This window comes from Caenispirillum bisanense, assembly GCF_900230255.1.
In the GTDB taxonomy this organism is placed as follows: domain Bacteria; phylum Pseudomonadota; class Alphaproteobacteria; order Rhodospirillales; family Rhodospirillaceae; genus Caenispirillum; species Caenispirillum bisanense_A.
Window position 1 is genome coordinate 290,256 of the sequence record NZ_OCNJ01000003.1, and the last position, 55,705, is coordinate 345,960.

The following is a 55,705-nucleotide window of genomic DNA, read 5'->3' on the forward strand; positions in this document are numbered from 1 at the left end:
CCACCCCAAGCTGGGCGCGCCGCTGCGCCAGGCGGTGGAGAAGGGGGCGGCGCTGGTGCCGTCGTCGAAGAAGCGCGGCGGGCCGGGGCAGGTGCTCGACATCCCGCTCGGGCACAAGGACGCGGCCTACGTGCGCAGCCACTTCGACGGCATGGAAGTGCAGATCAACGACGCGCCGCGCGCCGACGAAATCCTGGTGGCCGTCGCCGTCACCGACAGCGGTCGACCGCTGCCGCGGGTCGGCGGACTGACCACCGCCGAGGTCAAGGGAGAAGACGGCTTGCGTTGATTTTCAGAGGCTTTTCGGGTCAGGCTCCAATCCAACCATAAATCACCGGCCCGACCCCCACAGGGAGAACAGGAGGCTCACATGGTTCGAGTGTCAGGGTACGTGAGGAGCACATTGGCCGCGGTCACGGCGGCGGTCGCCGTCGCGGCCGGTCCGGCCCAGGCGGCCGACACCATCAAGGTCGGCGAAATCAACAGCTACACGGCGCTGCCCGCCTTCACCGAGCCCTACAAGAAGGGCTGGGAGCTGGCGCTGGAGCAGATCAACGCCGCCGGCGGCGTCAACGGCGCCAAGATCGAGGTCATCTCCAAGGACGACGCCGGCAAGCCCGGCGACGCCGTCACCGCCGCCAACGAGCTGGTGTCGCGCGAAGGCGTCGACCTGCTCATGGGCACGTTCTTCTCCCACATCGGCCTCGCCGTGGCGGACTACGCCAAGCAGCGGCAGGTCTTCTTCGTCGCCGCCGAGCCGCTGACCGACGCCATCGTCTGGCAGAAGGGCAACGACTACACCTTCCGCCTGCGCCCGTCCGTCTACATGCAGGCCAACATGCTGGCCGACGAGGCCGCCAAGCTGCCGGCCAAGCGCTGGGCGACGGTGGCGCCCAACTACGAATACGGCACCTCGGCCGTCGCCGCCTTCAAGGAGGCGCTGACCGCCCGCCGTCCGGACATCCAGTGGGTGGAAGAACAGTGGCCGCCGCAGGGCAAGATCGACGCCGGCTCGGTGGTCCAGGCGCTGGCGCGCTCGGAGCCGGAGGCCATCTTCAACGTCACCTTCGGCCCCGATCTCATCAAGCTGGTGCGTGAGGGCACCACCCGTGGCCTGTTCGAAGGGCGCGAAGTGGTGAGCCTGCTGACCGGCGAGCCGGAATACATCGACCCGCTGGGCGCCGAAACGCCCGAAGGCTGGATCGTCACCGGCTACCCGTGGGACAAGATCGACACCCCCGAACACAAGGCCTTCCTCGACGCCTACCAGGCCAAGTTCAACGACTATCCGCGCCTCGGCTCCATCGTCGGCTATGCGACCATGATGTCCGTCGGCGAGATTCTCAAGAAGGCCGGGTCCACCGAAACCCCGGCGCTGATCGAGGCGGCCAAGGGCATCGCCGTCGCGACGCCGCTCGGCCCGATCACCTACCGCGCGGTCGATCACCAGTCGACCCTGGGCGCCTTCGTCGGCCGCACCGCCGTCGTCGACGGCAAGGGCACGATGGTCGACTTCGAGTATCGCGACGGTGCCGACTACCTGCCGCCGCCCGACGAAGTGCGGCTGCTGCGGGCGACCAACTGACGGCGTTTCCCGTTCCGCCGGTTGATCCGGCGGCCGGAGTGCGGCGCGCCCCCTCGGGCCCGCCTCCGGCCGCCGCGACGGCCCTCGTTCCTCCCAGACCGCCCCCCTCGGCGACGGAGTGCAGGACGTGGACTTTCTCTTCGTGCAGTTTCTCAACGGACTGGCCAGTGCCTCGTCGCTGTTCCTGGTGGCGAGCGGCCTGTCCATCATCTTCGGCGTGACGCGCATCGTGAACTTCGCCCACGGGGCGTTCTACATGCTCGGCGCCTACATCGCCTACACGCTGACGCAGCACCTGACGGGCGTCGTCGGGTTCTGGACGGCGCTGCTGCTGGCGGCGCTCATCGTCGCCGCGCTGGGCGCGCTGATCGAAATGACGCTGCTGCGCCGCATCTACGACGCGCCGGAACTGTTCCAGTTGCTCGCCACCTTCGGCCTGACCCTGATGGTCGAGGATCTGGTGGTGATGATCTGGGGCCCCATGGAACTGCTCGGCCCGCGCGCACCGGGGCTGGAGGGGGCGGTGCCGGTGTTCGGGCAATTGTTCCCGGCCTACGATTTCGTGCTCATCGCCCTCGGCCCCGTCGTGCTCGGCGGCCTGTGGCTGCTGTTCAAGAAGACCCGCTGGGGCGTGCTGGTGCGTGCCGCGACGCAGGACCGCACCATGGTTTCGGCGCTCGGCGTCAACCAGTCGTGGCTGTTCACCTCGGTCTTCGCCCTCGGCATCTTCCTCGCCGCCCTCGGCGGTGCGGTGCAGATCCCGCGTGAGGCGGTCCACCACATGATGGACCTGCAGATCATCGTCGAGGTCTTCGTGGTCGTCGTCATCGGTGGGCTCGGCAACGTCTTCGGCGCCTTCCTCGCCGCCGTCATCATTTCCGAGCTGAACGCCTTCGGCATCCTGCTCTTCCCGAAGATCAGCCTGGTGCTGGTGTTCCTGGTGATGGCGGTGGTGCTGGTGGTGCGCCCGCACGGCCTGCTCGGCAAGGCGGAAAGCGACTCCCGCCCGGCCATCGGAACCGCCATCGAACCGTTCCGCCGGTTCGGCACCCGCGGCCGCAACGCCATGGTGGCGGTGCTGCTCGGCCTCGCCCTGGTGCCGCTGTTCGCCGGCAACTACCTGATGTCGGTCGGCACCGAACTGCTGATCTTCGCCCTGTTCGCCGCCAGCCTGCACCTGATGATGGGCGTCGGCGGCATGGTGTCCTTCGGCCACGCCGCCTACTTCGGGCTCGGCGCCTACGGGGCGGGGCTGCTGGTGAAGTACCTGGGCGCGCCCATGGAGGCGGCGCTGGTCGCCGGGCCGGTGCTGGCCGTCGCCGGAGCGATCCTGTTCGGCTGGTTCTGCGTGCGGCTGTCGGGGGTTTACCTCGCCATGCTGACGCTCGCCTTCGCGCAGATCGTCTGGTCGATCATGTTCCAGTGGTACGACGTGACGGGCGGCGACAACGGCATCCTCGGCATCTGGCCGAGCCGCTGGGCGTCCGACCCCATGGTGTTCTACTACGTCACCCTGGCGCTGTGCGCGGCCTGCATCTACGCCATCCGCCGCATCGTCTTCTCGCCCTTCGGCTACGCCGTGCGCGGCTGCCGCGACAGCGTGATGCGGGCCGAGAGCATCGGCATCGACCGCCAGCGCATCCAGTGGCTCGCCTTCACCCTGGCCGGCACCTTCGCCGGCATCGCGGGCACGCTCTATGCCTACCTGAAGGGCAGCGTGTTCCCCGACGTCGTGGGCATCCCGACATCGGTCGACGGCCTCGTCATGGTGCTGCTCGGCGGCCTGCAGACGGTGGGCGGACCCATCGTCGGTGCGGCGGCCTACAAGGCGCTGTCCATCTGGATGACCAGCCAGATCGACTTCTGGAAGCTGGTGCTCGGCGCCCTCATCGTCGTGCTGGTGATCGCCTTCCCCGAGGGCATCGCCGGGTTCTGGCAGCGCCGCGTATCGCCGCTGTTCCGTCGTTCCGAGACCGAGGAGGAGGCGATCCCATGACCGCCCTGGTCGTGCAAGACCTGCGCAAGTCCTTCGGCGGCGTCGAGGCCGCCAAGGGCATCACCTTCACCGTCGCGGAAAGCGAGCTGCTGGCGCTGATCGGCCCCAACGGGGCGGGCAAGAGCACCTGCTTCAACATGCTGAACGGCCAGCTGAAGCCCGACAGCGGCTCCATCAAGCTGTTCGGGCAGGAAATCGTCGGCAAGCGCCCGCGCGAGGTGTGGCGCATGGGCGTCGGGCGCACCTTCCAGATCACCGCCACCTTCGGCTCCATGACGGTGATCGAGAACGTGCAGATGGCGCTCCTCTCCCACCACCGCCGGCTGCGGGCCATGATCCCCTTTGCCGGCGACCTCTACCGCGACGAGGCGTGGGAGCTGCTGGAACTGGTGGGCATGGCGGACCAGGCCGGCCGCGCCTGCGGCACGCTGGCCTATGGCGACCTCAAACGCCTGGAACTCGCCATCGCCCTCGCCAACCAGCCGCGCGTGCTGCTGATGGACGAGCCGACGGCGGGCATGGCGCCGCGCGAGCGGGTGCAGCTCATGCAGCTGACCGCCGACATCGTGCGCGCCCGCGGCGTCAGCGTGCTGTTCACGGAACACGACATGGACGTGGTCTTCACCCACGCCGACCGCGTCATGGTGCTGAACCGCGGCGAGCTGATCGCCCAGGGCAGCCCGCAGGAGGTCCGCAACAACAGCGACGTCCAGTCCATCTATCTGGGCTCGGGCGCTCTCTACGGCGCCGAACCGGCCATGGAGGCGAGTGCATGAAGCTGGAAGTCCACGGCCTGAACGCCTGGTACGGCCGCGCCCACATCCTGTTCGACGTCCACATGCGGGTGGCGCGCGGCGAGGTGGTGGCCCTGCTCGGCCGCAACGGCGCCGGCAAGTCGACCACCTTCGCGAGCCTGGTCGGCCTGGTGCCGGCGCGGCGCGGCGACATCGTGTTCGACGGCCACGCGGTCGGCGCCATGAAGACCCACGATGTGGTCCGCCTCGGCCTCGGATACGTGCCCGAGGACCGGCGCATCTTCACCGACCTGACCGTCGAGGAAAACCTGGAGGTCGGCCGCCAGCCGCCGCGCGAGGGCGCCCCCACCTGGACGCCCGAGATGATCTACGAGCTGTTCCCGAACCTCGCCAGCATGCGCCGGCGCGCGGGCGGGCACATGTCGGGCGGCGAGCAGCAGATGTTGACCATCGCCCGCACGCTCATGGGCAACCCGTCGCTGGTGCTGCTGGACGAACCGTCGGAAGGCCTCGCGCCCAAGATCGTCGAGCAGATGGCGCACGCCCTCATCGAGATGAAGCGCCAGGGCCTGACCATCATCATCTCCGAGCAGAACCTGCACTTCGCCCGGCTCATCTCCGACCGCGCCTACATCATCGAGCGCGGCCGGGTGCAGTTCGAGGGGACGTTGAAGGAGCTCGACGCGAACCCGGAGGTGCGTGACGCCTATCTGGCGGTATGACACGCTTTCAGGTAGGTATCACGGCGAGCCTGGAGCGGGGGAGACGACCATGAACCACGAGCGGCCACGCGGCTACGTGCTGGACGGACAGATCGGCTTCCTGCTGCGCAAGGCGCAGCAGCGCCACCTGAACATCTTCGCCACCCACATCGGCGAAGACCTGACGGCCCAGCAGTTCGCCGCCCTCGCCAAGCTGCACGAGGGCGGACCCAGCTCGCAGAACTCCCTCGGCCGGCAGACGGCCATGGACGTGGCGACCATCAAGGGCGTGGTGTCGCGCCTGAAGGACCGCGGCCTCGTCGACAAGAGCCCCGATCCGCAGGACAAGCGCCTGCACCTCATCGACCTGACCGCCGAGGGCCGCCGCACCATCGAGCGGGTGCTGCCGCTGGCGCGGGAAATCTCGCGCATGACGCTGGCCCCGCTCGACCGCGCCGAGCAGCAGACGCTGCTGCGCCTTCTGAAGAAGATCACGTAACCGGTCGAACCGATTCAGCCGCCGCCGAGCAGCACCGCGACCGCCACCTTGCGGCCGGTGCCGTCGGCGGCGAGCGCGAAGGCGAGGCGGTCGAAGCGCGGCGACGTCAGCATCTCCGCGTAGGCGGCGTTGCCCATCCACTGGTCGACGAAGCGCTCCACGTCCTCCGCCGTCACCTCCACCCCGGCAGCCGCCGCACTGGCCGGCCAGGATGGACAGCCGCGTGGCGCGGCCGGCGTCGCCCGTCGGCAGCAGGGCGCGCGGGTCGTTCAGGGCGGACTGCAGGTCGAAGGCGGCGAGGTCGGTGTCGGGGAGGGCGTCGCGCAGCCGCTCGCTCACGGCCGGGGCGGCGGCGAGGGGCGTCACGTCGCGTTTCCGGCGCAGCGCGTTGACGGCGGCGACGGCGGCGTCCAGGCGCTCCTCCGCGGCGATGGCGGCGCCGCCGCTGGTGCCCGGGCCGGCGAAGTTCTGCACCGCGTAGAGCCCGCCCTCCGCGCTGGCGGCGAGGCCGAAGCCGAAGTGGGTGAGGCCCGGATCGAGGATGTTCTTGCGGTGCCCCTCGCTGCCCATCCAGCCCTCCTGCAGGCCCTCGACCCGCGAGGGTTCGATGGGTGGCGCGCAGCCGGTGCAGCGGGCGATGTTCTCGGCAACCCGCTTCGCCCGGCTGCCGCCGGCGGCGAGGTAGCGGTCGAGCACCGTCTTGCCGCCCGGTGTGACGTGGCTGTAGTAGGTGCGCGCCAGCATGTCCTCGGCATGGGCCTGGGCGGCGGCGGCCAGAGTCGGGTCCGTCTCCAGCGGCGGCAGGTCATGGGCCTGGCGGGAGGCGGTGACGGCGGACAATGCCGTCTCGCGCAGGGTCTGCAGATCGGCTGCCCAGGCGGGCAGGGCGGCGACCAGCAGCACCAGCAGAAGCGGCAGAAGAAGGTGGGAACGCACGAGGTGTCTCCGGCGGCGGGGGCTCGGTTCCACAACTCCCCACCCGGCGGCGCGGTTGCCGGTCAGCTGGCCGTCACGACGCGCTGGCTGGAGCGCCCGGGCTGGCCGGTCAGGGTGAAGCGGGAGACGTCCGCTGCCGGCTTGCCGAAGAACCAGCCCTGGCCGTAGCCGATGCCCAGCTCGCGCAGCAGCCACATGGTGTCCGAGTCCTCGACCATTTCGCCGATGCACTGCATGCCGAGGTCGCGGGCGAGGCCGGCGATGGCCCGCAGGAACGGGCGGCCGTGGCGGGTGTGGAAGGCATCGCGGATGTAGCTGCCGTCGATCTTCACGTAGTCCACTTCCAGCGCCTTCAGGTAAGGGAAGGCGGCGGCGCCGGCGCCGAAGTCGTCGATGCAGACGGCGCAGCCCATGTGGCGCAGCCGGCGCAGGATCTGGTTGGCGCGGGCGAGGTCGGTCATCTCGTGGCTTTCCGTCACCTCGAACAGCATGCGCGGCAACAGGTGCTCCGACTTCTGCAGCAGGAGGAGAAGCTCGGCGCAGAAGCGATCGTTGACGACGGAGCGACCGGACAGGTTGATGGCGATCTTGGCGCCCGAGCGGATGCCGCGGTTGTCGGTGAGAATGCCGAGCGCCTTCTTCATCACCGCCATGTCCATTTCCTCGACCACGCCGAATTCCTCGGCGAAACCGATCAGGCGGGCCGGCGCGATCAGGCGGTCGCCGCTGTCCAGGCGGGCGAGGGCCTCGTAGTGGTGCACCTGCCACGTCGACAGGTCGACGATGGGCTGGAACACCAGTGTCAGGTTCTGGCCGACGGCGCGGCGGAAGGTGGCGACCTTGCCCAGCGTCTCCTCCATGGCCGCCTTGTAGCCGGCGGTGATGGAGCCGAAGTCGGTGCCGATGGCCTCGCCGCGCACGAAGTTGTTCATGGTGTAGACAAGGGCCTTGGACAGGTCCTCGTCGGACAGATCGCGACCGTCCACCTCCACCGTCGCCGCCTTGATGTCGATGGGCTTGGCGCCGGGGTCGAAGACGGTCAGCATGTCGTTGACCTTCTTCGAGATGTCGTCCTGGTTCAGCGACCCGTCGTGCAGCACGCCGAGGGACCCGTTGTCCAGCCGCCCGACGCCGTCGCCGCCCACCGACCACGCCCGCAGGTAGTCCATGACCGAATCCATGAACTGCTCCGCCCGCTCGGCCGGCAGGGCCTCGGCCAGCTTGTCGGGCGTGAGGTCGAGCAGGGTGAGCTGGGGGTCGTCGACCTCGCCGCTGCGAATCTTGTCCTTCACCTTGGCCGCGAAGCTGTCGACCGCCACCGGGGTCTTCACCAGCGGCGCGGGGGCCAGGGCCGCCGGGCCGCGCAGGTGGGTGAGGGTGAGGTAGGTCACGTCCGGCGTTTCCGGCAGCAGGATGGCCGACAGGCTCAGCCGCTGGTCGCCCTCCGGCCCCTGGAAGTGCAGCGGAATGCGATCGAGACGGGCGGTGCGGCGCAGGCGCACCATCAGCTCGTCGAGCATCAGCATGTCGCGGTCGGACACCAGGTCGTGCACCGGTGTGCCCTTCAGGTCCTTTGGGGCGCGGCCGAACATGGCCTCCACCGTGCCGGCGCAGTACGACACGCAACCGTCGGAGTCGAGTTCGAGCAGGACGTCGTTGCCGGCGAAGGCGAAGGCGATGAACCGCGATCTCTGGGCGCGCAGGCGCTCGATCTCCGCGTCTTGGCTCATGACCTCTCCTTCCCCCGTCGTCCCGCCCTGCATCGCCCCCGGCCGTTCGCCCGATGCGGGTATGATGGTGCGCGGGATATGCCGATAAGGCAAGGCATAGACATCCGAGGAGGTAGGAGATACGCCTTTCGTCTTGGCGGTCGGCAGACGTTCGGGGCGCTGTCTTTCGGCGGTGCAACAGCGATCCTGTATTTCACCGCATGACGACTTCAAGTCCTTCCTCGGTGGTCGGGCTTTCATTTGCGGTTGAAGTCCTGCGGCGCGTTATTCGCCGTAAATACGAAGGGCTTAGGAAATACGCATCAAGTGTCCGGTTGCTGCAATGCACACATCTCCCCTATACTGTCCGAACGGCGGGTCCTGGGCCCTCGCCCGTGTGGAGGGTGGACGGATGAAGCACGACGCCACCGGCGGTGACGCGCTATCCCTGATCAGTATTTATGAAATCAGCAAGATCCTGGGGTCTTCGCTCGACCTCGAGAAGACGCTGCACGACGTGCTGAACCTGCTCAGCTCCTACCTGCAGATGCGCCGCGGAATCATAGCGCTGCGCCAGGAGAAGGGCGGTCCGGCGCGGGTCGTCGCCGCCTCCGGCCTGTCGCGCCAGAGCCTGAAGAACGGGCTGTGCCTGTTTCCGCCGCAGGTGATCGACCGGGTCATCGGGTCGGGCGTGCCCATGGTGGTGGGCAACGCCGTCACCGACTCGGCCTTCGAGGAATACCTCCCCCACGCCGACGCCGAAGCCGGCGACGCGGTCTCGGTGATCGCTGTGCCCATCAAGATCAACGGCGAGTCGCGCGGCATGCTCTCCATCGAGCGGGAGTGGGAGACCGAAGTCCGCTTCAAGTTCGAATCCGACGTCCGCTTCCTCACCATGGTCGCCAACCTGGTCGGCCAGACGATGCGCCTGCACGACACCGTCGCCAGCGACCGCGAGCTGCTGATGGCGGAAAAGGTCAAGCTGGAGAAGCGCTTGCGCGAAGAGGTGGATGCCGCGCAGGAAGAACTGGCGATCGGCAACATCATCGGCGACAGCGCCGCCATGCGCCGCGTCTTCGCCGAGATCCAGCAGGTCGCGCCGACCCGCTCCACCGTCCTTCTGCGCGGCGAGAGCGGCACCGGCAAGGAACTCATCGCCCGCGCCGTCCACTACCTCAGCCCGCGCAGCGACAAGCCGTTCATCAAGGTGAACTGCGCCGCCCTGCCCGAGACGCTGCTGGAATCCGAACTGTTCGGCCACGAGAAGGGCGCCTTCACCGGCGCCACCCAGGAACGCAAGGGGCGCTTCGAACAGGCGAGCGGCGGCACCCTGTTCCTCGACGAGATCGGCGAGATTTCCGCCTCCTTCCAGGCCAAGCTGTTGCGCGTGCTGCAGGAAGGCGAGTTCGAGCGGGTCGGCGGCAACAAGACCATCCGGGTCGACGTGCGGCTCGTGTGCGCCACCAACAAGAACCTGGAAGAGGCTGTGGCAAAAGGCGATTTCCGCGCCGACCTCTATTATCGCATCAACGTGGTGCCGGTCTTCCTGCCGCCCCTGCGCGACCGCAAGGACGACATTCCGAACCTGGTGCGCCACTTCCTGACGCGCTTCAACCAGGAGAACGACCGCTCCATCGACATCGCCGCCGACGCCATGCAGGTCTTCCAGTCCTGCTACTTCCCCGGCAACGTGCGCGAGCTGGAGAACTGCGTGAACCGTGTCGCCACCATGACCCGCGGCGAGGTCATCCACCACATCGACCTGCCGTGCCAGCGCGACCTCTGCCTGTCGTCGGTGCTGTGGCGTCACCGCACGCCGGACGACCGTCCGGTCGGCGGGCTGGGTGCCGCCCCGCCGGAACCGCGGCGTGAGCGCTATGCCGTCGGCGGGGGCGGCGGCGGTGGTGCGGCCATGCCGGCGCCGTCGGTTCCCGTGTCGATGCCGGCCCGCGCCGTGGCGGCCGACCCGGGGCGCCACGAGGACGACGAGGAAGACCTGTCCATCCTCGACGACGACTACGAAGGCAGCGGCGGCCTGACGCCGCGCGAACGCCTGGTGGCGGCCATGGAGAAGGCCGGCTGGGTGCAGGCCAAGGCGGCCCGCCTTCTGGGCCTGACGCCGCGCCAGATCGGCTATGCCCTCAAGAAGCACAACATCGAGGTCAAGCGGCTCTGATACGAAAGGATCATATGGCCGTGCGGCTTTGTGCGGTTGGCAAAGTGGTATAGACTGGCGGGATATTCCGGCCTGCGCCCCTGCCGAAGGGGTGGGCCGCGCGTGAGGTGACTCCCGTTGAACGCCTGCAAGGTCCTGGTCATCGACGACAACCCGGCCGATGCCGCGCTGGTCCAGTTCGAGCTGGAAGACGCGGCGCCCGGGGTCTACGAGGTTTCCGGCGCCGAGACCCTGGCCGAGGGCCTCGCCCTGGTGGCCGAGCGCCCGTTCGACGTGGCGCTGCTCGACATGGGCCTGCCCGACAGCCGCGGCATGGAAACCGTGCGCCGCTTCATGGAGGCGGCGAGCGACCTGCCGGTGGTGGTGCTGACCGGCCTCGACGATCCCCACATCGGCCTGCAGGCGGTGCAGGCGGGGGCGCAGGACTACCTCATCAAGGGGCAGGTGCGCGGCGAATTGCTGGAGCGCGCCATCGCCTATGCCCGCGAGCGCAAGCGCGTCGAGGGCGAACTGCGCGAGAGCGAGAAGCGCCTGCGCACCATCCTCGAGACCAGCCCCGTCGGCGTCGCCATGTCGCGGCTGGACGGCCGGCTGCTGTTCGGCAACTCCCGCATGGCGGAAATGACCGGCCTGCAGCCGGAGCAACTGATCGGCTATCGGGCGCAGGAGCTTTACGCCGACATCACCGACCGCGACGCCCTGGTGCGCGAGGTGACGCGCGGCGTCGACGTACGCGACCGCGAGGTGCAGCTCAAGCACGCCGACGGCAGCGTCTTCTGGTCGCTGCTGTCCATGCAGCCGATCCAGTACGAGAACGATTACGCGCTGCTCATCTGGCTCTACGACATCTCCAGCCGCAAGCAGGCCGAGGAGGCCCTGCGCCTCGCCAAGGAACACGCGGAGGCGGCGGCGCGTGCCAAGTCGGAATTCGTGGCGGTGATGAGCCACGAGATCCGCACTCCCATGAACGGCATCCTCGGCATGGTGCGGCTGCTGCTGGAAAGCCCCCTGTCGGAGGAACAGCGCGACTGGGCGGAAACCATCCGCTATTCCGGTGAAGCGCTGATGACCATCCTCAACGACGTGCTCGACCTCTCCAAGCTGGAGGCGGGGCGCATGCTGCTGGACGAGGGCGGCTTCGACATCGGCCGCCTCAGCCGCAGCGTCGTGCAGTTGCTCGACGGCCGGGCGCGGGAGAGGGGCATCGTCCTCACCCTCGACACGGCGGAGGACGTTCCGGCGATTCTGGTGGGCGACGCCAACCGCCTGCGGCAGGTGCTGCTCAACCTGCTGAGCAACGCCATCAAGTTCACCGAGCGCGGCGAAGTCGCCGTGCGTGTCGGCCGCACCTACGGCCTGCCGGCCCTGGCGGCGGGAACCGTCGGAATCCGGTTCGAGGTGAGCGACACCGGCATCGGCATTCCGCCCGACGCCTGCGAACGCCTGTTCAGCGCCTTCAGCCAGGCCGACAGCTCCATCTCGCGGCGGTACGGCGGCACCGGCCTCGGCCTTGCCATCTGTCAGCGGCTGGTGGACCTCATGGGCGGGCGCATCGGCGTCATCAGCGTGGAGGGGCAGGGCAGCACCTTCTGGTTCGAGCTGCCGCTGAAGCCGGCGGATGCCGTGGCCGCGACCGTGCCCGCCGGCACCGTCGCGCCCGAGCCGCCACGGGTGGGGGCCCTGCACGTGCTGCTGGCCGAGGACAACCCGGTGAACCGCAAGGTCGCCAGCGCCTTCCTGGAGCGCCGCGGCCACCGCGTCACCATCGCCTGCGACGGGTACGAGGCCGTCGCCCAGGCGGGGCGTGGCGGCTTCGATGCGATCCTGATGGACGTCAACATGCCGGGCATGGACGGCTACGAGGCGACGCGGCGCATCCGCGCCCTGGCCGACGCCCGCGGCCGCGTGCCGGTGGTGGCCCTGACCGCCAGCGCCCTCAGCGGCGAGGAGGAGCGGTGCCGCGCCGCCGGCATGACCGCCTATCTGGCCAAGCCCATGGACCCGGACCTGCTGGACCAGACCCTGTGCGACATCGTCGTTGGTGGCGGCCAGGCGCGTTCAGTCGCCCCGGCGGCGGCGACGGGCGCCGTGCCGACGGCGGGCGACTCGCCCCCGGTGCTGGAGCCGCGGGCCCTGGAGTCCCTGCAGAGCCAGCTCGGGTCCGAGTACCTGTCCGAAATCCTGCGGGAATACGTGACCCAGGCGCGCGGACAGGTGGAGTTGCTGACGCAAGGCCACATCGACATCCTGGCGCCCGAGGTCCTGCGGGCTGCCCACGACCTCAAGTCGACGTCCGTCAACTTCGGGTTCCTGTGGCTCGCCCGGCTGGTGGAGCAGGTGGAGGCGGCGGCGCGGGCCGGCGACGTGCAGTCGGCCCAGGCCCTGGCGGCCGAACTCAAGGGCCGGCTGGGCCGCACCCTGCAGGCTCTGGCGGAGGCCTATCCCTCCGTCGCCGTCGCGGCCGAATGATCCCGCAGAGATTTCATTCCGGAACGGTGGTATAATCGCATCGTGGGGCAGCCGGTCGCGCCACTTCCGTTTGCGGAGGGGCGAGACTGCGGATAGTCTGCTGACGGTGCGGGATTTTCGGCGTGGCGGCCGATCGCCCAGGGCAGGGGCCCGGGTGGTTCGGACGGGCGCCGTGAGCGTGGGGAAGGGCCGTGGCGCCTATGGGGATGAACATCCTTCTGGTCGAGGACAACCCGGGTGACGCCCGGTTGATCCAGGTTCTGCTGGCCGAGGAGGCCGGAGCCGAATTCCACCTGACGCACGTGGAACGGCTGGCCGACGCCTGCGAACTGGTGAAGCAGGAAGAGTTCGCCGCGGTGCTGCTCGACCTGTCGCTCCCCGACAGTCACGGTCTGGATACGGTCAACGGCCTGCGCCGCTCGGGCCCCGACATCCCCATCGTCATCTTGTCGGGCCTCGACAACGAGGAAGTGGCCCTCGCCGCCCTGCAGTCCGGCGCCCAGGACTACCTGGTGAAGGGGCGCGCCGACGGCATGCTGCTGAAGCGCTCCATCCTCTACGCCATCGAACGCCACCGCACGCGCAAGCAACTGCTGCTGGCGGAAGCGGCCTTCAACTGCACCGACACCGGGATCATGGTCATGGATGCCGGTTGGCGCGTGATCCGCGTCAACCCGGCCTTCACCCGTGTCACCGGCTACGAGCCGGACGCCGTCATCGGCCAGAAGCCCATGGTGCTGGCTTCCGGCGTGCACGACCCGGAGTTCTACGACGACCTGTGGCAGTCGCTCGACGCGAACGGCGCCTGGGAAGGCGAGATCTGGAATCGCCGCAAGAACGGCGAAGTCTATCCGGAATGGCTGCGCATCAACGCGGTCGCCGACGAACAGGGCGGCATCACCGGCTACGTCGCCATCATGTCGGACATCACCCACCGCAAGAAGGCGGAGACGGAGCTGCTGCGCCAGGCGACGCGCGACCCGCTGACGGGCCTCGCCAACCGCCAGCTGTTCATGCACGTCCTCGACGACAGCATCGAGCGGGCGGGATCGCTGGAGCGCTCCTGCGCCGTGCTGTTCATCGACCTGGACGGCTTCAAGGACGTGAACGACCGCTGGGACCACGCGGTCGGCGACGAGATGCTGAAGGAAGTGGCGCGCCGCCTGCGCGGCTCGGTGCGCGTGTCCGACGAAGTGGCGCGCCTGGGCGGCGACGAGTTCACCGTGGTGCTGACCGAAGTGCGCGAGACGCAGGATGCCGCCCGGGTGGCGGAGAAGATCGTCGCCGCCGTCGCCCAGCCCTATGCCCTCTCCGTCGGGGAGGCGACGGTGTCGGCGTCGGTCGGTATCTCGGTCTACCCGGCCGACGCCACCAGCGCCGAAGACCTGCTGCGTGCCGCCGACCAGGCCATGTATGCGGCGAAGCGGGCCGGCAAGAACCGCTTTCGGTTCTACGAAGGGCAGCGGCCGGAGCCGCGCAAGGCGGTCGCCACATGACCCCTGGTTGCGCGATGAAATCTATGGGACAGTAAGATCACCCGGGCGTGTGCGGCGCCTGCAACAATACAACAAGGACCGTGGATCGGAGCAACGAGGGGCATGGCGTTGAACGGCAACGTGGTCGGGACGATGGAAATTCTGCTGGTCGAGGACAACCCGGGCGATGCCCGCCTCGCCGCGGAAGCCTTCAAGGAGGGCAACATCCCGACTCAGCTTCATGTGGTGCAGGACGGCATCGAGGCCATGTCCTTCCTGCGGCGGGAAACGCCCTATGGCGAGGTGCCGCGCCCGGATCTCGTGCTGCTCGACCTCAACCTGCCGCGCAAGGACGGCCGCGAGGTGCTGGCGGAGATCAAGGAAGATCCCCACCTGCGCCGCATCCCCGTCATCGTGCTGACCACCAGCCAGGCCGAGACCGACATCTCGCGCTCCTACGAGCTGCACGCCAATTGCTACATCGTGAAGCCGGTGGACTTCGACCGCTTCATCGACGTGGTGCGCGGCATCGAGGACTTCTGGTGCTCGCTGGTGAAGCTGCCGCCCACCGGCTGATACACGTTTCCGGTCTTATTGGTTCACGCCGGCGGAGCCTCCGCCGCCGCCGCCGCGCCCCCGGCGGCGCACGAGGTGGTCGCGTCGGCCGCCTCGATCACCGCCAGCATGTCCGCCACCCGGATGAACTTCTCTCGCGGGCGCCCTTGCGCCGCGGCGGCGCGTTCGGCTTCGTCGATGCGCTGCCAGTCGGCGAAGGCGACGGTCCGATAGCCGCGGCTGGCGAGCAGGGCCTCCAGGGCCGGTCCGCCCGGCCGGTTCTCCCCGTGGGCCGCCAGATGCTCCACCGCCATGGCGGCGGCGTCGCGGGCGCTGGCGCGGTTGGCGGTGATGACGCCGCGCGGCCCGTGGCGCGCCCAGCCGGCGACATAGAGGCCCGGCTCCACCACGCCCTCCGCATTGGCGATGACGCCGCGCTCCTCGTCGAGCGGCAGGCCGCGGAAGGGGGTGGCGCGGTAACCGATGCAAGTCACCACCGTGCCGACGGCGAGGCTGGTGGTGGCGCCGGTGGCGCGGACGGTCCCGCCGGCCACCTGGGTGCGCTCCACCAGCAGGGCGGTGACGCCGTCGCGGGCATTGCCGAGGATGGCGCGCGGGGCGTGGCGGAACAGGAAGTGGATGCGCACGCGATCCTCGCCCGGCGGGGGCGGCGGCAGGTCGGCGAAGCCGCGCAGGATCTCGAGGTTGCGCTTCAGCCGGCGCGCGTCGCGCGGGTCGATGTCGTCGGGCACCGCGTCGGGCAGGTCGCCCGGGTGCACGACGGGATGAGCGGCGGCCAGCTCCCCCATCTCCCGCAGTTCGGCGGAGGTGAACTGGGCCTCCAAAGGGCCGCGCCGGCCGAGCAGGTAGATGTCGGTGAGCGGCGTCGCGGCGATGGCCTCGGCGGCCGGGCGGGCGAGGTCCGTCGCCGCCATCTCGCCCGGCGTCAGGGCGAGGATGCGGGCGACGTCCAGCGCCACGTTGCCGTTGCCCACCACGGCCACGCGCGGACCGGGGATGCGCGGCCTCATGTGGGCGTAGTCGGGGTGGCCGTTGTACCAGCCGACGAAGCCCGCCGAGCCGTAGACGCCCGGCAGATCCTCGCCCGGCACCCCCAGCTTGCGGTCGCCGGCGGCGCCCACGGCGATGACGACGGCGTCGTAGAGGCGGCGCAGCTCGGCCAGTTCCACGTCCTCGCCGACGCTGACGTTGCCGATGAAGCGCACGCCGTGGGCGGTGAACAGGGGCTCGAATTGCCGAACGACGCTCTTGGTCTTCTGGTGGTCGGGGGCGACGCCGCCGCGCACCAGGCCGTAGGGCGTCGGCAGACGGTCGACCACGTCCACCGTCACGCCGGGCGCGAGGCGCCGGATCTCGTCGGCGGCATAGAGCCCGGTGGGGCCGCTGCCGATGATGCAGACGCTGCCGGTACCCTCCATGCGACCGCCTCCCTTCGCGTGGAACCCTCGCCAGTGTAGCGGACGCGGGCGGCGATGGGTATGCGCGAAGGGGGCAGGGGACGCCACCCGCGGTCCCCCGCGACGTCAACCGCCGTTCAAATTCGTCATGGGCGGGCGGTGGAACGCCGGCGCGGAGCATTATACCATCAGCCGTTGTGTGGAAATTGCGCCGGTGGGGGCCGGCCGTCGTCCAACCTTCGTGGTCGGGGTTTCTGCCATGAGTGTTCGGGAACTGGAGCGCTTTGCGCGCGACATGCACGGCAACGACGCCATCTACCGCGCTGCGCTGCAGGCCGGCGCCGTCTGCCGCACGGTGACCGAGCTGGTCGCCTTCCTTCAGGGACTCGGCTACGACGTCCGCCCGCACGATCTGCGCGAGGCCCAGGGCGCGCACGCCCTGCCATCGCCGCCGCCGTGCGAGGCGGCGGTGCCGATCGTCGCGTGGTCAACCGCCTGAGCCCTTGCGCAGCCGCCGGCGCCTCCGTAGGCTCTTGTCCCACAACGACAAACAAGAGCAACTGGAGGCGTCTGCCGTGCCGTTCTATGCCATCGACGGGATCGTTCCCGTGGTCCACCCCAGCGCCTACGTCCATCCGACGGCGGTGCTCATCGGCGACGTCATCGTCGGTCCCAACTGCTACGTCGGCCCCGGCGCCTCGCTGCGCGGCGACTTCGGCCGGCTGGTGCTGGAGGAAGGCGCCAACATCCAGGACAACTGCACCATGCACGGCTTCCCCGGCACCGACACGGTGATCGAGGTCGACGGCCATGTCGGCCACGGCGCGGTGCTGCACGGCTGCCGCGTCGGCCGCGGCGCCCTGGTCGGCATGAACAGCGTGGTGATGGACGGCGCCGTGGTCGGCGAGCGCGCCATGGTCGCCGCCTGCGCCTTCGTGAAGGCGGGGCAGGAGGTCCCGGCCCGCAGCCTCGCCGCCGGCATCCCCGCCAAGATCCTGCGCGAGCTGACGGAACAGGAAATCGCCTGGAAGGAAGCCGGCACGCGCGATTACCAGAACCTCACCTTGCGGTCGGCTCGTTCCATGGTGGAGGTCCGCCCGCTGACCGAGATGGAGGACGGCCGCCCCCGCTATTCCGGCGGCGAGGCCAAGCCCAAGAAGGCGGGCGGCTGACGCGACCGGCGCGGCTGCAGCAGGAGCGAGCATACCATGGCCATCGGCGACGACCCGTTCTTCCTGGTCCACAGCGGCCTGCGCCGCGAAGGCCCCGGCACCGACGCCACCACGCGGGAGGCGCTGCGCCCCCTGCCGCCCCTGCCGGAGCGGCCGGTGGTGCTCGACCTCGGGTGCGGGCCGGGCGGACAGACGCTGGTGGTGGCGGAGACGCTGCGCACGCCGATCACCGCCGTCGACCTGCACGGCCCCTATCTGCGGGCCTTGGAGGCGGCGGCGGGGCGGCGCGGTCTCGCCGACCGGATCCGCACACGGCGCGAGGACATGCGGCAGCTGTCCGACCCGCCGGAAAGCGTCGACCTGATCTGGGCGGAGGGCTCGGCCTACGCCATCGGCTTCGGCGATGCGCTGGCGGCGTGGCGGCGGGTGTTGAAGCCGGGCGGCGTGCTGGTGGTGTCGGAACTGGCGTGGCTGACCGACGCGCCGCCCAAGGAGGTGCAGGAGTTCTGGGCCTCCGCCTACCCGGCCATGACGACGCCCGAGGCCAACGAGCAGACGGCGCTGCGGCTCGGCTACCAGGCGGTGGATCGCTGGGTGATGCCGCAGACCGAGTGGTGGCCGGACTACTACACGCCGCTGCGCCAGCGCTGCAAGGAGCTGATGCCGGTCGCCGAGCACGATCCGCAGCTCATGGCCGTCGTCGCCGAGCAGATGCGCGAGATCGACGTCTTCGCCGCCTCAGCCAACAGCTATTCGTACGTTTTTCACATCCTGCGAAAGCGCTGAGGGGCAACGGCTTTTCGCGTCCGGCCGGCGGGAGGCACCGTTCGTTCCGTTCGGGCGCCTTGACGCGGGGCCTGCATGCGCCGACTCTAAGGGACGCGGCAGCCTGCCGCCCCGCCGGTTTCCGGGCTTCGCCGGTGGTTTGTTTCGTCCTGTGCTCCGGGCGCGCGCCGCGCCGGAGCCGGAACAGGGAGACGACGACGATGAAGCATCGCCTGACCAGCCTCTATGTCGGCGCGTTCGCGCTCGCGGTCGCCGTGGCGACCTTCGTGGCCGCCAACCCGGCGCTCGCCGCCTGCACCAAGAGCCACAGCGTCTGACGCCGACCGACCATCCTTCCTGCCGGAGCCCCCGGCGCCCGTGAGGGCGCCGGGGGTTCTGCGTCTCAGCCTTCCAGTTCCTCGCGCAGCATCTCCAGCTCCAGCCAGCGTTCCTCCGCCTGTTCCAGCTCGGCGCGGGCGGCGTCGAGGGCTTCGGCGGTCTTCTGGAAGGCGGCGGGGTCGCGCTGGTAGAGGTCGCCGACGGTGAGCGTCTTGTTCAGCTGCTCCACCTTGACCGTCAACTCCTCGATCTGCCTGGGCAGGATCTCCAGGTCGCGCTGCTGCTTGTACGTCAGCTTGGCGGTGCGCGGCTTGGGCTTGTCGGCCGCCGGCGCCTTGGCCGCCGCGGGCTTGTCGGCCTTGGCCGCGGCCTTGTCCTCGGCCACCGGGGCGGCGCCGCCGCGCTGCGCCATCATGTCGGTGTAGCCGCCGGCGTATTCCACCGCCGTGCCGTCGCCCGGCACCAGGATGGTGGAGGTCACCACGCGGTCGAGGAAGTCGCGGTCGTGGCTGACGATGAGCAGCGTGCCGTCGTAGTCGGACAGCACTTCCTGCAACAGGTCGAGCGTGTCCATGTCGAGGTCGTTGGTCGGCTCGTCGAGCACCAGGAAGTTGCTCGGCCGCGCCAGGGTCTTGGCGAGCAGCAGGCGGTTGCGCTCGCCGCCCGACAGGCTGGAGACGGGGCTGCGGGCCTGCGTGGCGTCGAACAGGAAGTCCTTCATGTAGCCGACCACGTGGCGCGGCGTGCCGCGCACGTTGATGTGGTCGCCGCCGGAATCCGCCAGCGTGTCCCAGATGCTCTTTTCGGTGTCGAGGCTGCTGCGCTGCTGGTCCAGGTAGACCATGCTCAGGTTGGTGCCGAGGCGGATGCGGCCGTCATCGGGCTCGATCTGGCCGGTGAGCAGCTTCAGCAGGGTCGACTTGCCGGCGCCGTTGGGGCCGACGATGCCGATCTTGTCGCCGCGCAGCACCCGGATGCGGAAGTCGCGCAGGATGGTGCGCTCGCCGTAGGCCTTGGCGACGCCCTCCGCCTCGATCACCAGCTTGCCCGAGGCCTGGCCGCTTTCGGCCTCCATGGTGACGGAGCCGGTGCGGGCGAGGCTCTGGGCGCGTTCCTGACGCATGGACTCCAGCCGGTTGAGGCGGCCCATGTTGCGGCGGCGGCGGGCGGGCAGGGTGCGGTGCGCCCACACCGCTTCCTCGGCGATGAGCTTGTCGAGCTTTTCCAGTTCCGCCGCCTCGCGGGCCATGACCTCTTCCGACCAGCGGTCGAAATCGGCGAAGCCGGAGTCGTTGCGCCGCACGACGCCGCGGTCGAGCCAGAAGGTGGTGTTGGTGAGGCGGTTGAGGAAGGCGCGGTCGTGGCTGATGAGCACGAGGCCGCCGCGGAACTTCAGCAGTTCCTCTTCCAGCCACTGGATGGTCGGCAGGTCGAGGTGGTTGGTCGGCTCGTCCAGCAGCATGATGTCGGCGCCGGTGACGAACAGGCGGGCGATGGCGGCCCGACGGGCCTCGCCGCCCGACAGCGTGGTCGGGTCGCGCTCGGGGGCGAGGGCGACGGCGTCGAGCAGGATGTCGACCTTGTGCAGGTCGTCGGCGTGGGCGGCGGTCAGGCCGGCGGCGACGTAGTCGTGCACGGTGGCGAAGCCGGACACGTCCGGGTCCTGCGGCAGGTACGCGACGGTGATGCCGGGCTGCACCCAGACCTCGCCGCCGTCGGCCTGCACCACGCCGGCGGCGATCTTCAACAGCGTCGACTTGCCCGAGCCGTTGCGGCCGACCAGCGAGATCCGCTCGCCGCGCCCGACCGCCACCTCGACGCCCGTGAAGAGCGCCTTGTCGCCGAGCGACAGGCGAATGTCCTTGAGGGTGAGAAGCGGGGGAGCCGGGGGCACGGGCGAACCTCGTCACTGATGGCGGAAGCCGGGCGGACTGTGTAGCACCGCCCGGCCCCGTCCATCAACGTGGGGCACGGCTCAGCGCACCAGATCCTTCTCGATGTTGAAGGCGACGTCGCCGACGCCCAGGCGCTGGCGGTAGACCTGCACGCCCTCCAGCACGCGCTGCACATAGTTGCGCGTCTCGGCGAAGGGGATCTGCTCCACCCAGTCGATGGGGTCGACGCCGGGACTGCGCGGGTCGCCGAAGCGCTCCACCCACTGGCGCGAGCGGCCGGGGCCGGCGTTGTAGGCGGCGATGGCGAGGACGTAGGAGCCCCGGAAGTCGCCGATCAGCGACTGCAGGTAGTTGGACCCGAGCGTCACGTTGAAGGCCGGGTCGCGGGTCAGCCGCGCCTCGGAGAAATCGAGCGCCAGGCGCCGCGCCTCGCTTCTGGCCGTCGCCGGCATGAGCTGCATGAGGCCGCGGGCGCCGACGCGGCTCATGGCGTCGGTGTTGAAGTTGCTCTCCTGCCGGATGATGGCGAGCACCAGCGCCTTCTCGATGCCTTCGGCGGTCTTGAACTGGTCGACCGGATAGCCGCTCTCCACCAGCGTCACGCCGTCGAGCGCGGCGCGGCGGGCCATGGCGACGGCCGTGTGGCGCTGGCCGATGGAATGGGCGAGGCGAGTCGCCAGCAGCTTCTGGCCCGGCGTGCGGCCCTCGGCCTGGAGCTGGTGCAGGAAGCTGGCGGCGTCGTCGGGGCGGCCGATTTCCGACAGGGCCATGGCGGCGCGGACGATTTCCTTCTTTTCGAAGGTCGCGATGTCTTCCGGGGTCGGCAGCGGGTCCTTGGGCAGGCGGCCGTCCCACTTGCCGCCGAGCTTGGAGGCCGCGAGTTGGCCGTAGTAGGTCGTGCCGTGCTCGGCCGCCTTCATGTACCAGCTTTCCGCCTTGTCGGCGTTGCCGGCCGCTTCCTCCGCCCGGCCGGCCCAATAGGCGCCGCGCGACAGGCTGATGGGGGTGGTGACGTTGGCGTAAAGCTTCTCGAAATGGGGCAGGGCCTTCTGCGGCTGCTTGAGGAAGCGCAGGGCGATCCAGCCCGACATCCACTCGCCGTCGGCGAGCGCGGCGCCGGCCTGCGCCTCGTGCCCGTCGATGAGGGCATAGGCGCGGCGAGCATCGCCGAGGTCGAGCGCCTCGCGCGACAGGATGGCGCGCTCGCGCCACCACAGGTCGGCGCGGCCCTTGTCGGCGTTCTTGTGGCGCAGCAGCTCCTCGGCGCTCTCGTACAGGCCCTTGGAGCGGCGCCAGCGCAGGCGCTCGTAGACGAGGCCGGGGTCGTCGACCAGCGACGGCGGCACGCGGTCGACGGCGGTGTCGACGCCGCCGGCGTCCTCGATGAGGGCGATGCGCGCCTGCGCCAGGGCGCGGCGGTCGGCATCCACCACCCGCAGCATGCGGCGGGCGGCGTCGGTGTCGCGGTCCCACAGCAGGCGGTCGAGGCGGGCGAGGTGGTCGGCGTCGGTCAGATGGCCACCGAAGCGGGCGACGAAGGTCTTTTCCTGGGCGCTGCCGAAGGAGACGTCGCGCCAGGCCTTGCGCACGGCCTTCTGCAGCTCGTCCTTGCGGCCGAGCTGGTCGAGGGCCTGGGCGAGCGCCAGCCAGCCGTCGGCGCTGACCGGTTCCTTGTCCTGGAACCAGGCGTAGACCTGGGTCGCGTCCTCGCGCAGGCCGATGGCTTCCTCGGCCCGGCGCAGCAGGGCGGTGCGCTGCGGCCAGTCGGGGTTGTCGGAGGCGAAGCGGGTGATCTCGGCGAACGACAGGCCCGAGCGCGGCTCCAGCATGCGGCGCCACGTCAGCGCCTTGGCGAGCACCGGGTTCTTGGCGGCCTTGGCGGCGGCCAGCGCCTCGTCCCACGCACCGCGATCGGCGGCGGCGTAGGCGCGGGCATAGACGGCCTCGTCCGCGGCCGACAGTTCATCGGCCTGCGCGGACGCGGGCAGGGTGCCCGCGGACAGCACCGAAAGGGCCACGACGGCAGCCCGCAGCACGGCGATGCGTGATGTCACCATATCCTCGACAACGACTGGAGAACCGAACCCTCGCTGGCATCGGCGGCCGGGTTCCGGGGCACCCCCTGCGGTACCGTCCGGCGCCGCCGATCCAATGACCGCGACTCTCGCACAGAACCCGGTTCACCGGCAACAGCGCGGCGCATTCGCGACGGTTACGATGCGGTGACGAACGATGCTTGCGGCGGGCGTTCGGGGCGTCTACCTTCTCCCTCTTTTCACGGCTCATTTCGCGCACGCACGGAGCAAGACATGTTCAAGGGGTGCATCACCGCGCTCATCACCCCCTTCCGCGACGGCAAGGTCGACGAGAAGGCGTTCCAGGATTTCGTCGCGTGGCAGATCGCCGAGGGCATTCACGGCGTGGTTCCCATGGGGACCACGGGCGAGTCCCCGACGGTTCTGCACGAAGACCACGCCCGCGTGGTCGCGCTCTGTGTCGAGGCCGCCGCGAAAAAAGTGCCCGTGATCGCCGGTACCGGCTCCAATTCCACCGATGAAGCCATCTGGCTGACGCAGCGTGCCAAGGACGCCGGCGCCGATGCCGCGCTGGTGGTGACGCCCTACTACAACAAGCCGACCCAGGAAGGCCTCTTCCAGCATTTCAAGGCCATCCAGGACGCGGTGGACATTCCCATCGTCATCTACAACATTCCCGGCCGCAGCGTCGTCGACATGAGCGTCGAGACCATGGCGCGCCTGGCCAAGCTGCCGAACATCGTCGGCGTGAAGGACGCGACCAACGACCTCGCGCGGCCGCTGAAGACCCGCCTCGCCATCGGTGCGGACTTCTGCCAGCTGTCCGGCGAAGACCCGACGGTCATGGGCTTCCTGGCCCAGGGCGGTCACGGCTGCATCTCGGTGACGTCCAACATCGCGCCGCGCCTGTGCGCCCAGATGCACGAGGCGTGGCAGAAGGGCGACCTTGAAACCGCTTTCGCCATCCGCGACCGCCTGATGCCGGTGCACGAGGCGATGTTCGTCGAGACCAGCCCCGGCCCGGTGAAGTACGCCGCCAGCCTGCTCGGCAAGTGCGACGGCTCGGTCAAGCTGCCGCTCGTGCCCGTCACCGACGCCACCAAGGAGCGCGTGCGCAACGCCATGGTGAGCGCCGGCATTATCAACTGACGTCATGGCAAAAAAAGAGAATCCCAAAAGCGAGCTGATCAGCCACGGCAACGTCGCCCAGAACCGCAAGGCCCGCCACAACTACGAGATCGTCGACACGATCGAGGCGGGCCTCGTGCTCATGGGATCGGAGGTCAAGAGCCTCCGCATGGGTCGGGCCAACATCGCCGAGAGCTTCGCCGCCCCCCAGGGCGGCGAGCTCGTGCTGATCAACAGCTATATCGCCTCCTACAACGCCGGAAAGACCTTCGGGCACGAGGAACGGCGCAAGCGCAAGCTGCTGCTTCACAAGAAGGAGCTGGCGCGCCTGCTCATGTCCGTCGCGAAGGACGGCATGACGGTGGTGCCGCTGTCGCTGTACTTCAACCAGCGCGGCCTCGCCAAGGTCCAGCTCGGCCTCGCCAAAGGCAAGAACGTGGTCGACAAGCGGCAGTCCGTGAAAAAGCGCGACTGGGAACGCCAGAAGGCGCGCATCCTGCGGGACAAGGGCTGAGGCGTCACGTCAGCGACGCGAGGAAAGCGCGTGCGCCGGCCAGTACGGAAGCGTCAGGACGACACTCCGCCAGGCGGGCGAGAAGGTCGTCGATGTCGAGCGGACGTTCGGCATGGAACGCCGCGATGAAATCCTTGTCCTTGTCCGTCAGCCGATGGAGCTTGGAGACGATCAGGTCGCGGGCCGACGGGGCGACGGCCGTCAGTTCGCCGGCCTCGTCCAGGATGGTGCGCGTAACGGCTTCCGCGCGCCAATCCGGCGGGAGCTTCGCGGTACGGTCGTCGACGCCGTCGATGTAGAAGCCGAACTGCTCGTGGAAGGTCGAGCCCCAGCCGAAGAGCGCATTGATTTCCTCGCTGGCCGGCTCCCGATTTCGGTCTTCCCACTCCCGGATGTTGCCGGGATAGGCGTCGATCTCACCGGACGTGCGCACGATGATCGGAGCGTCCGGCCACTCGAGTAGAGCGGCTTGGCTTCCGATAAGGATCACGTGGTCGGTCCTGAAATGCCGGCAGAGCGACCGCACGGCGCGTTCGACGTCGGCGAGCGTGCGCACGTCAGTCGCCATGCGCGAGCCCCCGGCGGGCCTTCCTCCAGATGCGACGGCGAAGCTCGGGGTCGCCGAGGCCGGCGACGCGGCCGAAGGGCGAACTGATCCGCAGGCGCGTCATGTCGGCCGAGCGCTCGGTGATCTTCCGGCGAACGGTGGCCGGATCCATGGACAGAAGCGCCCGCCACTCCGCGTCGGCCGCGAGACCGTCAGTGGCCCGGACGAACTCCAGCGCCCTCGCCGCGAGGCCGGGCTCGTCCCGCAAGCGGCGTGCGACGAGGCGATGCATGAGGAGCTTCGCCCGGTCGTTGACCGCTTCGGCGTTCGCCTGACGATAGGGGTGCGTCGTGCCGCTCATTCCGCTTTTCCGCCGCCGGGCGCCGGATAGTTCCGGACGCCTCGCTCTGGAAGACTATAAGCGGAAGCGCCGTGCCCTTCAAATGGCCGGCCGCCGCGGCGGCCGGCGGCGCGTCACCGCGACGCGAAACTCATCGCTTCCTCGGCGGCGCGGACCAGGGCGCGGGCCTTGTTGGCGCATTCCTGGTACTCGCTCTCGGGGTCGCTGTCGGCGACGATGCCGGCGCCGGCCTGGATGACCATGCGGCCGTCCTTCACGACGCAGGTGCGGAGCGCGATGGCGGTGTCCATGCTGCCCGACGCCGCGATGTAGCCGATGGCGCCGGCGTAGAAGCTGCGGCGCAGGCCTTCCAACTCGTCGATGATCTCCATGGCGCGGACCTTGGGCGCGCCCGAGACGGTGCCGGCCGGGAAGCCGGCCATGAGGGCGTCCATGGCGTCGTACTTGGGGTCGATCTCGCCTTCCACGTTGGACACGATGTGCATGACGTGGCTGTAGTTCTCGATGATCATCTTGTCGGTCACCTTCACGGAGCCGACCTTGGCCACCCGGCCGACGTCGTTGCGCCCCAGGTCGAGGAGCATGAGGTGTTCCGACAACTCCTTCGGGTCGGCCAGCAGGTCGGCGGCCAGCGCCTGGTCCTGTTCCGGCGTCGCGCCGCGCGGGCGGGTGCCGGCGATGGGGCGCACGGTGACGGTGCCGTCGCGCAGGCGCACAAGGATCTCCGGGCTCGACCCGACGATGGTGAAGCCGCCCATGTCCAGGTGGAAGAGGAACGGCGACGGGTTGGTGCGCCGCAGGGCGCGGTAGAGCTGGAACGGCGGCAGGCCGAAATCCAGCGTATAGCGCTGCGACAGCACCACCTGGAAAATGTCGCCGGCCAGGATGTACTCCTTGGCCTTGGCGACCATGGCGTGGAACTGCTCGCGCGTCAGGTTGGACTGCGGCACCGGCAGTTCGGGCTGGCGGTGCAGCGGTTCCCGGCGGTAGGGCAGGGAGCGCTCGAAGTCGGCGACGGCGTCGGCGAGCCGTTCCTGCGCCGCCTCGTAGGCGGCTTCCGCCGACACGCCGTCCTGCGGGCGCACCGGCGTGACCAGCGTCACCGTGTCCTTGATGCCGTCGAAGATGGCCATGACCGTCGGGCGCAGGAACACGCCGTCGGGGATGCCGATGGGGTCCGGGTTGGCGTCGGGCAGCTTCTCCACCAGCCGCACCATGTCGTAGCCCATGTAGCCGACGAGGCCCGCCGCCATGGGCGGCAGCGGCGCCGGCAGGTCGATGCGGCTTTCGGCGATGAGGCGGCGCAGGGAGTCGAAGGCGGTGCCGTCGGGCTCGAAGGCCTCGGGGCGGGTGCGGGCGTGGCGGTTGATTTCGGCGGCGTCGCCGCGGCAGCGCCACACCACGTCCGGCTTCATGCCGATGACCGAGTAGCGGCCGCGCACCGCGCCGCCCTCGACGCTCTCCAGCAGGAAGCTCATGGCCTGCCCGTCGGCCAGCTTCAGGTAGGCCGACACCGGCGTCTCCAGGTCCGCCACCAGGGTCCGCCACACGACCTGCGGCGTGCCTTGCGCATAGAGGCCGGCGAAGGTGGTGAAGTCGGGATGGGCGGTCATGGGAGGCGGTCCTGCTCGGCTGGCATGGCGGCGGTGGAAGAAGTTCGGGGCCGCCCGCTGCCGGACGGCCCCGCGACGGGCTCGGCGGTCAGAGGGTCTGGTCGATGACGGCGCGGTTGACCTGCACGCCGAAGCGGTCGGCATAGGCGTTCAGGAACTGCGTCGCGAGGTCGTCGGCGATGGTGGAGCGCATCTGCTGCTGCACCTGACCGAAGCTCGGCAGCTCGGCCGGCTGCTCCACCGGATGCACGGCAGTCAGCTCGGCGGCCGCCCAGCCGGCGGACGTGCGGCCGACGGCGACGGCGCCCGGCTCCGCCGCTTCGAACAGGTCGTCCACCAGGGCGGCGGGCAGGCTGCCGGCTGGCGTCGCGACACCGTTGACGACGCGGGTGAAGCGCGGCGTCTGCGCGACCGTGGCGCCCGGGATACCTTCGGCTGCGGCCTGCGGATCGCGGCCGGCGCGGAGGGCCTCGGCCACCGCGTCGGCCTGCTGGCGGGCGAGATCCTGGCGAGTCTTCTGCTGCCACAGCTCCACCACCCGGTCGCGCACCTCGGCGAAGGGGCGCGGCTGCGGCGCCGTCACCTCGTCGACACGGACGATGAAGTAGCCCTGGCCGATTTCCTGCAGCAGGGAGTCGCGGCCTTCTTCGGTCTGGAAGGCGGTGTCGAGGAAGGCCTCTTCTTCCGGCAGCCCCTCGGCCGGCGCGCCCTTGGGCGTCAGGCCCTGGCGGTCGACGGCCTGGATGGTGGTCAGCGGCAGGCCGGCCTGCTGCGCGGCTTCCTCCAGCGTCGCGCCGCCGCCGAGGGCGTCCTCGATCTGCGCGGTGACGTCGTAGAGGGTGTCGACGGCCTGGTCCTGCGCGAGGCGCTGGCGCACCTGGTCGCGCACGGCGTCGAGCGGCTGCGTCTGCGGCGGGCGCACCTCGCTCACCTGGAAGACGTGCCAGCCGAGCGGCGTCTGCACCGGGGCGCTGACGCTGCCGGCCTCGAGGCCGAAGACGACGTCGGCGGCCTCGCCGGGCAGGGCGTCGCGGCCGACGGCGCCGAGGTCGATGGGGGCGCCGGCGCCGGCCTGTTCGGCGGCGGCGGCGAGCGTCGCGCCGCCCTTGGCGGCGTCGGCGACCGCCTGGGCGGCGGCCTCGTCGTCCACCAGCACCTGCTGCACCACGCGCTGCTCGGGCGTACGGAACTCGTCGATGCGCTGTTCGTAGGCTTCCGCGACGGCCTCGTCGGTGACCTCCACCTGATCGGCGAGGTCGGCCGGGCGGACGATCAGGGCGGTCAGGCCGCGGTACTCGGGCGCCGTGAAGGCGTCGATATTTTCGTCGTAGAGGCTCTGCAGGCCGGCATCGTCGGGCACCGGCGGCAGCGGCTGGGCGCTCGCGTCGATGAAGACGGCGGTCGCCTCGCGTTCCTCGTTCTGGAAGGCCACCAGCGGCGCCACCACGGGCGCCGGCGCCACGGCGCCGCTGACCGGGCCGACCAGCAGCGCGTCGCGCACCATGTCGCGCTCCAGGCTCTGCAGGAAGGCCTCTTCCGACAGGTTGTTCTGCTGCAGCACGCGGGCGAACAGGGTGCGGTCGAACTGGCCCTGCGCGTTGCGGAAGGCCGGAATCTGCTCCAGCTGGCGGCGCAGCTCGGTGGAGCTGACGACGATGCCGAGGTCCTGGGCGGCGGCACGCACCACGGCGTCGCGCGCCACCTGGGCGATGGCGGCGTCGAGCAGGCCGAGCTCGCGGGCGCGTTCGGCGGTCATGTCGGGGCCGAGGGTGCGGCGCAGGCGGTCCAGCTCCTGCTGGAACACGGCTCGCACCTCGCCCGGCGGGACTTCCACGTCGCCGACCGTAATGGCGGCCGTGCTGCCGCCCACCCCGCGCACCACGTCACCGATGCCCCAGATGCCGAAGCTGAGGATCAGCAGGATGAAGAGAACCTTGGCGGGACCTGTGGAGGCACCCTTGCGAAGCGTATCGAGCATGGTGCGGGAACGTGTCCATGTTCTGTGGAAAGTCTTTGGGTCCGGCATCTTATGGGGCGGGAGCCGGCCCGGCAACCGGAGAAACGGCGCAGTCCCGCCGTTCCGCCCCCTGTGGTCAAGCGTTGGCGGCTGTGGTAGAGCTTCCGCCACCCGATTCTAGGAGGGATAGACCACCATGACCGCCCGCCGCCCCCTCATTGCCGGCAACTGGAAAATGAACGGCCTGCGCGCCGACGGCCTGAAGCTCGTAGAGGGCCTGGTGGCCCATCTGCGCTCGGGCGACCAGGCCTTCGACATGCTGGTGTGCCCGCCGACGACGCTGGTGGCCGAGGTGGCCGCCGCCGCCACCGGCTCCACCCTGCTGGTCGGCGGCCAGGACTGCCACGCCAAGGAGAAGGGCGCCCACACCGGCGACACTTCCGCCTGGATGCTGAAGGACGTCGGCGCCTCCTGCGTCATCGTCGGCCATTCCGAGCGCCGCCAGGACCACGCCGAGAGCAACGCGGTGGTCAAGGCCAAGGCCGGCGCGGCCCACGCCGCCGGCCTGATCGCCATCGTCTGCATCGGCGAGACGCTGGACCAGCGCGACCGCGGCGAAGCCCTGTCGGTGGTCACCAGCCAGCTGCTGGAAAGCCTGCCCGAAGGCGCCACCCCGGAGAACACCGTGGTCGCCTACGAGCCCGTGTGGGCCATCGGCACCGGCAAGGTGGCGACCCCCGACGACGTCGCCGAGGTGCACGCCGAGATCCGCAAGCAGGCGCGCGAGAAGATGGGCGACGACGCCGCCCGCCTGCGCATCCTCTACGGCGGGTCCGTGAAGCCGGACAACGCCAAGGAACTGCTCGCCCTGACCGACGTGGACGGCGCGCTGGTCGGCGGCGCCAGCCTGAAGGTCGAGGATTTCTGGGCCATCGCCCAGGGCTGCCCCTGACGCGACGCGATTTGCCCTGGATTTAGAAGACCGGGCGCACTAAAACAGCGCTCGACCATTTCGGATAAGGCGGACGGGGCCGGCCCCCTTGCAGGATCGGCCCTCGTCCGCGTTTGGGTTTTGGAAGACCGATGATCACTGTCGTACTCGTCATCCATCTGCTGATCTGCATCGCGCTGGTCGGACTGATCCTTCTTCAGCGGTCCGAAGGCGGCGGGCTCGGCATGGGCGGCGGCGGCGGGGGCGGCGCCGGCCTGATGAGCGGCCGCGCCGCGGGCAACGCGCTCACCCGTGCCACCGGCATCCTGGCCGCCGGCTTCTTCGTGACCAGCATGACGCTGGCGCTGCTGGCCAACCAGGGCGGTTCGCGCGTCGACGCGATCCTGGAAGAGGCACCGGTCGATGCGCCCGCCACGCCGGGTCTGCCGTCGGGCGGCGAGGCGGCTCCGCCGGTTCCGGGCGCTGCCGCTCCGGCCACCCCGGCCGCTCCGCAGGCGCCGATCTCCGGCAACTGACGATCCGCTTCGGAGGCGGCTTCCGGGCCGCCTCCCGCTGTTTGCAAGTCCATCGAAACGGGACCGCCGCCGCCGGGCGCGGGGCGGCCCCATGCGATTCGAGGCAGGTTAGGCTCCCATGACGCGCTTCATCTTCATCACCGGCGGTGTTGTCTCCTCTCTCGGCAAGGGGCTCGCCTCCGCCGCGCTCGGTGCGCTGCTGCAGTCGCGCGGCTACAAGGTGCGCCTGCGCAAGCTCGACCCGTACCTCAACGTCGACCCGGGCACCATGAGCCCGACCCAGCACGGCGAGGTCTACGTCACCGACGACGGCGCCGAGACCGACCTCGACCTCGGCCACTACGAGCGCTTCACCGGCGTGCCGTCGCGGCGCTCCGACAACGTCACCACCGGCAAGATCTATTCCACCGTGCTCGCCAAGGAACGCCGCGGCGATTACCTGGGCGGGACGGTGCAGGTGATTCCCCACGTCACCGACGCCATCAAGACCTTCGTGCTGTCGGACATCGACGACGAGGACTTCATGCTCGTCGAGATCGGCGGCACCGTCGGTGACATCGAGGGCCTGCCGTTCCTCGAGGCGATCCGCCAGCTCGGCAACGAGCTCGGGTCGCAGCGCACCATGTTCATCCACCTGACGCTGCTGCCCTACATCCCGACCGCCGGCGAGCTGAAGACCAAGCCGACGCAGCACTCCGTGAAGGAACTGCTGTCGGTCGGCATCCAGCCCGACCTGCTGCTGTGCCGCGCCGACCGCCAGATCCCCGACGGCGAGCGCCGCAAGGTCGCGCTGTTCTGCAACGTGCCCTACGAGAACGTCATCCCGGCGCTCGACGTCTCGACCATCTACGAGGTGCCGATCTCCTACCACGAGGAGAAGCTCGACGTTCAGGTGCTGAAGCACTTCGGCATCGAGGCGGCACCCAAGGTGGACCTGTCGCGCTGGGAATTCGTGCGCGGCCGCGTCGCCAAGCCGGAAGGCGAGGTCACCATCGCCGTCGTCGGTAAGTACACCTCGCTGCTCGACAGCTACAAGTCCCTGGCCGAGGCGCTCACCCACGGCGGCATCGCCAACAACGTGAAGGTGAAGCTCGACTGGATCGACGCCCAGGTGTTCGAGAAGGAAGACGCCGCCTATTACCTGGAGAACGTCGGCGGCATCCTGGTGCCCGGCGGCTTCGGCGAGCGCGGCGCGGAAGGCAAGATCAAGGCGGCGCAGTTCGCCCGCGAGCGCAAGGTGCCCTACCTCGGCATCTGCTTCGGCATGCAGATGGCGGTGATCGAGGCGGCCCGCAACATGGCCGGCATCACGGGCGCCAGCTCCACCGAGTTCGGCCCGACCAAGGAGCCGCTGGTCGGCATCATGACCGAATGGCTGCAGGGCAACACCCTGGTCCGCCGCCACGCCAACGACGACCTGGGCGGCACCATGCGCCTCGGTGCTTACGAGTGCCATATCAAGCCGGGCACCCTGGCGCACGAGGTCTACGGCAGCGAGCGCATCATGGAGCGCCACCGCCACCGCTACGAGGTCAACATCAACTACCGCGACCGTCTGGAAGGCGCCGGCCTGCTGTTCTCGGGCATGTCGCCCGACGGCCTGCTGCCGGAGATCGTCGAGAACCCGGACCACCCGTGGTTCATCGGCGTGCAGTTCCACCCGGAGCTGAAGTCCAAGCCCTTCGAGCCGCACCCGCTGTTCACCGCCTTCGTGAAGGCCTCCATCGAGCACTCGCGGCTGGTGTGAGGCGGGCCGTTCTCAGGGCAGCGCCCTCCACGGCCGCCGTCCGGGCATGACACAGACGGCAATGTGCTGAGAGTAGACATATGAGCTTGTCATGGCCGGGCTCGACCCGGCCATCCACGGCGTCACCACCGCCGGCCGCCGGAACACTGCCCTCCACGGCCACCGTCCGGGGAGCCGTGGATGCCCGGATCAGTCCGGGCATGACAGAGTAGGGTTTTAGAGAGGTGTCATGGCCGGGCCCGACCCGGCCATCCACGGCGGCACCACCGCCGGCCGCAGGGCATCGACCTCCACGGCCGCCGTCCGGGGCGCCGTGGATGCCCGGATCAGGTCCGGGCATGACAGTGTAGGGTTTTAGATGAGGTGTCATGGCCGGGCTCGACCCGGCCATCCAGGGCGTCGCCACCGCCGGCCGCGGAGCACCGCCCTCCACGGCCACCGTCCGGGGAGCCATGGATGCCCGGATCAAGTCCGGGCATGACACTGTGAAACAGTAGAAAGACCGGTGCGGCCAGGCCTCCTCCCGGCCGCCCGCGAAGCCCCGTCCGTACCTGAGGAAGAGAGCCCATGACCGCCGCAGCCCCCGTGCGTCACGTCTCCGCCGGTTCCGTCGTGTTCGGTAACGACCTGCCGCTCGCCCTCATCGCCGGTCCGTGCCAGATGGAAAGCCGCGAGCACGCGCTCGAAGTCGCGTCGGCGCTGAAGGAGATGACGGCGGCCCTCGGCATGGGCTTCGTCTACAAGACCAGCTTCGACAAGGCCAACCGCACCAGCCTGAAGGGCAAGCGCGGCCTCGGGCTCGACAAGGCGCTGGCTGTGTTCGCCGAGGTCCGCGAGTCGCTCGGTCTGCCGGTGCTCACCGACATCCACACCGCCGAGCAGTGCAAGCCGGTGGCCGAGGTGGTGGACATCCTGCAGATCCCCGCCTTCCTCTGCCGCCAGACCGACCTGCTGATCGCCGCCGCCGAGACCGGCGCCGTGGTCAACGTCAAGAAGGGCCAGTTCCTGGCGCCGTGGGACATGAAGAACGTGGTGGCCAAGCTGGACGACAGCGGCAACCGCAACGTCATCGTCACCGAGCGCGGCGCGTCCTTCGGCTACAACACGCTCGTCACCGACATGCGCGGCCTGCCGCAGATGGCGCACGACACCGGCTGCCCGGTGGTGCTGGACGCCACCCACAGCGTGCAGCAGCCGGGCGGGCAGGGTCAGAGCAGCGGCGGCGACCGCCGCTTCGCGCCTGTCCTGGCGCGCGCCGCCGTGGCGGTCGGCATCGCCGGCGTCTTCATCGAGACCCACCCGGACCCCGACTGCGCCCCGTCGGACGGCCCCAACATGATCCCGCTGCGCCAGATGCCGGAGCTGCTGGCGCTGCTGCAGAAGTTCGACGCCGTCGCCAAGCAGCATCCGGTGACGCTCGGCTGAGGACCGCTCAGACGGTGGGGATGGTCCCGCCGTCGATGACGTACTCGGTGCCGTGAATGGCCGAGGCGCGGTCCGACGCAAGGAAGGCGATCAACTCCGCCACCTCCTCCGGCTGCGCCGGACGGCCGAGCGGGATACCGCCGAGGGAGTCCAGGATGCTCTGCCGCGCAGCGTCCCCCGAAATTGCCGCGCCTTCGGCGATCCGTCTGACCAAGGCTTCGGCGGCGGAGGTGTAGATCCAGCCAGGCGCGACCGAGACCACCCGCACGCCCTTCGGCCCGACTTCCTTTGACAGGGCCTTGCTGTACGTGCTGAGGGCCGCCTTGGCGGCGGCATAGGCGATGGTCGAGTCGTGCAGAGGAAGGCTGCGTTGAATGGACGAGGTGTGGATCACCACGCCTTTGCCGCCGGCCACCATGGCCGGCACGAGAAAGCGGTCGAGACGGACGGCGCTCAGGAGGTTCAGGGACAACTCCTTCGCCCACATGGCGTCGTCGAGGGCCATGAAGCCGCCCGACGGCGCGGATGACCCGCCGAGGACGTGGACCAGGATGTCGACGCCGCCCAGGACGTCCCGCGCGGCCTCCGCCAGAACGGAACAGCCGGCGTCGGTGCCGAGGTCGGCGCGGATCAGCGTCACTCCCTCCGCTATGTCTCCCGGCCGGTCGCCGCGGGCGGCGGTCACCACGGCGGCGCCTGCGGAAACCAGGCGCCGTACCACTGCAGCGCCGGTGCCTTTGGTGCCGCCGGTGACGACGATGCGCTTGCCCGCGAACTCGCCGGCGGCCTGCGGCACGGAGCCACGCACGCGTGTCATGCCCCGATCTCCAGCTTGGAAATGGCGTCGCCCGCGAGGGTGAACCGAAGGGTGAGGCGGATCGGGCTGCCCGGGAAGTTGCCGGTCACTTCGGCTGCGACGGCGACCAGGCTGCCGTCTCGCCGGACTGCGACGGGGGTCGCGACAGCGGCGTTGGCGATCGTGGCTTCGTCGATCCAGGCGCGGATCGCCGCGGTTCCCCGGTGGCTGCGTCCTTCGTCGTGCACGACGGCATCGGGGGTGAACGGCGCCGCCATTGCGTCGGCGTCTAGGCGGGCATTGGCCTCGACGTAGGCGGCGATACCTGGGGGCAGGGCCAGGGCTTCGGTCACGGGATCCTCCATGGGCTGGTGTTGCCGGACCCCGAGGATGCGAGTAGCCTAACCTTCAGGCAAGTACGCACGAAAAAGTAAGGTGCGCACCAATGAGCGAGCGTCCGACATACGATGCCTTTTCCGCCACCGCAGGCATCCAGCACACGTTGCGCATCCTCGAAGGGCGGTGGAAGCTGGTGATCCTGTTTCACCTGTTCGGCGGCAAGGTGCTGCGGTTCTCCGAGTTGGAACGGGCGATCCCCGGCATCTCGCAGAAGATGCTCAGCCAGCAGCTGCGCCAGTTGGAGCGGGACGGCGTCGTGGCGCGGACCGTCTACCCGGAGGTGCCGCCCCGCGTCGAGTATCGCCTGACCGACTGGGGGCAGGCCCTGTGCCCTGCGCTCGACGCGTTGCTCCTGTGGGCGGAGGCGGCACCGCCCGATATCCGCGCCACACTCCTTTCGGAGGAGGTTTCGGCGGCCGATTGACCGGACGTCCCTGTTGCGCCGCGCGTTTTCGCATCGTCACCCGACGTTGCCTTGCCAACCGCCTGCCGGAGGGCTATGAGGGAACCCGTTCAAAGACCCACCCAATCCAATTCGAGGGCTGGACTCGCCATGACTGCCATTATCGACATCCACGGCCGTGAGATTCTCGACTCCCGCGGCAATCCGACCGTCGAGGTCGACGTGATCCTGGAGAGCGGCGCCTTCGGTCGCGCCGCGGTGCCGTCGGGTGCGTCCACGGGCGCCCACGAGGCGGTCGAGCTGCGCGACGGCGACAAGGGCCGCTACCTCGGCAAGGGCGTGCTGAAGGCCGTCGAGAGCGTCAACGGCGAGATCTTCCAGGCGCTGTCCGGCATGGAAGCCGAGGACCAACTGGTCATCGACCAGACCCTGCTCGACCTGGACGGCACCGACAACAAGGCGCGCCTCGGCGCCAACGCCATCCTCGGCGTGTCGCTGGCGGTCGCCAAGGCTGCGGCGGAAGAGGCCGGCCTGCCGCTCTACCGCTACATCGGCGGCGCCTTCGCGCACACCCTGCCAGTGCCGATGATGAACATCGTCAACGGCGGCCAGCACGCCGACAACCCCATCGACATCCAGGAATTCATGATCATGCCCGTGTCGGCCGACAGCATCGCCGATGCCGTCCGCATGGGTTCCGAGGTGTTCCACAACCTCAAGAAGAAGTTGCACGCCGCCGGCCACAACACCAACGTCGGTGACGAAGGCGGCTTCGCGCCGAACCTGAAGTCGGCCGACGAGGCGCTCGGCTTCATCATGCAGGCCATCGAGGCCGCCGGTTACAAGCCGGGCGACGACATGATGCTGGCGCTCGACTGCGCCTCCACCGAGTACTTCAAGGGCGGCAAGTACGTCATGGAAGGCGAGGGCAAGACCTTCTCGGCGGAAGAGAACGTCCGCTACCTGGAAGACCTGTGCAACCGCTACCCCATCCTCTCCATCGAGGACGGCATGTCGGAAGACGACTGGGACGGCTGGAAGATGCTGACCGAGACCCTCGGCAGCCGCGTGCAGCTGGTGGGCGACGACCTGTTCGTCACCAACCCGGAGCGCCTGGCCGACGGCATCGCCAAGGGCGTGGGCAACTCCATCCTGGTGAAGGTCAACCAGATCGGCACCCTGTCGGAGACCCTGCAGGCCGTCGAGATGGCGCACAAGGCGCGCTACACCGCCGTGCTGTCGCACCGCTCTGGCGAGACGGAAGACTCCACCATCGCCGACATCGCCGTCGCCACCAACTGCGGCCAGATCAAGACCGGCTCGCTGTCGCGCTCCGACCGCCTGGCCAAGTACAACCAGCTCATCCGCATCGAGGAAGAGCTGGGCTCGGCCGCCGTCTACATGGGCAAGGGCATCCTGCGCGGCTGATCGCCGGGCCGGACCTGCGATAGGGAAGGGCGCCTGGACGATGGTCCGGGCGCCCTTTCCCGTTCGTGGATCAGCCCGGCAACCCCTCCCGCGCTGCCGCCTCCGCCAGCGCGTCCACCGGGCCGCCGGAGATCAGCGGCAGGTGGCGGGTGATGGCCTCCACCGGCCAGTCCCACCAGCGCAGGCGGAGGAGCGTCGCCACGTCGTCCTCGGGGAAGCGCAGTCGCACCACGCGGGCGGGGTTGCCGGCGACGATGGCATAGGGCGGCACGTCGGCGGTCACCACCGAGCGGGCGGCGACGATGGCGCCGTCGCCGATGGTGACGCCGGGCATCACCAGGCTGTCGTAGCCGAGCCACACGTCGTTGCCGACGCGGGTGTCGCCCTTGTGGGGGAAGTCCATCTCGCCGTCGAACCGGCCGGCCCAGCCGCCGCCGAAGATGAGGAAGGGGAAGGTGGACGGCCCGGCGGTGCGATGGCTACCGCCGTTCATGATGAACTTGGTCTGCCAGGCGATGGCGCAGAACTTCCCGATCACCAGCCGATCGCCAATGAAATCATAGTGATAGAGCACGTTCTTCTCGAAATGCTCCGGCCCGTCGGGGTCGTCGTAGTAGGTGTACTCCCCGACCTCGATGAGCGGGTTGGTCAGCAGCGGCTTCAGGAACCCGACACGCGGATGGCCCGGCATGGGGTAGGGCGTCATGGGGTCGGGCGGCAGCAGGTCGGCGGATGCGGGCATGGCGGGCTCCGGCGGTCGGGGCGGAGAGGCGAGGGGTGAAGGGCGACCATACCACGGCCGACTGCGGCCGCTGGAGCGGCGCGGCGAGCGCCTCTGTCGAAGGTCATACTCCTCCCAAAGGGTGAGTCTCTTCGGCAACACCGCGCGACTCGTTGAAACTCCTCACAAAGATGAATTGACGCCGCAATCGGGCCGTGATTCTCTCTATGCCATGACCCTGATGAACGAAATACGCCGCCGCCTGCGCTACGCCGTCGCCCCCCTGATCGGGATGGGCGCGGTGGTGTACTTCAGCTATCACATCGTCCAGGGCGACCGCGGCCTCATCGCCTGGGTGCATCTGAAGAACGAGATCACCAAGGCCGAGGACACGCTGTCCGAAGTCCGCGCCGAGAAGACGGAGCTGGAAAAGCGCGTCTCGCTGCTGCGCCCCGACAGCCTCGATCCCGACATGCTGGAAGAGCGGGCGCGCATCATGCTGAACATGGGCTATCCGGACGAGCGCATCCTGCCGGCCGATCGCCTCTAGACGATCCCGCACACCGACGCCATGTGAGACGGCGGGGCCATCCCGGGAGGGACGGCGCCGCTGTTCGAGTCCGTGCGTTCGCTGCACCGCGGCAACCGCCTGTCGGGCCACCCGAACGGGCAGTGCGGGTGTGGAAGTCCTTGTTATTTCGTTACCCTTCGAAGCGCATGGGGCGCATCAAATACCCCGCCCGAGCCCTGTTTCGCGACCGCGAATGTCGTGGACGGGAAATCCGACAATGGCATTCGTGTTGCTCGCCAGCTACTTAACCGTGTTTCGGTTAACGCTGGTTTGTGCATTGCAAAACAACAACTTATAACGAACCCGCGCTTGCAAAACGGGCGGTGATCGATAATTTCAGAGGATCACCCGAGCCGGCGCCCGCCGGCGCGACCGTCATTCCGGGGAGGAACCATGGCAACCCAACGCCGCAAGCCCAAGTCCCCCGCCCCCCAGGGCGACGTCTCCATCACCCCCGACGATCTCCAGTCCTACTACCGCGACATGCTGCTCATCCGCCGCTTCGAGGAGAAGGCGGGGCAGCTGTACGGCATGGGGCTCATCGGCGGCTTCTGTCACCTCTACATCGGCCAGGAAGCGGTCGTCGTCGGCGTGCAGGCCTGCGCCAGCCCGGGCGACACCATCATCACCAGCTACCGCGACCACGGCCATATGCTGGCCACCGGCATGGACCCCAAGGGCGTGATGGCCGAGCTGACCGGGCGCCGCGGGGGCTATTCGAAGGGCAAGGGCGGCTCCATGCACATGTTCAGCCGCGAGAAGGGTTTCTTCGGCGGCCATGGCATCGTCGGCGCGCAGGTGCCGCTCGGCACCGGCCTCGCCTTCGCCCACAAGTACCGCGAGGACGGCGGCGTGTGCTACTGCTACCTGGGTGACGGCGCGGTCAACCAGGGCCAGGTGTACGAAAGCTTCAACATGGCGGCGCTGTGGAAGCTGCCGGTCATCTACATCATCGAGAACAACAAGTACGGCATGGGCACGTCGGTGGAACGCCACTCGGCCCGTGCCGACCTGCACGAGCGCGGTCACGCCTACGGCATCCCTGGCAAGGCGGTCGACGGCATGGACGTCACCACCGTGCGTCAGGAGACGCAGGGCGTGGTCGACATGGTGCGCGACGGCGGCGGCCCGTACATCCTCGAGATGAAGACCTACCGCTACCGCGGCCACTCCATGTCCGACCCGGCCAAGTACCGCACCAAGGAGGAAGTCTCCAAGATGCGGTCGGAGCACGACCCCATCGACAACGTGCGCAAGATGCTGCTCGACGGCGGCATGAGCGAGGACGCGCTGAAGGAGATCGACCGCGAGGTCAAGGCCATCGTCTCCGAAGCGGCCGAGTTCGCCCAGAACAGCCCGGAGCCCGATCCGTCGGAGCTCTTCACCGACATCCTGGTCGACGCCTGAGGCGAATAGGAGCGCACAGAGAACATGGCTACCGAAATCCTGATGCCCGCCCTGTCGCCGACCATGACGGAGGGCAAGCTCGCCAAGTGGCTGAAGAAGGAAGGCGACGCCGTCGCCGCCGGCGACATCATCGCCGAGATCGAGACCGACAAGGCCACCATGGAGTTCGAATCGGCCGACGAGGGCATCCTCGGCAAGATCCTGGTGCCCGAGGGCACCGAGGGCGTCGAGGTCAACCGCCCCATCGCCGTGCTGCTGGAGGAGGGCGAGGACGCCTCCGCCGCCGAGGCGGTCGCCGCCAAGGGGGACGCGCCGGCCTCGACGCCCGCCCCGGCCAAGCCGGAAGAGCAGGCGCCGCCGTCCATGCGCAACACCGCGCCGGCCGAGCAGCCGACAGCCGCCGACCTCGGCGATCTCTACGAGGCGGTGATCGAGACCACCACGGCCTACGCCCCGCCCATGGAGGCGGAGCCGACCTACGAGAAGTTCAAGCGCCAGACCGTGCGTGAAGCCCTGCGCGACGCCATGGCCGAGGAAATGCGCCGCGACGAAGGCGTGTTCCTCATGGGCGAGGAAGTCGCGCAGTACCAGGGCGCCTACAAGGTCAGCCAGGGTCTGCTGGACGAGTTCGGCGACAAGCGCGTCATCGACACGCCGATCACCGAGATGGGCTTCGCCGGCCTCGGCGTCGGCGCCGCCTTCGCGGGGCTGAAGCCGATCGTGGAGTTCATGACCTTCAACTTCTCCATGCAGGCCATCGACCAGATCATCAACTCGGCGGCCAAGACCCTCTACATGGCCGGCGGCCAGATGGGCTGCCCCATCGTGTTCCGCGGCCCCAACGGCGCCGCCGCCCGCGTCGCCGCGCAGCACAGCCAGGACTATGCCTCGTGGTACGCCCACTGCCCGGGCCTGAAGGTCATCGCGCCGTGGTCCGCCGCCGACGCCAAGGGCCTGCTCAAGGCCGCCATCCGTGACCCGAACCCGGTGGTGTTCCTCGAGCACGAGATCATGTACGGCCAGAGCTTCGATGTGCCCGACGTGGACGACTTCGTGCTGCCCATCGGCAAGGCGAAGGTGGAGCGCCAGGGCAAGGACGTCACCATCGTCGCCTACTCGCGCATGGTCGGCGTGGCGCTCGACGCCGCGGCGCTGCTGGCCGAGGAAGGCATCGACGCCGAGGTCATCAACCTGCGCACCATCCGCCCGCTCGACGTCACCACCATCATCGCCAGCGTGCGCAAGACCAACCGCATCGTGACGGTGGAAGAGGGCTGGGCCTTCTCGGGCATCGGCTCGGAAATCAGCGCGGTCATGATGGAGCAGTGCTTCGACTGGCTGGACGCGCCCGTCCGCCGCGTCGCCGGCGCCGACGTCCCCATGCCCTACGCCGCCAACCTCGAGAAGATGAGCCTGCCGCAGCCCGAGAAGGTCCGGGATGCCGCCAAGGCCGTCCTCTACAAGTAAGCCCGGCGAAGGAGACAACGCACCATGGCGACGCAGATCCTGATGCCGGCGCTTTCGCCCACCATGACGGAGGGCAAGCTGGCGAAATGGCTGAAGAAGGAAGGTGACACGGTGGCGGCCGGCGACATCATCGCCGAGATCGAGACCGACAAGGCCACCATGGAGTTCGAGGCCGCCGACGAAGGCGTGCTCGGCAAGATCCTGGTGGCGGAAGGCACCGACGGCGTAGCGGTGAACCAGCCCATCGCCGTGCTGCTGGAAGAGGGCGAGGACGCCAGCGCGATCGACGCGGCCGCCTCGCCGGCCGCGGCCGAACCGGTGCCGACCAAGGGCGACGCCGCCGCTTCGGCCGCCACCCCGGCCGCCGCCGGCGCGCCGGCCACGGAAGCGCCCAAGCCTGCCGCCGCCGCTCCGGCGCCGGCCGCCAAGGGCGACCGCGTCTTCGCGAGCCCGCTCGCCAAGCGCATCGCCAAGGATGCCGGGCTCGACCTCGGCCAGATCGCCGGCACCGGCCCCAAGGGCCGGGTGGTGAAGGCGGACGTGGAGAAGGCCAAGGCCGACGGCACCGGCAAGGCCGCGCCGGCCGCCGCCGCGGCGGGCAAGGCGGAGACGGCGCAGGCCGCGCCGCAGGCTCCCGCCGCCGCCAAGGCGGTCGCCAGCGCGACGCCGGAGCAGGTGGCCATGGGCCGGCCCTACCGCCTGGAGCCCAACTCGGGCATGCGCAAGACCATCGCGCGCCGCCTGAGCGAGTCCAAACAGACGGTGCCGCACTTCTATCTGACCATCGACCTGCGCATCGACGAGCTGCTGAAGCTGCGCAAGCAGCTGAACGACAAGGGCGGCGATGCCTTCAAGCTGTCGGTCAACGACCTGGTCATCAAGGCCGTCGCCGTGGCGCTGCGCCGCGTGCCGGCCGCCAATGCCAGCTGGACCGACGAGGGCATCCTGTATTGGGACGACGTGGACGTCTCCGTCGCCGTGGCGACCGAGGGCGGCCTCATCACGCCCATCCTCAAGAAGGCCGACCAGAAGGGCCTCGCGACGCTGTCCAACGAGATGAAGGACCTCGCCAAGCGCGCCCGCGCCGGCAAGCTGAAGCCCGAGGAATACCAGGGCGGCGGCTTCTCGGTCTCCAACCTCGGCATGTTCGGCATCCGCGAGTTCGCGGCCATCATCAACCCGCCGCAGGGCTGCATCCTGGCCGTCGGTGCCGGCGAGCAGCGCCCGGTGGTGGTGGACGGCGCCCTGACCGTCGCCACCATGATGACCTGCACGCTGTCGGTCGACCACCGCGTGGTGGACGGCGCCGTCGGTGCGGAATTCCTCGCCGCCTTCAAGGCGATCGTGGAAGACCCGCTGTCCCTCATGCTGTGACGCCGACGGGCGAGAAGGAGACCTGATCCCATGGCCGAAAACACCTTCGACCTGGTCGTCGTCGGCGGCGGTCCCGGCGGCTACGTGGCCGCCATCCGCGCCGCCCAGCTCGGCATGAAGACGGCGCTGGTGGAGCGCGAGCACCTGGGCGGCATCTGCCTCAACTGGGGCTGCATCCCGACCAAGGCGCTGCTGCGCTCGGCGGACATCTACCGCACCTTCAAGCACGCCAAGTCCTTCGGCCTCAGCGCCGAAGGGGTGGGCTTCGACCTGGACGCCATCGTCAAGCGCTCGCGCGGCGTGGCCGGCCAGCTGTCGGGCGGCGTCAAGCACCTGCTGAAGAAGAACAAGGTCACCGTCTTTGACGGCCACGGCCGCCTCGCCGGCAAGGGCAAGGTGGCGGTGGAGAAGGACGGCAAGCCCGTCGCCGACGTCGCCGCCAAGCACATCATCCTGGCGACCGGCGCCCGCGCCCGCACCTTCCCGGGCCTGGAAGCCGACGGCAAGCTGGTGTGGACGTACCGCCACGCGCTGGTGCCCAACACCATGCCGAAGAAGCTGCTGGTGGTCGGCTCGGGCGCCATCGGCATCGAGTTCGCCAGCTTCTTCGCCGCCTTCGGGACCGAGGTGACGGTGGTCGAGGTGCTCGACCGCATCGTGCCGGCGGAGGACGAGGAAATCTCGGCCTTCCTCAAGAAGGCGCTGGAGAAGGAAGGGCTCAAGATCAAGGTCAACACCAAGGTCGCCGAGTTGAAGAAGGGCGCGGACAGCGTCACCGCCGTGCTCGACGAGAACGGCAAGAAGAGCGAGATCACCGTCGATCGCGTCATCCTGGCCGTCGGCATCCAGCCGAACGTCGAGGACATCGGCATCGACGGCCTGGGCCTGACCCAGGACAAGGCCGGCTTCATCCAGGTGGACGGCTACCTGCGCACGGGCGTCGACGGGCTCTATGCCATCGGCGATCTGGTGCAGGGCCCCTGGCTCGCCCACAAGGCCAGCCACGAGGCCATCATCTGCGTCGAGAAGATCGCCGGCCTGCCCGACGTCCACCCCATGAACCGCAGCAACATCCCCGGCTGCACCTACTGCCACCCGCAGGTCGCCTCGGTCGGCCTGACCGAGAAGAAGGCGAAGGAGCAGGGCTACGAGGTGAAGGTCGGCCGCTTCCCGTTCATCGGCAACGGCAAGGCCATCGCCCTCGGCGAGCCCGAGGGCCTGGTGAAGACCGTGTTCGACGCCAAGACCGGCGAACTCCTGGGCGCGCACATGATCGGCGCCGAGGTCACCGAGCTGATCCAGGGCTATGGCATCGCCAAGACCCTGGAAACGACGGAAGCCGACCTCATGCACACGATCTTCCCGCACCCGACGTTGTCGGAAATGATGCACGAGTCCGTGCTTGACGCTTTCGGCCGGGCGATCCATTTCTAGGTCACCATGAGCGACACCCCGATCACCACCCCCGCACCGCAGCCCGACGCCGAGGCGAAGCCCGCGCACCAGCGCAAGCCGTCGTGGATTCGCGTCAAGGCGCCGACCTCCAAGGAATACGGCGAGACGCGGCAGCTCATGCGCAAGCTGTCGCTGAACACCGTGTGCGAGGAGGCGGCCTGCCCCAACATCGGCGAGTGCTGGAAGAACCGGCATGCGACGGTGATGATCATGGGGGATACCTGCACCCGGGCGTGCCGGTTCTGCAACGTCAAGACCGGCCGTCCGAACAGCCTCGACCCCCACGAGCCGAAGAACGTGGCCGAGGCGGTGCGGGAAATGCACCTGCGGCACGTCGTCATCACCTCCGTCGACCGCGACGACCTGGAAGACGGCGGTGCCGACCATTTCGTGAAGGTGATCGGGGCGGTGCGCGAGCATGCCCCCGGCACCACCATCGAGATCCTGACGCCCGACTTCCGCAACAAGGAAGGCGCCATCCGCAAGGTGGCCGAGGCGCGGCCGGACGTGTTCAACCACAACCTGGAAACCGTGCCGCGGCTCTATCAGGCGATCCGTCCCGGCGCCCGCTACTTCGGGTCTCTGCGCCTGCTCGACACCGTCAAGGACGCGGCCCCCGACGTCTTCACCAAGTCCGGCATCATGGTCGGCCTGGGGGAGACGAAGGAAGAGGTGATGCAGGTCATGGACGATCTGCGCTCCGCCCGCGTCGACTTCCTGACCATCGGCCAGTACCTGCAGCCGACGCCCAAGCACGTGGCCGTCGACCGCTTCGTCACGCCGGACGAGTTCGACGACTACGCCCGCATGGCGCGCGCCAAGGGCTTCCTCATGGTGTCGGCGTCGCCGCTGACCCGGTCGTCCTACCACGCCGACCGCGACTTCGAGCAGCTGAAGGCGGCGCGCCTCGCGCAGCTCGGCAAAGCCGCCCCGGCGGCCGAGTAACGGCCCGCCGATGCCGACGCACGCCGAGAAACGCTTCCTGCCCTACACGCCGCAGGAGCTCTATGCCCTGGTGTCCGAGGTCGAACGCTACCCGGAGTTCCTGCCGTGGTGCCTCGCCTCGCGCATCAAGCGGCGCGAGGGGCACGTGTTCTGGGCCGACTTGGTCATCGGCTTCAAGATGGTGCGCGAGAAGTTCACCAGCCGCGTCGCCCTGTCGCCCGACGACTGCCGCATCGACGTCACCTATACCGACGGCCCCTTCAAGTACCTGAACAACCACTGGGTCTTCGAGGAGGCCGAGGGTGGGACGCTGATCGACTTCTACGTCGACTTCGAGTTCCGCTCGCTGGTGCTGCAGAAGATCATGGGCGCGCTGTTCTCGGAAGCGGTCGCCCGCATGGTCGCGGCCTTCGAGAAGCGCGCCCATGCCCTCTACGGCCACCGCGAAGGCGGCCACGTGGTCAGCCAGACCAGCCGCTGATCCGGCACCCTTTTCCAGCTATTCCCGTCGCTCACGCCACCCGCGCGAACACCGCCCGCACGCCCGTATGGTCGCTGGGGTAGGTGCTGGTTTCCGGGTCGGGCTTGTCGAGCACGCGCTCGGTCGTGACCAGCCGGTAGCTGGGGGCGGCCTGGGCGGCGCTCAGCAGGAAGATGAAGTCGATGCACTTGTCGCGCGTCGCGGCGCGGCGGGGCAGGGCGCTCACCAGGGTCGGGAAGCTGACGTCGAGATCGCCGACGTGATAGGCGTTGGTGACCTCCAGCCCGTGCCGACGGCCGAGGGTTGTGATGAGTTCGCTGTCGGCGCCGGTGTTGAGGTCGCCGCCGAGGAAAACCGCCGACGGCGTCTCGGGCAGGGCGGCCACCGCATCCAGCGCGGCATCCATCTGGGCCTGCCGCAGCTCGTCGGCGCGGGCGAGGTGGGACAGGTGGGTGGTGACGGCGATCACCGGCCGCGCCGGGTCGTCGCCTTCGATGACGGCGATGAGCGCCTGACGGTCGCCGTCGCGCGGGTCGGTCGGCAGCTCGATCACCTCGTGCCGCAGGATGGGGCGGCGCGACAGGATGGCGAGGCCGGAGGTGGAGACCACCGTCCGCGTCTCGAACAGCCGCTCCTTGCGCCTCCCGGCGTGGCGGACCACATGCATGCCGGTCGCCTCGGCGAGGCTGAGGGCGGTGTCCACCGGCTCGCCGGTGCCGTCGTCGTCGGCCGCGAAGGCCTCCTGCAGCATCACCAAGTCGGGCGCCAGGGCGCGCAGACCGTCGGCCATGAGGCGCAGGCGGTCGCGGTACAGGCCGTCGCACTTCCAGGTGTTCAGGGTGACGACAGAAAACTCCATCGAAGGCCTCCCCCGGCGGTGATCTTCCTTGGCGGCGACGCTGGCCGTCGCACCCGACGCCGGGCGATTTTGTCCCGCCGCGCCGCGCCCGTAAAGCGCTTCCTGAAGACCTCCACCTTATCCCCCGCTTGTTTAGGGAATCCGCGGGTTTTAGCGGTATTTTCAACGCCCTGTCACGCGACTGTCACGAACCACGGGTAAACTCGGAGAGGTGGACGGCAGGGTGCGAATACCATCGCCCGTAACCGCCGGACCCCCACGATCACAGGCAGGGACGGATCAACCGTCCGCCGGGAGGACGCGTGTCACACAGCCTCTACAGCGCCGCAACGCCCGCCGTGCCGCCGCTCGCCGCACCGCCCACCGCCGCGCGCCGGCGCGCCCGGCGCGTCGACGAGATGGCGGCCCGCCTCGACCTGCAACGGGAACTGGCGCTGCTGGTGGGGCGGGTGCAGGGCCTGCTCGCCGGCCGCGCGGTGCTGGAGGTGGCGTGCGGTGCCGGCTGGTGGACCCGCCACCTGGCCCTGGCGGCGCACGGTGTGCTCGCCCTCGACGACGATGCCGACCTTCTCCGTGCCGTCGCGGCCGCGGGCAAGTTCCCGCCCGGGCGCGTGCGCTTCGCCGCCTGCGAACTCGGCGGGCTGGAGCGGGTTTCCGGTGCCTGGGACGCCGGCTTCAGCGCCTTCCTCTCCTCCGCCCTGCCGGAGCCCGAGGCCGCCGCCGTTCTCGCCGGCCTGCACCGGCGCCTCGGGCCGGGCGCGCGGGTGGTGCTGATCGACGAGCGCGAGGCCTTGGGCGGCGGCGACGAAGCCGCTGCGCGGCGCCGCCTGCGCGACCTGCCGCCGCCCGATGCCCAGGGGGTGAAGCTCGACCTCGGCGCCCATTTCTGGTGCCTCGGCTACACACTGTAGGGCGTCGCGGTTTACCGGGCGGGCGTTTGGCGGTAGAAACGCCCGTCGCGCCACCGCCTGGAAGCCGCCTTGTCCGCCGAGACCCCGAAGCCCGTCCGCAACGCCAAGCATTCCTCCCGCGCCCTGTTCGGCCGCCTGCTGCGCGAGGCGGTGAAGCCCTACGCCGGGCGCATCGGGCTCGCCGTCGTCTGCATGGCGGTCGCCGCCGGCGCGCAGGGCCTGACCGCCTGGCTCATGGAGCCGGTGGTCGACAAGGTGTTCACCGCCAAGGACCAGAGCATGCTGTGGCCGGTGGCCGTCGCGGTGCTGCTGACCTTCACGGTCAAGGGCCTCGCCGATTACGCCCAGTCCGGCCTCATGAGCCACGTCGGCCTGCGGGTGATCGCCGACTTGCAGAACCGCCTGTACGGCCACCTGACCACCATGGACGTTGCCTTCTTCCAGCAGCACAAGACGGGCTCGCTGGTGTCGCGTTTCCTGGTCGACGTGAACATGCTGCGCGCCGCCGTCTCCAACGCCATCACCGGCTTCGGCAAGGACGCGCTGACCGCGGTCGCGCTGATCGCGGTCATGTTCTACCAGGACTGGCTGCTGGCGGCGGTCGCCTTCTTCGTGTTCCCCATCGCCATCTACCCCATCGCCCGCCTCGGCCGGCGCATGCGCAAGGTGTCGGTGAACACGCAGGAACACATGGGCCTGTTCAACACCATCCTGGAGCAGTCCTTCGCCGGCATCCGCATGGTGAAGGCCTACCGCATGGAGCGCCGCGAGCGCGAGCGGGTGGCCGGCCTGACGGAAGACGTCTACCGCCTGACCCAGAAGGCGGCCCTGACGCGCGCCGCCTCCAGCCCCATCATGGAGACGCTGGGAGGCCTCGCGGTCACCGTCGTCATCGTCTACGGCGGCTACCGGGTGATCGAGGGCGTGACCACCACCGGCGCCTTCTTCTCGTTCATCACGGCGCTGATGATGGCCTACCAGCCGCTGAAGTCGCTGGCCCGCCTGAACACCACGGTGCAGGAAGGCCTGGCGGCGGCGCAGCGGCTGTTCGACGTGCTCGACACCCGCCCGTCCATCGCCGACCGCCCCGGTGCGGCACCGCTGGCGCTCGCCGGCGGCGGCGTGCGGATGGAGCGCGTCACCTTCCGCTACGATGCCGCCGACACCGACGACCGCCCGGCGCTGCGCGACCTGACGCTGGAGGTGCCGGCGGGCAAGACCGTGGCGCTGGTCGGACCGTCGGGCGCCGGCAAGTCGACGGTCATGAACCTCATCCCGCGCTTCTACGACGTCACCGACGGCCGCGTCACGGTGGACGGCATGGACGTGCGCGACGTGACGCTGGAGTCCCTGCGCAACGCCGTCGCCCTGGTGAGCCAGGAGGTGGTGTTGTTCGACGACACGGTCGCCAACAACATCGGTTACGGCCGCCCCGACGCCGACCGCGCCGAGATCGAGGCGGCGGCCCGCCATGCCGCGGCGCACGAGTTCATCGAGCGCCTGCCGCAGGGCTACGACACGCTGGTCGGCGAGCGCGGCCTCAAGCTGTCCGGCGGCCAGCGCCAGCGCCTCGCCATCGCCCGCGCCATGCTGAAGAACGCCCCCATCCTGCTGCTCGACGAGGCCACCAGCGCGCTCGACACCGAAAGCGAGCGCCAGGTGCAGGCGGCGCTGGAAGAACTGATGAAGGGCCGCACCACGCTGGTCATCGCCCACCGGCTCTCCACCGTGGTCAGCGCCGACCTCATCCACGTCGTCGACCACGGCCGCGTCATCGAGAGCGGCACCCACGAGGATCTCCTTCGGCGCGACGGCGCCTACGCGCGCCTCTATCAGTTGCAGTTTGCCGCCGAACAGGCGCCGGGGACGGCCGACCAAGGTATCGCTCTCTCCCCCTGAGGACCTGTCCAGGCGGATAAAAGGGTGGTGTTTTCTTTGCCTGCCTCTGCCCGATGATCTATGACCGTAGAACTGGTGGGTTTTCCCCGCCGGTCTGCTCATCGGAAGAACGCATGCCCGGTTCCGTCTTCAGCCTGTCCGACCGCGACTTGCATCCTGTGCAGGCGATGGGCCGCGGTGCCGTGCTGGTGGTGATCGGGGTGGCCCTGCTGGTGGCGGCGGCCAAGGTGCAGGTTCCCTTCTGGCCGGTGCCCATGACCCTGCAGACCATCGCGGTGTTCGCCGTGGGCACCGTCTATGGCGCCCGCCTCGGCGTGGTGACTGTCGCCGCCTATCTGGTGCTCGGCGCCGCCGGGCTGCCGGTGTTCGCGGGAACGCCGGCGCGCGGCATCGGCCTCGCCTACATGACCGGCCCGACCGCGGGATACATCGCCGGCTTTCTCGTCGCCGGGTGGCTGGCCGGATGGCTGGGCGATCGGGGCTGGGATCGGCGGGCGTTCACTGCGGGCCTCGCCATGACGTTCTGCGTCGTCGTCATCCTCGGCCTCGGCTGGGCTCGGCTCGCGCTGCTCATCGGGCCGGAGCGGGCGCTCGACCTCGGCGTCGTGCCCTTCGCGCCGGCCGAGGCGCTGAAGATCGCCGCCGTCACCCTGCTGATGCCGCTCGCCTGGAAGGTGCGGGCGGGACGCCCCGGCGCCTGAGCCGCGTGCGCCTCAGCGCACCGGGCGGGCCGGGTTGCCGACCACCGTCGCGCAGGCCGGCACGTCCTTCGTCACCACGCTGCCGGCGCCGATCACCGCGTCGTCGCCGACCGTGATGCCGGGCAGCAGGATCGCCTGCCCGCCGATCCACACGTTGCGCCCGACGGTGACGGGGCGGCCGTTCTCCAGCCCCTGGCGGCGGGCCTCCGGGTCGCGGGGGTGGTCGGCGGCGTAGATCTGGACCTGCGGGCCGATCTGGGTGCCGTCGCCGATCTCGATGCGGCAAACGTCCAGCAGCACGCAGCCGAAGTTCAGGAACACGTCGCGCCCGAGCACGATGTTGTAGCCGTAGTCGCAATAGAAGGGCGCGCGGATTGCCACGCTCTCGCCGTAGCCGCCGAGCAGGCGGCCGAGGATTTCCCGCCGCCGCCGGCCGTCGGCGAGGGTGGTGACGTTGTAATTGCGCAGCAACTCCTGCGCCCGGCGCCGGTCGGCGACCAGTTCGGGGTCGCCGGCGCGATACAGCTCGCCGGCCAGCATCTTTTCCTTCTCGGTCATGGCGCGAGCCTACTCCGAACAGCTGTCGTACTGCATCTGCTGTTTCGGGAAGTCGCCCTTGGGGCCGATGGGCTTGCGGTCGCGCTTGAAGGCCGGGTCCGACTGCATGTAGAGCGCGAGCAGCGAGGCGACGGCCCGCAGGCTCTTGACGTGGGTGCGCTCCCACCCGTGGCTGCCGTCGACGGCGAAGCACAGCAGGGCGGTGCGGATGTCGTTGCCGGCCTCCAGCGCCGACGCGGCGTCGGAGCGGTAGTAGCGGAAGACGTCGCGCGTGTGCTCGATGCCGAAGCTCTTGCACAGCTCGATCAGCTTGCGCGTCAGGTACCAGTCGAACGGCCCGGACATGTCCTGCATGGAGATGGTGGCGCCGTACTCGCTGGTGTTCTGGCCGGGCGCGATGGTGCCGTTGTCCACCGAGACCATCTCGGCCACGTCGCCGTGCAGGATGTGCGAGGCGCCGACGCCCACTTCTTCCGAGATGGTGAACAGCAGGTGGCAGTCCACCGGCAGTTCCACCCCTTCGTCGCGCACCGCCTTGGCGGCCGCGAGGATGGCGGCGACGCCCGCCTTGTCGTCCAGGTGGCGGGAGTTGATGAAGCCGGTGCCGGTCACCTCGGGCTGGGGATCGATGGAGACGTGGTCGCCGACGTTGATGCCAAGCTCCTCCAGGTCCTTCCTGGAGTGGCAGACCTCGTCGATGCGGACCTCCAGGTTTTCCCAGGTGGAGGGCTGGGTGTCGATCTCCTCGTTGTAGACGTGGCCGGAGGCCTTCAACGGCAGGATGGTGCCGCGGAAGCTGCGGCCGTCGTCGCTGTAGATCGTGCAGCGGGCGCCCTCGGCGAAGCGGGCCGACCAGTGGCCGATCATGGCCAGCGACACGCGGCCGTTGTCCTTCAGCCGCTTGACGATGGCGCCGAGGGTGTCGATGTGGCCGATGATGGCGCGGTCGGGGCTGTAGCGCGTGCCAGACAGGTTGGCGCGGATGGCGCCGCGCCGCGTCAGCTCGTAAGGGATGCCGAGGGCTTCCAGTTCTTCCAGCACGGCATGCACCACGGCATCGGTCATGCCGGTGGGCGAGGGGGTTTCCAGCAGGCGCAGGAGGACTCGCAGCAGATAGTCGGTATCGACGTCGAGGCGTCGCACGGCATCAGGCTCCCTCGTGGTGGCGGCGATCGGACGAACGGCCGGCGGGCGGCGCGAAGCGGGTCTGCGGGAACAGCAGGTCGATGAAACGCTCCGCCGTCGGTTGCGGCTCGTGATTGGCGAGGCCGGGGCGCTCGTTGGCCTCGATGACGACGTAGTCGGGGCCGCCGATGTCGGGCACCAGGAAGTCGAAGCCGACCACCGGGATGTCGAGCGCCCGCGCGCCCAGCACCGCCGCCTCCACCAGGGTGTGGTGCAGGCGGTCGGTGACGTCGTGGATGGTGCCGCCGGTGTGCAGGTTGGCGGTCTTGCGCACGAAAACGGTGCGGCCGTCCTCGGGCACGTCGTCGTAGGACAGGCTTTCCATGGCGAGGCAGCGCTCGGTCTCGCCGTCGAGCGGGATGCGGCTCTCGCCGCCGGTGGCGGCGGCGCGGCGGCGGCTCTGCGCCTCGATCAGTTCGCGCACCGTGTTGCGGCCGTTGCCGGTGATGCAGGCGGGGCGGCGCACGGCGGCGGCCACCACCTTGCAGTCGATGACGATGATGCGCAGGTCCTGGCCCTCGCAGAATTCCTCCAGCAGCACGGTGTCGCAGAACCGCCGTGCCTCCTCGACGGCGCGCGCTACGGCGTCGGCATCGCGCACGTCGACGGAAATGCCGTGGCCCTGCTCGCCGCGCGCCGGCTTGACGACGATGCGGCCGTCGCAGGAGGCGAGGAAGGCGGCGTTGTCGTCCTCCGACCCCGCCTTGCGCTGGGCCGGCACGCGCAGGCCGGCGCGGTCGAGCAGGCGGCGCGTCACCGCCTTGTCGTCGCAGCGCGACATGGCGACGGCGGTGGTCAGCTCAGGCTCTCGCGGCAGACGATGGCGCGGCCGCCGAAGGACAGGGCGAAATAGTTGGCCTCCTCGTCGATCACCTCCACCGCGATGCCGCGCCGCCGCGCCTCGTCGACGATGATGCGGGCGTAGGGGTTGAGGTTCGCCTCCGGCTCCGGTCCGATGTAGAGCCGCTCGTTGATGGAGTTCTTGTTCTTCAGGGTGAACACCGGCACGCGCTCGAACCCCAGCTTCTCGTAGAGCTTGATGGCGAGGGTGTTGGTGTGCATCACCGACAGGTCCATGAAGGCCCGGCCGCACGCCTTGTAGTGCTCCGCCAGGTGGCGCACCAGCGCCTCGCCGATGCCGGGCAGGGACGACTGCGGATCCACCGCCAGCGCCCACAGGGACGAGCCGTTGTCGGGGTCGTCGAAGGCGCGGGCGTGGTCGACGCCGGTGGTGACGCCGATGATGCGGCCGCTGGCCTCGTCCACCGCCACCAGCACCGTCAGCACCCGCGAATTGCGGTTGGCCCACAGGAAATCCTCGCGGAAGGGCACCATGTGGCGGCCAACGTAGATGCGGTTCACCTGCTCCGCTTCGTCGGGGCTCTTGATCTTGCGCACGACGAAGCCGGCCGGACGGCGGTGCGGCGCGCGGTAGCGGTCGACCCACAAGCGGAAGGTGTGGCTGGGGTCGAGGAACAGTTCCTGCGGCGCGTGCGCCAGGGCGACGTGGGGGTCGCGCAGGTAGAAGGCGATGTCGCGCTGGCCGGGGCTTTCCTGGCGCAAGGCATCGGCGACCTTGCGCGGGTCCTCGAAGGTCTGGGCGAAGATCAGGCGCCCCCAGCCGCATTCCACCACCACGTCGCGCTGCATGGCCTGGGCGGCGGGGTTGGTCGGCATGTCGCCCCAGTTCTTCAGCGACGGCGAACTGATGCGGTCGAGCCGGTGGTCGTGGTGGCCTTGGGGCAGAGGCGTCGGCTTGCGGGCCATGATTGTGTCGCGTCCCTCTCGGTCGGTGCGGATCAGGTCAACGCGCGGGGCGCGCTCACAGACCGTGCGTCTGCAGCCACATCTCGAGCAGCGCCACCTGCCACAGCTTGGAACCGCGCAGCGGCGTGATGCGATCCGTGGGCGAGGCCAGCAGTTGGTCGACGGCGGCCGGGTTGAACAGCGCCCGCTCGCGCGCCTTGGCCGAGGTCAGGTGATCGCGCACGAAATCCAGGTACGGCCCCTCGATGTACTTGAGCGCTGGCACCGGGAAGTAGCCCTTGGGGCGGTCGATGACGGCCGACGGGATGACCTTGCGCGCGCCTTCCTTCAGCACCCACTTGCCGCCGTCGCGCACCTTGTGCTCGGCGGGGATGCGGCCGGCCAGCTCCACCAACTCGTGGTCCAGGAAGGGCACGCGCGCCTCCAGGCCCCAGGCCATTGTCATGTTGTCGACACGCTTCACCGGGTCGTCCACCAGCATGACGGTGGTGTCGAGGCGCAGCGCCTTGTCCACCGGTCGGTCGGCGCCGGGGCGGCCGAAGCGCTCGCGCACGAAGTTCAGGCTGTGGTGGGTGCCGTCGACGAAGCGGCGGTCGACCGTCCGCGCGTATTCCTCCTGCGTGCGGTCGAAGAACACGCGGGCGTAGTCGGCGACCGGATCGTCGCTTTCCAGCAGGGGCGGGTACCAATGGTAGCCGCCGAACACCTCGTCGGCGCCCTGGCCCGACTGCACCACGTGGACATGCCGGCTGACCTCCTGGCTGAGCAGGTAGAAGCCGACGTTGTCGTAAGACACCATGGGCTCGCTCATGGCGGCGAAGGTGCGGGGCAGGGTTTCCAGCAGGCGGTCGCTTTCGACGAAGATCTTGTGGTGGTCGGTGCCGAAGTGCTCGGCGACGATGTCGGAATACTGGAACTCGTCGCCCTTCTCGCCGCCGGCCGCCTCGAAGCCGACGGAGAACGTTTTCAGGCCCTGCTGGCCCTGTTCCGCCAGCAGGCCGACGATGAGGCTGGAATCGAGGCCGCCCGACAGCAGCACGCCCACCGGCACGTCGGCCACCAGCCGGCGCTTCACGGCGAGGCGAAGGGCTTCCATCACGCGGTCCTGCCACTCCTCGCCGGAGAGGCGGCGGTCGGCGTCGGACTGCTGCACGGCTAGGTCCCAGTAGGTGCGGCTCTCGCGCCGGCCGTCGGGCTCGACGGTCATGATGGTGGCAGGCGGCAGCTTGCGCACGCCCTTCAGGATGGTGCGCGGCGCCGGCACGACGGCGTGGAACATCATGTAGTGGTGCAGGGCGACCGGATCGACGTCGGTGTCGATGTCCTCGCGTCCACCGGCCAGCAGGGCGGGCAGGGCGGAGGCGAAGCGCAGGCCGCCCGGCACCTCGGCGAGGTAGAGCGGCTTGATGCCCAGGCGGTCGCGGGCGAAGGTGACGCGGCCGGTGTCGCGTTCCCACACCGCGAAGGCGAACATGCCGTGGAAGCGGGTGACGCAGTCCGGCCCCCAGGCGTGGAACGCCTTGAGGATCACTTCCGTGTCGCCGTGGCTGAAGAAGCGGTAGCCTTTGCCCTCCAGCTCGCCGCGCAGTTCCGGGTAGTTGTAGATGCAGCCGTTGAACACGATGGACAGGCCGAGGTCGGCGTCCACCATGGGCTGCTGGGCGCTGTCGGACAGGTCGATGATCTTCAGGCGCCGGTGACCGAAGGCGACGCGGCCCTGCGCGAACAGGCCGGCGGCATCGGGGCCGCGGTCCTGCATGCGGCCGGCCATGCGGGCCACCGCCGCGGTATCCGCCGCCGTCGTGTCGAACCTGATTTCGCCGCAGATGCCGCACATGGGCCGTCGTCCTCCGTCGTCGCTGTCGGTTTCGTTGCAAAACAACGCCCGACTGCGCGTTCCGCTGCCGAAATCGCCGAAACGTCACCGACGCGGCCCGGCGCCCGCCGAACGACCCGCCGACTTGTCGGGGTTACGACACGGGTGTCACAGGTGCGACAGCCGGGCCTGGGGCGACAATCCATGTAAAACAATGACTTAGCATCTGGCACGGCACGTGCAATCCCGTCCGGCAGAGCCAACCGGAGCGAGGGAGACGGCCCGTGAGCCAGGTGATCTCGTTGGACAGCATCCTGACCCAGCCGGCGTCCACCGCCGAGATGCGGGCCGACCTGTCGAAGGGCGGCTGTTCGTCCTCGTCCTGCGGCAGTTCCGAGGGTCCGGCCGACATGCCGCCCGAGGTGTGGGAGAAGATCAAGGACCATCCCTGCTACAGCGAGGAGGCCCACCACTACTTCGCCCGCATGCACGTCGCCGTGGCGCCAGCCTGCAACATCCAGTGCAACTACTGCAACCGCAAGTACGATTGCGCCAACGAGAGCCGGCCGGGCGTGGTGTCGGAGCGCCTGACGCCCGAACAGGCGGCGCGCAAGGTGATCGCCGTCGCCAACGAGGTGCCGCAGCTGTCGGTGCTCGGCATCGCCGGGCCGGGCGACAGCCTGTTCGACTGGCGCAAGACCTTCAAGACCTTCGAACTGGTCGAGCAGCACCTGCCCGACATCAAGTTCTGCATCTCCACCAACGGTCTGGCGCTGCCCGACCACGTGGAGGAGATCGCCAAGCACAACATCGACCACGTGACGATCACCATCAACATGGTCGACCCCGAGATCGGCGCGCAGATCTACCCGTGGATCTACTTCGAGGGCAAGCGCATCACCGGCGTCGAGGCCAGCCGCATCCTGCACGAGCGGCAGATGCTCGGCCTGGAGATGCTGACCGAGCGCGGCATCCTGGTGAAGATCAACTCGGTCATGATCCCCGGCATCAACGACGACCACCTGAAGGTCGTCAACGCCGAGGTGAAGAAGCGCGGCGCCTTCCTGCACAACGTCATGCCGCTCATCTCGGCGGCGGAGCACGGCACCCACTTCGGGCTGGTCGGCCAGCGCGGCCCGACGCCCATGGAGCTGAAGGCCCTGCAGGACGATCTGGCGGGCGGCGCCAACCTCATGCGCCACTGCCGCCAGTGCCGCGCCGATGCGGTCGGCCTGCTGGGCGAGGACCGCGGGCAGGAGTTCACCCTCGACAAGCTGCCCGAGGACATCTCCTACGACCCGGAGAAGCGCAAGCTCTACCGC

The 55,705-nt window shown here is 69.4% G+C and carries 50 protein-coding genes and 1 pseudogene (2 of these 51 only partly in view); 32 read left to right on the forward strand and 19 right to left on the reverse strand.

Going from position 1 to position 55,705, the window contains the following annotated elements:
• The 6 genes from CRP50_RS08545 to CRP50_RS08570 form a co-directional block, all read left to right on the forward strand.
• Positions 1-289, forward strand: the final stretch of a protein-coding gene (locus CRP50_RS08545; RefSeq protein WP_097278610.1) for an amino acid synthesis family protein. 296 nt of this gene lie to the left of the window's left edge; only the last 289 of its 585 coding nucleotides appear in the window; its start codon lies beyond the left edge, outside the window; it ends in the stop codon at positions 287-289.
• A gap of 114 nt (positions 290-403) precedes the next feature.
• Entirely contained in the window at positions 404-1,585 is a 1,182-nt protein-coding gene (locus tag CRP50_RS08550) for an ABC transporter substrate-binding protein (RefSeq protein WP_416045206.1), read from the forward strand.
• A 127-nt stretch (positions 1,586-1,712) separates the two neighbouring features.
• Positions 1,713-3,581, forward strand: coding sequence for an ABC transporter permease (locus CRP50_RS08555; protein ID WP_097278612.1), 1,869 nt, complete (start codon positions 1,713-1,715; stop codon positions 3,579-3,581).
• Positions 3,578-4,357: an ABC transporter ATP-binding protein gene (locus CRP50_RS08560; protein WP_097278614.1), complete on the forward strand. Its 780-nt coding sequence runs from the start codon at positions 3,578-3,580 to the stop codon at positions 4,355-4,357. The genes CRP50_RS08555 and CRP50_RS08560 overlap by 4 nt, the downstream gene beginning before the upstream one ends.
• A complete protein-coding gene (locus CRP50_RS08565; protein ID WP_097278615.1) occupies positions 4,354-5,058 on the forward strand; it encodes an ABC transporter ATP-binding protein in 705 nt (234 codons plus the stop codon). Before CRP50_RS08560 ends, CRP50_RS08565 begins: the two co-directional genes overlap by 4 nt.
• Before the next feature lie 49 nt (positions 5,059-5,107).
• Positions 5,108-5,536, forward strand: a complete 429-nt coding sequence (locus CRP50_RS08570; RefSeq protein ID WP_097278616.1) for a MarR family winged helix-turn-helix transcriptional regulator — start codon at positions 5,108-5,110, stop codon at positions 5,534-5,536.
• Positions 5,537-5,550: 14 nt separating this feature from the next.
• Here the strand turns inward: CRP50_RS08570 and CRP50_RS25530 are convergent, their stop codons facing one another.
• The 3 genes and pseudogenes from CRP50_RS25530 to CRP50_RS08580 all read right to left on the reverse strand — a co-directional run bounded on the left by CRP50_RS25530 (position 5,551) and on the right by CRP50_RS08580 (position 8,202).
• Positions 5,551-5,697 (reverse strand): hypothetical protein, encoded by a 147-nt coding sequence (locus CRP50_RS25530; RefSeq protein WP_176525087.1) that lies wholly within the window; start codon positions 5,695-5,697, stop codon positions 5,551-5,553.
• A gap of 361 nt (positions 5,698-6,058) precedes the next feature.
• Positions 6,059-6,505 (reverse strand): annotated as a pseudogene (locus CRP50_RS26480) (CAP domain-containing protein); the annotation flags it as partial.
• A gap of 29 nt (positions 6,506-6,534) precedes the next feature.
• The gene (locus CRP50_RS08580; RefSeq protein ID WP_176525089.1) at positions 6,535-8,202 is read right to left on the reverse strand and encodes an EAL domain-containing protein; all 1,668 of its coding nucleotides are present in this window, start codon (positions 8,200-8,202) and stop codon (positions 6,535-6,537) included.
• 391 nt (positions 8,203-8,593) lie between these two features.
• On the opposite strand from CRP50_RS08580, the gene nifA reads away from it, so the two are divergent.
• The 4 genes from nifA to CRP50_RS08600 all read left to right on the forward strand — a co-directional run bounded on the left by nifA (position 8,594) and on the right by CRP50_RS08600 (position 14,877).
• Positions 8,594-10,357, forward strand: a complete 1,764-nt coding sequence (gene nifA, locus CRP50_RS08585) for a nif-specific transcriptional activator NifA (protein ID WP_097278619.1) — start codon at positions 8,594-8,596, stop codon at positions 10,355-10,357.
• A 117-nt stretch (positions 10,358-10,474) separates the two neighbouring features.
• Entirely contained in the window at positions 10,475-12,826 is a 2,352-nt protein-coding gene (locus tag CRP50_RS08590; protein WP_097278620.1) for a response regulator, read from the forward strand.
• A gap of 200 nt (positions 12,827-13,026) precedes the next feature.
• Positions 13,027-14,322 (forward strand): diguanylate cyclase domain-containing protein, encoded by a 1,296-nt coding sequence (locus CRP50_RS08595; protein WP_097278621.1) that lies wholly within the window; start codon positions 13,027-13,029, stop codon positions 14,320-14,322.
• Positions 14,323-14,454: 132 nt separating this feature from the next.
• Positions 14,455-14,877, forward strand: coding sequence for a response regulator (locus CRP50_RS08600; RefSeq protein ID WP_097278963.1), 423 nt, complete (start codon positions 14,455-14,457; stop codon positions 14,875-14,877).
• A 23-nt stretch (positions 14,878-14,900) separates the two neighbouring features.
• Here CRP50_RS08600 and CRP50_RS08605 read toward each other — a convergent pair whose 3' ends face one another.
• Positions 14,901-16,295 carry an FAD-dependent oxidoreductase gene (locus tag CRP50_RS08605; protein WP_097278622.1) on the reverse strand — a complete coding sequence of 465 codons (1,395 nt, stop codon included), beginning with the start codon at positions 16,293-16,295 and terminating at the stop codon, positions 14,901-14,903.
• A gap of 238 nt (positions 16,296-16,533) precedes the next feature.
• Here CRP50_RS08605 and CRP50_RS08610 point away from each other — a divergent pair, with 238 nt between their 5' ends.
• From CRP50_RS08610 to CRP50_RS08620, 3 genes are all read left to right on the forward strand, one after another.
• Entirely contained in the window at positions 16,534-16,773 is a 240-nt protein-coding gene (locus tag CRP50_RS08610; RefSeq protein ID WP_141415093.1) for a hypothetical protein, read from the forward strand.
• Between the two features lie 76 nt (positions 16,774-16,849).
• Positions 16,850-17,446: a phenylacetic acid degradation protein PaaY gene (gene paaY / locus CRP50_RS08615; protein ID WP_097278625.1), complete on the forward strand. Its 597-nt coding sequence runs from the start codon at positions 16,850-16,852 to the stop codon at positions 17,444-17,446.
• A 36-nt stretch (positions 17,447-17,482) separates the two neighbouring features.
• Positions 17,483-18,232 carry an SAM-dependent methyltransferase gene (locus CRP50_RS08620; protein WP_097278626.1) on the forward strand — a complete coding sequence of 250 codons (750 nt, stop codon included), beginning with the start codon at positions 17,483-17,485 and terminating at the stop codon, positions 18,230-18,232.
• 382 nt (positions 18,233-18,614) lie between these two features.
• Here the strand turns inward: CRP50_RS08620 and CRP50_RS08625 are convergent, their stop codons facing one another.
• Both CRP50_RS08625 and CRP50_RS08630 read right to left on the reverse strand, forming a co-directional pair.
• Positions 18,615-20,444, reverse strand: coding sequence for an ABC-F family ATP-binding cassette domain-containing protein (locus tag CRP50_RS08625; RefSeq protein ID WP_097278628.1), 1,830 nt, complete (start codon positions 20,442-20,444; stop codon positions 18,615-18,617).
• Positions 20,445-20,525: 81 nt separating this feature from the next.
• The gene (locus tag CRP50_RS08630; RefSeq protein WP_097278629.1) at positions 20,526-22,502 is read right to left on the reverse strand and encodes a lytic transglycosylase domain-containing protein; all 1,977 of its coding nucleotides are present in this window, start codon (positions 22,500-22,502) and stop codon (positions 20,526-20,528) included.
• 252 nt (positions 22,503-22,754) lie between these two features.
• Here CRP50_RS08630 and dapA point away from each other — a divergent pair, with 252 nt between their 5' ends.
• Both dapA and smpB read left to right on the forward strand, forming a co-directional pair.
• A complete protein-coding gene (gene dapA, locus CRP50_RS08635) occupies positions 22,755-23,630 on the forward strand; it encodes a 4-hydroxy-tetrahydrodipicolinate synthase (RefSeq protein WP_097278631.1) in 876 nt (291 codons plus the stop codon).
• Positions 23,631-23,634: 4 nt separating this feature from the next.
• Positions 23,635-24,123: an SsrA-binding protein SmpB gene (gene smpB / locus CRP50_RS08640; RefSeq protein WP_097278632.1), complete on the forward strand. Its 489-nt coding sequence runs from the start codon at positions 23,635-23,637 to the stop codon at positions 24,121-24,123.
• Between the two features lie 4 nt (positions 24,124-24,127).
• On the opposite strand, the gene CRP50_RS08645 is transcribed toward smpB, so the two are convergent.
• From CRP50_RS08645 to CRP50_RS08660, 4 genes are all read right to left on the reverse strand, one after another.
• Positions 24,128-24,691 carry a DUF6036 family nucleotidyltransferase gene (locus tag CRP50_RS08645; RefSeq protein ID WP_176525090.1) on the reverse strand — a complete coding sequence of 188 codons (564 nt, stop codon included), beginning with the start codon at positions 24,689-24,691 and terminating at the stop codon, positions 24,128-24,130.
• Positions 24,681-25,031, reverse strand: coding sequence for a hypothetical protein (locus CRP50_RS08650; RefSeq protein ID WP_097278634.1), 351 nt, complete (start codon positions 25,029-25,031; stop codon positions 24,681-24,683). Before CRP50_RS08650 ends, CRP50_RS08645 begins: the two co-directional genes overlap by 11 nt.
• A gap of 113 nt (positions 25,032-25,144) precedes the next feature.
• The gene (trpE, locus tag CRP50_RS08655) at positions 25,145-26,644 is read right to left on the reverse strand and encodes an anthranilate synthase component I (RefSeq protein ID WP_097278635.1); all 1,500 of its coding nucleotides are present in this window, start codon (positions 26,642-26,644) and stop codon (positions 25,145-25,147) included.
• A gap of 88 nt (positions 26,645-26,732) precedes the next feature.
• Positions 26,733-28,622, reverse strand: coding sequence for a peptidylprolyl isomerase (locus CRP50_RS08660; protein WP_176525091.1), 1,890 nt, complete (start codon positions 28,620-28,622; stop codon positions 26,733-26,735).
• 175 nt (positions 28,623-28,797) lie between these two features.
• On the opposite strand from CRP50_RS08660, the gene tpiA reads away from it, so the two are divergent.
• The 4 genes from tpiA (at position 28,798) to kdsA (ending at position 33,240) form a co-directional block, all read left to right on the forward strand.
• Positions 28,798-29,553: a triose-phosphate isomerase gene (tpiA, locus tag CRP50_RS08665; RefSeq protein WP_097278638.1), complete on the forward strand. Its 756-nt coding sequence runs from the start codon at positions 28,798-28,800 to the stop codon at positions 29,551-29,553.
• A gap of 131 nt (positions 29,554-29,684) precedes the next feature.
• Complete coding sequence (gene secG, locus CRP50_RS08670; RefSeq protein WP_097278640.1) at positions 29,685-30,068, forward strand: preprotein translocase subunit SecG; 384 nt, start codon at positions 29,685-29,687, stop codon at positions 30,066-30,068.
• Positions 30,069-30,186: 118 nt separating this feature from the next.
• Entirely contained in the window at positions 30,187-31,815 is a 1,629-nt protein-coding gene (locus tag CRP50_RS08675; RefSeq protein ID WP_097278641.1) for a CTP synthase, read from the forward strand.
• A gap of 567 nt (positions 31,816-32,382) precedes the next feature.
• Positions 32,383-33,240 (forward strand): 3-deoxy-8-phosphooctulonate synthase, encoded by an 858-nt coding sequence (gene kdsA / locus CRP50_RS08680; RefSeq protein WP_097278642.1) that lies wholly within the window; start codon positions 32,383-32,385, stop codon positions 33,238-33,240.
• 7 nt (positions 33,241-33,247) lie between these two features.
• Here the strand turns inward: kdsA and CRP50_RS08685 are convergent, their stop codons facing one another.
• Together CRP50_RS08685 and CRP50_RS08690 are read right to left on the reverse strand one after the other, a co-directional pair.
• Positions 33,248-34,057 (reverse strand): SDR family oxidoreductase, encoded by an 810-nt coding sequence (locus CRP50_RS08685; RefSeq protein ID WP_097278644.1) that lies wholly within the window; start codon positions 34,055-34,057, stop codon positions 33,248-33,250.
• Complete coding sequence (locus CRP50_RS08690; RefSeq protein ID WP_217992021.1) at positions 34,054-34,389, reverse strand: nuclear transport factor 2 family protein; 336 nt, start codon at positions 34,387-34,389, stop codon at positions 34,054-34,056. The genes CRP50_RS08685 and CRP50_RS08690 overlap by 4 nt, the downstream gene beginning before the upstream one ends.
• 92 nt (positions 34,390-34,481) lie before the next feature.
• Between CRP50_RS08690 and CRP50_RS08695 the strand changes: the two genes are divergently transcribed.
• Positions 34,482-34,859: a winged helix-turn-helix transcriptional regulator gene (locus tag CRP50_RS08695; protein ID WP_097278646.1), complete on the forward strand. Its 378-nt coding sequence runs from the start codon at positions 34,482-34,484 to the stop codon at positions 34,857-34,859.
• 129 nt (positions 34,860-34,988) lie between these two features.
• Entirely contained in the window at positions 34,989-36,266 is a 1,278-nt protein-coding gene (eno, locus tag CRP50_RS08700; RefSeq protein WP_097278647.1) for a phosphopyruvate hydratase, read from the forward strand.
• Positions 36,267-36,336: 70 nt separating this feature from the next.
• Here eno and CRP50_RS26335 read toward each other — a convergent pair whose 3' ends face one another.
• Entirely contained in the window at positions 36,337-37,008 is a 672-nt protein-coding gene (locus tag CRP50_RS26335; RefSeq protein WP_097278648.1) for a CatB-related O-acetyltransferase, read from the reverse strand.
• Positions 37,009-37,219: 211 nt separating this feature from the next.
• Between CRP50_RS26335 and CRP50_RS08710 the strand changes: the two genes are divergently transcribed.
• The 7 genes from CRP50_RS08710 to CRP50_RS08740 all read left to right on the forward strand — a co-directional run bounded on the left by CRP50_RS08710 (position 37,220) and on the right by CRP50_RS08740 (position 44,687).
• The gene (locus CRP50_RS08710; RefSeq protein ID WP_245913412.1) at positions 37,220-37,537 is read left to right on the forward strand and encodes an FtsB family cell division protein; all 318 of its coding nucleotides are present in this window, start codon (positions 37,220-37,222) and stop codon (positions 37,535-37,537) included.
• 414 nt (positions 37,538-37,951) lie between these two features.
• The gene (gene pdhA / locus CRP50_RS08715) at positions 37,952-38,965 is read left to right on the forward strand and encodes a pyruvate dehydrogenase (acetyl-transferring) E1 component subunit alpha (RefSeq protein ID WP_097278649.1); all 1,014 of its coding nucleotides are present in this window, start codon (positions 37,952-37,954) and stop codon (positions 38,963-38,965) included.
• A gap of 24 nt (positions 38,966-38,989) precedes the next feature.
• The gene (locus tag CRP50_RS08720; protein WP_097278651.1) at positions 38,990-40,432 is read left to right on the forward strand and encodes a pyruvate dehydrogenase complex E1 component subunit beta; all 1,443 of its coding nucleotides are present in this window, start codon (positions 38,990-38,992) and stop codon (positions 40,430-40,432) included.
• 24 nt (positions 40,433-40,456) lie between these two features.
• Positions 40,457-41,806, forward strand: coding sequence for a pyruvate dehydrogenase complex dihydrolipoamide acetyltransferase (locus CRP50_RS08725; RefSeq protein WP_097278652.1), 1,350 nt, complete (start codon positions 40,457-40,459; stop codon positions 41,804-41,806).
• A gap of 30 nt (positions 41,807-41,836) precedes the next feature.
• Positions 41,837-43,240, forward strand: a complete 1,404-nt coding sequence (gene lpdA, locus CRP50_RS08730; protein ID WP_097278654.1) for a dihydrolipoyl dehydrogenase — start codon at positions 41,837-41,839, stop codon at positions 43,238-43,240.
• A 6-nt stretch (positions 43,241-43,246) separates the two neighbouring features.
• Positions 43,247-44,206, forward strand: coding sequence for a lipoyl synthase (gene lipA, locus CRP50_RS08735; RefSeq protein ID WP_097278655.1), 960 nt, complete (start codon positions 43,247-43,249; stop codon positions 44,204-44,206).
• A gap of 10 nt (positions 44,207-44,216) precedes the next feature.
• Positions 44,217-44,687, forward strand: coding sequence for a type II toxin-antitoxin system RatA family toxin (locus CRP50_RS08740; RefSeq protein ID WP_097278656.1), 471 nt, complete (start codon positions 44,217-44,219; stop codon positions 44,685-44,687).
• A 31-nt stretch (positions 44,688-44,718) separates the two neighbouring features.
• Here the strand turns inward: CRP50_RS08740 and CRP50_RS08745 are convergent, their stop codons facing one another.
• Positions 44,719-45,546: an endonuclease/exonuclease/phosphatase family protein gene (locus CRP50_RS08745; protein WP_097278657.1), complete on the reverse strand. Its 828-nt coding sequence runs from the start codon at positions 45,544-45,546 to the stop codon at positions 44,719-44,721.
• 302 nt (positions 45,547-45,848) lie between these two features.
• On the opposite strand from CRP50_RS08745, the gene CRP50_RS08750 reads away from it, so the two are divergent.
• From CRP50_RS08750 to CRP50_RS08760, 3 genes are all read left to right on the forward strand, one after another.
• Positions 45,849-46,457, forward strand: coding sequence for a class I SAM-dependent methyltransferase (locus CRP50_RS08750; protein WP_097278659.1), 609 nt, complete (start codon positions 45,849-45,851; stop codon positions 46,455-46,457).
• A gap of 69 nt (positions 46,458-46,526) precedes the next feature.
• A complete protein-coding gene (gene msbA / locus CRP50_RS08755; protein WP_097278660.1) occupies positions 46,527-48,356 on the forward strand; it encodes a lipid A export permease/ATP-binding protein MsbA in 1,830 nt (609 codons plus the stop codon).
• Between the two features lie 113 nt (positions 48,357-48,469).
• Positions 48,470-49,057, forward strand: a complete 588-nt coding sequence (locus tag CRP50_RS08760) for a biotin transporter BioY (protein ID WP_097278661.1) — start codon at positions 48,470-48,472, stop codon at positions 49,055-49,057.
• 12 nt (positions 49,058-49,069) lie between these two features.
• On the opposite strand, the gene CRP50_RS08765 is transcribed toward CRP50_RS08760, so the two are convergent.
• From CRP50_RS08765 to CRP50_RS08780, 5 genes are read right to left on the reverse strand one after another with little or no spacing between them, the layout of a single operon-like run.
• Positions 49,070-49,615, reverse strand: coding sequence for a sugar O-acetyltransferase (locus CRP50_RS08765; protein ID WP_097278663.1), 546 nt, complete (start codon positions 49,613-49,615; stop codon positions 49,070-49,072).
• Between the two features lie 9 nt (positions 49,616-49,624).
• Positions 49,625-50,758, reverse strand: coding sequence for an osmoprotectant NAGGN system M42 family peptidase (locus CRP50_RS08770; protein ID WP_097278665.1), 1,134 nt, complete (start codon positions 50,756-50,758; stop codon positions 49,625-49,627).
• Between the two features lie 4 nt (positions 50,759-50,762).
• Positions 50,763-51,581, reverse strand: a complete 819-nt coding sequence (locus CRP50_RS26430; RefSeq protein ID WP_322090847.1) for a hypothetical protein — start codon at positions 51,579-51,581, stop codon at positions 50,763-50,765.
• Between the two features lie 14 nt (positions 51,582-51,595).
• On the reverse strand, positions 51,596-52,567 hold the full coding sequence (locus tag CRP50_RS26435) for a GNAT family N-acetyltransferase (protein ID WP_322090848.1): 972 nt from the start codon (positions 52,565-52,567) through the stop codon (positions 51,596-51,598).
• A 55-nt stretch (positions 52,568-52,622) separates the two neighbouring features.
• Positions 52,623-54,404 (reverse strand): N-acetylglutaminylglutamine amidotransferase, encoded by a 1,782-nt coding sequence (locus tag CRP50_RS08780; protein WP_097278667.1) that lies wholly within the window; start codon positions 54,402-54,404, stop codon positions 52,623-52,625.
• 320 nt (positions 54,405-54,724) lie between these two features.
• Between CRP50_RS08780 and nifB the strand changes: the two genes are divergently transcribed.
• Positions 54,725-55,705, forward strand: partial view of a nitrogenase cofactor biosynthesis protein NifB gene (gene nifB / locus CRP50_RS08785; protein WP_097278965.1) — the 5' portion only. 456 nt of this gene lie beyond the right edge of the window; 981 of the gene's 1,437 nt are visible here — the first part of the coding sequence; the start codon lies at positions 54,725-54,727; its stop codon lies off the right edge, out of view.

Excerpts from the sequence above, each read along its gene's own strand:
- CRP50_RS08780 (WP_097278667.1), bottom strand. The coding sequence starts at position 54,404 with ATGTGCGGCATCTGCGGCGAAATCAGGTTCGACACGACGGCGGCGGAT.
- trpE (WP_097278635.1), bottom strand. The coding sequence starts at position 26,644 with ATGACCGCCCATCCCGACTTCACCACCTTCGCCGGCCTCTATGCGCAA.
- CRP50_RS08720 (WP_097278651.1), top strand. The coding sequence starts at position 38,990 with ATGGCTACCGAAATCCTGATGCCCGCCCTGTCGCCGACCATGACGGAG.
- CRP50_RS26435 (WP_322090848.1), bottom strand. The coding sequence starts at position 52,567 with ATGGCCCGCAAGCCGACGCCTCTGCCCCAAGGCCACCACGACCACCGG.
- CRP50_RS08610 (WP_141415093.1), top strand. The coding sequence starts at position 16,534 with ATGAGTGTTCGGGAACTGGAGCGCTTTGCGCGCGACATGCACGGCAAC.
- kdsA (WP_097278642.1), top strand. The coding sequence starts at position 32,383 with ATGACCGCCGCAGCCCCCGTGCGTCACGTCTCCGCCGGTTCCGTCGTG.
- CRP50_RS08630 (WP_097278629.1), bottom strand. The coding sequence starts at position 22,502 with ATGGTGACATCACGCATCGCCGTGCTGCGGGCTGCCGTCGTGGCCCTT.
- CRP50_RS08675 (WP_097278641.1), top strand. The coding sequence starts at position 30,187 with ATGACGCGCTTCATCTTCATCACCGGCGGTGTTGTCTCCTCTCTCGGC.
- CRP50_RS08765 (WP_097278663.1), bottom strand. The coding sequence starts at position 49,615 with ATGACCGAGAAGGAAAAGATGCTGGCCGGCGAGCTGTATCGCGCCGGC.
- CRP50_RS08695 (WP_097278646.1), top strand. The coding sequence starts at position 34,482 with ATGAGCGAGCGTCCGACATACGATGCCTTTTCCGCCACCGCAGGCATC.
- CRP50_RS08595 (WP_097278621.1), top strand. The coding sequence starts at position 13,027 with ATGGGGATGAACATCCTTCTGGTCGAGGACAACCCGGGTGACGCCCGG.
- CRP50_RS08565 (WP_097278615.1), top strand. The coding sequence starts at position 4,354 with ATGAAGCTGGAAGTCCACGGCCTGAACGCCTGGTACGGCCGCGCCCAC.
- CRP50_RS26430 (WP_322090847.1), bottom strand. The coding sequence starts at position 51,581 with ATGTCGCGCTGCGACGACAAGGCGGTGACGCGCCGCCTGCTCGACCGC.
- CRP50_RS08685 (WP_097278644.1), bottom strand. The coding sequence starts at position 34,057 with ATGACACGCGTGCGTGGCTCCGTGCCGCAGGCCGCCGGCGAGTTCGCG.
- lipA (WP_097278655.1), top strand. The coding sequence starts at position 43,247 with ATGAGCGACACCCCGATCACCACCCCCGCACCGCAGCCCGACGCCGAG.
- CRP50_RS08620 (WP_097278626.1), top strand. The coding sequence starts at position 17,483 with ATGGCCATCGGCGACGACCCGTTCTTCCTGGTCCACAGCGGCCTGCGC.
- CRP50_RS08645 (WP_176525090.1), bottom strand. The coding sequence starts at position 24,691 with ATGGCGACTGACGTGCGCACGCTCGCCGACGTCGAACGCGCCGTGCGG.
- CRP50_RS08725 (WP_097278652.1), top strand. The coding sequence starts at position 40,457 with ATGGCGACGCAGATCCTGATGCCGGCGCTTTCGCCCACCATGACGGAG.
- CRP50_RS08650 (WP_097278634.1), bottom strand. The coding sequence starts at position 25,031 with ATGAGCGGCACGACGCACCCCTATCGTCAGGCGAACGCCGAAGCGGTC.
- CRP50_RS08710 (WP_245913412.1), top strand. The coding sequence starts at position 37,220 with ATGACCCTGATGAACGAAATACGCCGCCGCCTGCGCTACGCCGTCGCC.
- smpB (WP_097278632.1), top strand. The coding sequence starts at position 23,635 with ATGGCAAAAAAAGAGAATCCCAAAAGCGAGCTGATCAGCCACGGCAAC.
- dapA (WP_097278631.1), top strand. The coding sequence starts at position 22,755 with ATGTTCAAGGGGTGCATCACCGCGCTCATCACCCCCTTCCGCGACGGC.
- CRP50_RS08580 (WP_176525089.1), bottom strand. The coding sequence starts at position 8,202 with ATGAGCCAAGACGCGGAGATCGAGCGCCTGCGCGCCCAGAGATCGCGG.
- lpdA (WP_097278654.1), top strand. The coding sequence starts at position 41,837 with ATGGCCGAAAACACCTTCGACCTGGTCGTCGTCGGCGGCGGTCCCGGC.
- CRP50_RS08605 (WP_097278622.1), bottom strand. The coding sequence starts at position 16,295 with ATGGAGGGTACCGGCAGCGTCTGCATCATCGGCAGCGGCCCCACCGGG.
- CRP50_RS08560 (WP_097278614.1), top strand. The coding sequence starts at position 3,578 with ATGACCGCCCTGGTCGTGCAAGACCTGCGCAAGTCCTTCGGCGGCGTC.
- tpiA (WP_097278638.1), top strand. The coding sequence starts at position 28,798 with ATGACCGCCCGCCGCCCCCTCATTGCCGGCAACTGGAAAATGAACGGC.
- CRP50_RS26335 (WP_097278648.1), bottom strand. The coding sequence starts at position 37,008 with ATGCCCGCATCCGCCGACCTGCTGCCGCCCGACCCCATGACGCCCTAC.
- eno (WP_097278647.1), top strand. The coding sequence starts at position 34,989 with ATGACTGCCATTATCGACATCCACGGCCGTGAGATTCTCGACTCCCGC.
- CRP50_RS08660 (WP_176525091.1), bottom strand. The coding sequence starts at position 28,622 with ATGCTCGATACGCTTCGCAAGGGTGCCTCCACAGGTCCCGCCAAGGTT.
- CRP50_RS08745 (WP_097278657.1), bottom strand. The coding sequence starts at position 45,546 with ATGGAGTTTTCTGTCGTCACCCTGAACACCTGGAAGTGCGACGGCCTG.
- secG (WP_097278640.1), top strand. The coding sequence starts at position 29,685 with ATGATCACTGTCGTACTCGTCATCCATCTGCTGATCTGCATCGCGCTG.
- CRP50_RS08760 (WP_097278661.1), top strand. The coding sequence starts at position 48,470 with ATGCCCGGTTCCGTCTTCAGCCTGTCCGACCGCGACTTGCATCCTGTG.
- pdhA (WP_097278649.1), top strand. The coding sequence starts at position 37,952 with ATGGCAACCCAACGCCGCAAGCCCAAGTCCCCCGCCCCCCAGGGCGAC.
- nifA (WP_097278619.1), top strand. The coding sequence starts at position 8,594 with ATGAAGCACGACGCCACCGGCGGTGACGCGCTATCCCTGATCAGTATT.
- CRP50_RS08570 (WP_097278616.1), top strand. The coding sequence starts at position 5,108 with ATGAACCACGAGCGGCCACGCGGCTACGTGCTGGACGGACAGATCGGC.
- CRP50_RS08740 (WP_097278656.1), top strand. The coding sequence starts at position 44,217 with ATGCCGACGCACGCCGAGAAACGCTTCCTGCCCTACACGCCGCAGGAG.
- CRP50_RS08600 (WP_097278963.1), top strand. The coding sequence starts at position 14,455 with ATGGAAATTCTGCTGGTCGAGGACAACCCGGGCGATGCCCGCCTCGCC.